The organism is Corynebacterium antarcticum (genome assembly GCF_016595285.2).
In the GTDB taxonomy this organism is placed as follows: Bacteria; Actinomycetota; Actinomycetes; order Mycobacteriales; family Mycobacteriaceae; genus Corynebacterium; species Corynebacterium antarcticum.
In genome coordinates this window covers 287,851-344,935 of sequence record NZ_JAENIP020000002.1, presented here as the reverse complement: position 1 = coordinate 344,935, position 57,085 = coordinate 287,851, and the positions used below count along the sequence as shown (strand labels likewise).

Annotated in this window: 55 protein-coding genes (2 of these 55 running past the window's edge); 10 read left to right on the top strand and 45 right to left on the bottom strand. The window is 67.6% G+C overall.

All coding sequences use genetic code 11. The annotated features are described in order from the left end of the window. The 12 genes from rfbC to hemE form a co-directional block, all read right to left on the bottom strand. Positions 1 to 18, bottom strand: partial view of a dTDP-4-dehydrorhamnose 3,5-epimerase gene (gene rfbC, locus JIM95_RS05720; protein ID WP_200257828.1) — the 5' portion only. It extends 615 nt beyond the left edge of the window; the window shows 18 of its 633 coding nt (coding positions 1-18); it begins with the start codon at positions 16 to 18; its stop codon lies off the left edge, out of view. 28 nt (positions 19 to 46) lie between these two features. Then, on the bottom strand, positions 47 to 1,051 hold the full coding sequence (gene rfbB, locus JIM95_RS05715) for a dTDP-glucose 4,6-dehydratase (RefSeq protein WP_200257830.1): 1,005 nt from the start codon (positions 1,049 to 1,051) through the stop codon (positions 47 to 49). 30 nt (positions 1,052 to 1,081) lie between these two features. Beyond that, positions 1,082 to 1,723, bottom strand: a complete 642-nt coding sequence (locus JIM95_RS05710) for a LysE family transporter (protein WP_200257832.1) — start codon at positions 1,721 to 1,723, stop codon at positions 1,082 to 1,084. Between the two features lie 261 nt (positions 1,724 to 1,984). Further along, entirely contained in the window at positions 1,985 to 2,179 is a 195-nt protein-coding gene (locus JIM95_RS05705; protein WP_200257834.1) for a hypothetical protein, read from the bottom strand. Positions 2,180 to 2,543: 364 nt separating this feature from the next. Beyond that, positions 2,544 to 3,533 (bottom strand): c-type cytochrome biogenesis protein CcsB, encoded by a 990-nt coding sequence (ccsB, locus tag JIM95_RS05700; RefSeq protein WP_200257837.1) that lies wholly within the window; start codon positions 3,531 to 3,533, stop codon positions 2,544 to 2,546. A gap of 105 nt (positions 3,534 to 3,638) precedes the next feature. Then, positions 3,639 to 5,237, bottom strand: a complete 1,599-nt coding sequence (locus JIM95_RS05695; protein WP_200257839.1) for a cytochrome c biogenesis protein ResB — start codon at positions 5,235 to 5,237, stop codon at positions 3,639 to 3,641. A 188-nt stretch (positions 5,238 to 5,425) separates the two neighbouring features. Then, a complete protein-coding gene (locus JIM95_RS05690) occupies positions 5,426 to 6,247 on the bottom strand; it encodes a cytochrome c biogenesis CcdA family protein (RefSeq protein WP_248113171.1) in 822 nt (273 codons plus the stop codon). Then, complete coding sequence (locus JIM95_RS05685; protein WP_200257841.1) at positions 6,244 to 6,849, bottom strand: TlpA disulfide reductase family protein; 606 nt, start codon at positions 6,847 to 6,849, stop codon at positions 6,244 to 6,246. Before JIM95_RS05685 ends, JIM95_RS05690 begins: the two co-directional genes overlap by 4 nt. Positions 6,850 to 6,851: 2 nt before the next feature. Continuing rightward, positions 6,852 to 7,454: a histidine phosphatase family protein gene (locus tag JIM95_RS05680; RefSeq protein ID WP_200257843.1), complete on the bottom strand. Its 603-nt coding sequence runs from the start codon at positions 7,452 to 7,454 to the stop codon at positions 6,852 to 6,854. 37 nt (positions 7,455 to 7,491) lie between these two features. Continuing rightward, the gene (gene hemL, locus JIM95_RS05675) at positions 7,492 to 8,808 is read right to left on the bottom strand and encodes a glutamate-1-semialdehyde 2,1-aminomutase (protein ID WP_200257845.1); all 1,317 of its coding nucleotides are present in this window, start codon (positions 8,806 to 8,808) and stop codon (positions 7,492 to 7,494) included. Between the two features lie 168 nt (positions 8,809 to 8,976). Next, a complete protein-coding gene (locus tag JIM95_RS05670; protein ID WP_200257847.1) occupies positions 8,977 to 10,401 on the bottom strand; it encodes a protoporphyrinogen oxidase in 1,425 nt (474 codons plus the stop codon). Positions 10,402 to 10,522: 121 nt separating this feature from the next. Next, positions 10,523 to 11,596, bottom strand: a complete 1,074-nt coding sequence (gene hemE, locus JIM95_RS05665; RefSeq protein ID WP_200257849.1) for a uroporphyrinogen decarboxylase — start codon at positions 11,594 to 11,596, stop codon at positions 10,523 to 10,525. 188 nt (positions 11,597 to 11,784) lie between these two features. Here hemE and JIM95_RS05660 point away from each other — a divergent pair, with 188 nt between their 5' ends. Continuing rightward, complete coding sequence (locus tag JIM95_RS05660) at positions 11,785 to 12,951, top strand: NAD(P)-dependent malic enzyme (protein ID WP_200257851.1); 1,167 nt, start codon at positions 11,785 to 11,787, stop codon at positions 12,949 to 12,951. 26 nt (positions 12,952 to 12,977) lie between these two features. Here JIM95_RS05660 and JIM95_RS05655 read toward each other — a convergent pair whose 3' ends face one another. The 8 genes from JIM95_RS05655 to JIM95_RS05620 all read right to left on the bottom strand — a co-directional run bounded on the left by JIM95_RS05655 (position 12,978) and on the right by JIM95_RS05620 (position 22,793). Further along, on the bottom strand, positions 12,978 to 15,509 hold the full coding sequence (locus JIM95_RS05655) for a heavy metal translocating P-type ATPase (RefSeq protein ID WP_200258590.1): 2,532 nt from the start codon (positions 15,507 to 15,509) through the stop codon (positions 12,978 to 12,980). Between the two features lie 251 nt (positions 15,510 to 15,760). After that, a complete protein-coding gene (locus JIM95_RS05650) occupies positions 15,761 to 16,309 on the bottom strand; it encodes a hypothetical protein (protein WP_200257853.1) in 549 nt (182 codons plus the stop codon). Between the two features lie 168 nt (positions 16,310 to 16,477). Continuing rightward, the gene (gene hemB / locus JIM95_RS05645; protein WP_267169333.1) at positions 16,478 to 17,491 is read right to left on the bottom strand and encodes a porphobilinogen synthase; all 1,014 of its coding nucleotides are present in this window, start codon (positions 17,489 to 17,491) and stop codon (positions 16,478 to 16,480) included. 104 nt (positions 17,492 to 17,595) lie between these two features. Continuing rightward, positions 17,596 to 19,284, bottom strand: a complete 1,689-nt coding sequence (locus JIM95_RS05640; protein WP_200257856.1) for a bifunctional uroporphyrinogen-III C-methyltransferase/uroporphyrinogen-III synthase — start codon at positions 19,282 to 19,284, stop codon at positions 17,596 to 17,598. A 261-nt stretch (positions 19,285 to 19,545) separates the two neighbouring features. After that, positions 19,546 to 19,959 carry a hypothetical protein gene (locus tag JIM95_RS05635; RefSeq protein WP_234034573.1) on the bottom strand — a complete coding sequence of 138 codons (414 nt, stop codon included), beginning with the start codon at positions 19,957 to 19,959 and terminating at the stop codon, positions 19,546 to 19,548. A gap of 2 nt (positions 19,960 to 19,961) precedes the next feature. Next, entirely contained in the window at positions 19,962 to 20,867 is a 906-nt protein-coding gene (gene hemC / locus JIM95_RS05630) for a hydroxymethylbilane synthase (RefSeq protein WP_200257861.1), read from the bottom strand. Positions 20,868 to 21,001: 134 nt separating this feature from the next. Beyond that, complete coding sequence (locus tag JIM95_RS05625) at positions 21,002 to 22,384, bottom strand: glutamyl-tRNA reductase (protein ID WP_200257863.1); 1,383 nt, start codon at positions 22,382 to 22,384, stop codon at positions 21,002 to 21,004. Positions 22,385 to 22,520: 136 nt separating this feature from the next. After that, positions 22,521 to 22,793, bottom strand: a complete 273-nt coding sequence (locus JIM95_RS05620) for a glutaredoxin family protein (protein ID WP_200257865.1) — start codon at positions 22,791 to 22,793, stop codon at positions 22,521 to 22,523. Positions 22,794 to 22,881: 88 nt separating this feature from the next. Between JIM95_RS05620 and JIM95_RS05615 the strand changes: the two genes are divergently transcribed. Continuing rightward, positions 22,882 to 23,928 carry an HAD-IB family hydrolase gene (locus tag JIM95_RS05615; protein ID WP_200257866.1) on the top strand — a complete coding sequence of 349 codons (1,047 nt, stop codon included), beginning with the start codon at positions 22,882 to 22,884 and terminating at the stop codon, positions 23,926 to 23,928. 7 nt (positions 23,929 to 23,935) lie between these two features. Here the strand turns inward: JIM95_RS05615 and JIM95_RS05610 are convergent, their stop codons facing one another. The 9 genes from JIM95_RS05610 to JIM95_RS05570 all read right to left on the bottom strand — a co-directional run bounded on the left by JIM95_RS05610 (position 23,936) and on the right by JIM95_RS05570 (position 31,927). Beyond that, positions 23,936 to 24,730, bottom strand: coding sequence for an ABC transporter ATP-binding protein (locus JIM95_RS05610; RefSeq protein ID WP_272493669.1), 795 nt, complete (start codon positions 24,728 to 24,730; stop codon positions 23,936 to 23,938). Beyond that, positions 24,727 to 25,791 carry a FecCD family ABC transporter permease gene (locus tag JIM95_RS05605; protein WP_200257867.1) on the bottom strand — a complete coding sequence of 355 codons (1,065 nt, stop codon included), beginning with the start codon at positions 25,789 to 25,791 and terminating at the stop codon, positions 24,727 to 24,729. The genes JIM95_RS05610 and JIM95_RS05605 overlap by 4 nt, the downstream gene beginning before the upstream one ends. After that, positions 25,788 to 26,870 (bottom strand): FecCD family ABC transporter permease, encoded by a 1,083-nt coding sequence (locus tag JIM95_RS05600; protein WP_200257868.1) that lies wholly within the window; start codon positions 26,868 to 26,870, stop codon positions 25,788 to 25,790. Before JIM95_RS05600 ends, JIM95_RS05605 begins: the two co-directional genes overlap by 4 nt. Positions 26,871 to 26,878: 8 nt before the next feature. Next, positions 26,879 to 27,952, bottom strand: coding sequence for a Fe2+-enterobactin ABC transporter substrate-binding protein (gene fepB / locus JIM95_RS05595; protein WP_200257873.1), 1,074 nt, complete (start codon positions 27,950 to 27,952; stop codon positions 26,879 to 26,881). A 185-nt stretch (positions 27,953 to 28,137) separates the two neighbouring features. Next, a complete protein-coding gene (locus JIM95_RS05590) occupies positions 28,138 to 28,239 on the bottom strand; it encodes a 30S ribosomal protein bS22 (protein ID WP_003855542.1) in 102 nt (33 codons plus the stop codon). A gap of 330 nt (positions 28,240 to 28,569) precedes the next feature. Continuing rightward, positions 28,570 to 28,761, bottom strand: a complete 192-nt coding sequence (locus tag JIM95_RS05585; RefSeq protein WP_200257875.1) for a helix-turn-helix domain-containing protein — start codon at positions 28,759 to 28,761, stop codon at positions 28,570 to 28,572. 245 nt (positions 28,762 to 29,006) lie between these two features. Further along, entirely contained in the window at positions 29,007 to 29,858 is an 852-nt protein-coding gene (gene proC, locus JIM95_RS05580; RefSeq protein ID WP_200257877.1) for a pyrroline-5-carboxylate reductase, read from the bottom strand. A 69-nt stretch (positions 29,859 to 29,927) separates the two neighbouring features. Next, the gene (locus tag JIM95_RS05575) at positions 29,928 to 30,983 is read right to left on the bottom strand and encodes a hypothetical protein (protein WP_200257879.1); all 1,056 of its coding nucleotides are present in this window, start codon (positions 30,981 to 30,983) and stop codon (positions 29,928 to 29,930) included. Then, positions 30,980 to 31,927 carry a Ppx/GppA family phosphatase gene (locus tag JIM95_RS05570; protein WP_200257881.1) on the bottom strand — a complete coding sequence of 316 codons (948 nt, stop codon included), beginning with the start codon at positions 31,925 to 31,927 and terminating at the stop codon, positions 30,980 to 30,982. The genes JIM95_RS05575 and JIM95_RS05570 overlap by 4 nt, the downstream gene beginning before the upstream one ends. Before the next feature lie 33 nt (positions 31,928 to 31,960). On the opposite strand from JIM95_RS05570, the gene JIM95_RS05565 reads away from it, so the two are divergent. Further along, on the top strand, positions 31,961 to 32,947 hold the full coding sequence (locus tag JIM95_RS05565; protein ID WP_200257882.1) for a DUF3109 family protein: 987 nt from the start codon (positions 31,961 to 31,963) through the stop codon (positions 32,945 to 32,947). On the opposite strand, the gene JIM95_RS05560 is transcribed toward JIM95_RS05565, so the two are convergent. The 4 genes from JIM95_RS05560 to mshA all read right to left on the bottom strand — a co-directional run bounded on the left by JIM95_RS05560 (position 32,929) and on the right by mshA (position 37,016). Next, positions 32,929 to 33,615, bottom strand: a complete 687-nt coding sequence (locus JIM95_RS05560; protein ID WP_200257883.1) for a response regulator transcription factor — start codon at positions 33,613 to 33,615, stop codon at positions 32,929 to 32,931. The two genes, JIM95_RS05565 and JIM95_RS05560, sit on opposite strands and share 19 nt — an antisense overlap. Beyond that, positions 33,612 to 34,853, bottom strand: a complete 1,242-nt coding sequence (locus JIM95_RS05555; RefSeq protein ID WP_200258599.1) for a sensor histidine kinase — start codon at positions 34,851 to 34,853, stop codon at positions 33,612 to 33,614. Before JIM95_RS05555 ends, JIM95_RS05560 begins: the two co-directional genes overlap by 4 nt. A gap of 54 nt (positions 34,854 to 34,907) precedes the next feature. Continuing rightward, positions 34,908 to 35,654, bottom strand: a complete 747-nt coding sequence (locus JIM95_RS05550) for a phosphoglyceromutase (protein WP_200257884.1) — start codon at positions 35,652 to 35,654, stop codon at positions 34,908 to 34,910. Positions 35,655 to 35,753: 99 nt separating this feature from the next. Further along, a complete protein-coding gene (mshA, locus tag JIM95_RS05545; RefSeq protein WP_200258605.1) occupies positions 35,754 to 37,016 on the bottom strand; it encodes a D-inositol-3-phosphate glycosyltransferase in 1,263 nt (420 codons plus the stop codon). Positions 37,017 to 37,274: 258 nt separating this feature from the next. Here mshA and JIM95_RS05540 point away from each other — a divergent pair, with 258 nt between their 5' ends. Continuing rightward, positions 37,275 to 39,026 carry a long-chain-fatty-acid--CoA ligase gene (locus JIM95_RS05540; protein WP_200257885.1) on the top strand — a complete coding sequence of 584 codons (1,752 nt, stop codon included), beginning with the start codon at positions 37,275 to 37,277 and terminating at the stop codon, positions 39,024 to 39,026. 62 nt (positions 39,027 to 39,088) lie between these two features. Here JIM95_RS05540 and JIM95_RS05535 read toward each other — a convergent pair whose 3' ends face one another. Beyond that, positions 39,089 to 40,249, bottom strand: coding sequence for a UDP-N-acetylmuramate dehydrogenase (locus tag JIM95_RS05535; protein ID WP_410170753.1), 1,161 nt, complete (start codon positions 40,247 to 40,249; stop codon positions 39,089 to 39,091). Positions 40,250 to 40,272: 23 nt separating this feature from the next. On the opposite strand from JIM95_RS05535, the gene JIM95_RS05530 reads away from it, so the two are divergent. After that, positions 40,273 to 40,776 (top strand): DUF2505 domain-containing protein, encoded by a 504-nt coding sequence (locus JIM95_RS05530; RefSeq protein WP_200257886.1) that lies wholly within the window; start codon positions 40,273 to 40,275, stop codon positions 40,774 to 40,776. A gap of 19 nt (positions 40,777 to 40,795) precedes the next feature. Further along, a complete protein-coding gene (locus tag JIM95_RS05525; RefSeq protein ID WP_200257887.1) occupies positions 40,796 to 41,611 on the top strand; it encodes a class I SAM-dependent methyltransferase in 816 nt (271 codons plus the stop codon). Between the two features lie 90 nt (positions 41,612 to 41,701). Here JIM95_RS05525 and JIM95_RS05520 read toward each other — a convergent pair whose 3' ends face one another. Then, complete coding sequence (locus JIM95_RS05520) at positions 41,702 to 42,100, bottom strand: DnaB-like helicase N-terminal domain-containing protein (RefSeq protein WP_200257888.1); 399 nt, start codon at positions 42,098 to 42,100, stop codon at positions 41,702 to 41,704. 325 nt (positions 42,101 to 42,425) lie between these two features. Here JIM95_RS05520 and JIM95_RS05515 point away from each other — a divergent pair, with 325 nt between their 5' ends. Beyond that, a complete protein-coding gene (locus tag JIM95_RS05515) occupies positions 42,426 to 43,238 on the top strand; it encodes an LmeA family phospholipid-binding protein (protein WP_200257889.1) in 813 nt (270 codons plus the stop codon). A gap of 9 nt (positions 43,239 to 43,247) precedes the next feature. Here the strand turns inward: JIM95_RS05515 and deoC are convergent, their stop codons facing one another. Next, positions 43,248 to 43,940 (bottom strand): deoxyribose-phosphate aldolase, encoded by a 693-nt coding sequence (gene deoC / locus JIM95_RS05510; protein WP_200257891.1) that lies wholly within the window; start codon positions 43,938 to 43,940, stop codon positions 43,248 to 43,250. Between the two features lie 74 nt (positions 43,941 to 44,014). Between deoC and purU the strand changes: the two genes are divergently transcribed. Next, complete coding sequence (gene purU / locus JIM95_RS05505) at positions 44,015 to 44,917, top strand: formyltetrahydrofolate deformylase (protein WP_200257892.1); 903 nt, start codon at positions 44,015 to 44,017, stop codon at positions 44,915 to 44,917. A gap of 98 nt (positions 44,918 to 45,015) precedes the next feature. Here purU and JIM95_RS05500 read toward each other — a convergent pair whose 3' ends face one another. The 8 genes from JIM95_RS05500 to JIM95_RS05470 all read right to left on the bottom strand — a co-directional run bounded on the left by JIM95_RS05500 (position 45,016) and on the right by JIM95_RS05470 (position 51,733). Beyond that, positions 45,016 to 45,312, bottom strand: coding sequence for a DUF2516 family protein (locus JIM95_RS05500; RefSeq protein WP_234034602.1), 297 nt, complete (start codon positions 45,310 to 45,312; stop codon positions 45,016 to 45,018). A 74-nt stretch (positions 45,313 to 45,386) separates the two neighbouring features. Then, the gene (locus tag JIM95_RS05495; protein WP_200257893.1) at positions 45,387 to 46,145 is read right to left on the bottom strand and encodes a CGLAU_01105 family protein; all 759 of its coding nucleotides are present in this window, start codon (positions 46,143 to 46,145) and stop codon (positions 45,387 to 45,389) included. Positions 46,146 to 46,197: 52 nt separating this feature from the next. Further along, on the bottom strand, positions 46,198 to 47,517 hold the full coding sequence (locus tag JIM95_RS05490) for a DUF445 domain-containing protein (protein WP_200257894.1): 1,320 nt from the start codon (positions 47,515 to 47,517) through the stop codon (positions 46,198 to 46,200). A gap of 52 nt (positions 47,518 to 47,569) precedes the next feature. Further along, on the bottom strand, positions 47,570 to 47,704 hold the full coding sequence (locus tag JIM95_RS11365; RefSeq protein ID WP_255567674.1) for a hypothetical protein: 135 nt from the start codon (positions 47,702 to 47,704) through the stop codon (positions 47,570 to 47,572). Positions 47,705 to 47,786: 82 nt separating this feature from the next. After that, the gene (locus tag JIM95_RS05485) at positions 47,787 to 48,140 is read right to left on the bottom strand and encodes a hypothetical protein (protein ID WP_200257895.1); all 354 of its coding nucleotides are present in this window, start codon (positions 48,138 to 48,140) and stop codon (positions 47,787 to 47,789) included. A 57-nt stretch (positions 48,141 to 48,197) separates the two neighbouring features. After that, a complete protein-coding gene (locus JIM95_RS05480; RefSeq protein ID WP_198735034.1) occupies positions 48,198 to 48,947 on the bottom strand; it encodes a succinate dehydrogenase/fumarate reductase iron-sulfur subunit in 750 nt (249 codons plus the stop codon). Continuing rightward, positions 48,947 to 50,956: a fumarate reductase/succinate dehydrogenase flavoprotein subunit gene (locus JIM95_RS05475; protein WP_200257896.1), complete on the bottom strand. Its 2,010-nt coding sequence runs from the start codon at positions 50,954 to 50,956 to the stop codon at positions 48,947 to 48,949. Before JIM95_RS05475 ends, JIM95_RS05480 begins: the two co-directional genes overlap by 1 nt. Positions 50,957 to 50,977: 21 nt before the next feature. Next, the gene (locus JIM95_RS05470; RefSeq protein WP_200257898.1) at positions 50,978 to 51,733 is read right to left on the bottom strand and encodes a succinate dehydrogenase cytochrome b subunit; all 756 of its coding nucleotides are present in this window, start codon (positions 51,731 to 51,733) and stop codon (positions 50,978 to 50,980) included. Positions 51,734 to 52,417: 684 nt separating this feature from the next. On the opposite strand from JIM95_RS05470, the gene ramB reads away from it, so the two are divergent. Beyond that, on the top strand, positions 52,418 to 53,848 hold the full coding sequence (gene ramB, locus JIM95_RS05465) for an acetate metabolism transcriptional regulator RamB (RefSeq protein WP_200257901.1): 1,431 nt from the start codon (positions 52,418 to 52,420) through the stop codon (positions 53,846 to 53,848). 94 nt (positions 53,849 to 53,942) lie between these two features. Here ramB and lpdA read toward each other — a convergent pair whose 3' ends face one another. Then, positions 53,943 to 55,358, bottom strand: a complete 1,416-nt coding sequence (gene lpdA / locus JIM95_RS05460) for a dihydrolipoyl dehydrogenase (RefSeq protein ID WP_200257903.1) — start codon at positions 55,356 to 55,358, stop codon at positions 53,943 to 53,945. A 1,331-nt stretch (positions 55,359 to 56,689) separates the two neighbouring features. Here lpdA and JIM95_RS05455 point away from each other — a divergent pair. Then, positions 56,690 to 57,085, top strand: the 5' portion of a protein-coding gene (locus JIM95_RS05455) for an alpha/beta hydrolase-fold protein (RefSeq protein ID WP_200257904.1). It continues 711 nt past the right edge of the window; 396 of the gene's 1,107 nt are visible here — the first part of the coding sequence; its start codon is at positions 56,690 to 56,692; its stop codon lies beyond the right edge, outside the window.

The window sequence follows — 57,085 nt, the reverse complement described above, 5'->3', positions numbered from 1 at the left end:
GGGGTGCGGTGCAGGCATGTCCCCAGTCTAGCCGCGCGATACGCGGCTAGCCGATGACCTCCTCGGTGGCGGCGTAGTTCGCCTCGGCCGAGGAACGCGCCTCCCGCCACCACCCCGGGTTGTCCCGGTACCAGTCGACGGTCTGCTCGAGTCCCGCCCGGAAATCCGTGTAGCGGGGACGCCATCCGAGGGCCGTCGTCGAGGAGGGGTCGATGGCGTAGCGCCGGTCGTGACCGGGACGGTCGGTGACATGCACGAAGTCGTCCCTTCCTCGCCCGAAGATCTCCAGCAGGTCGCCCACCACCTCGCGGTTCGATCGCTCCCCGTCGGCACCGATGAGGTAGGTCCGTCCGATCTCACCGCGCTCTATGATCGTCCAGACCGCGTCGTTGTGGTCGTCGACGTGGATCCAGTCCCGCACATTGTCACCCGTGCCGTAGAGACGCGGGGTTCCCCCCTCAAGGAGCGCGGTGATCTGCCGCGGGATGAACTTCTCCGGGTGCTGGCGTGGGCCGTAGTTGTTGGAGCAGTTGCTGATCGTCGCCCTCAGTCCCGCAGAACGGACGTAGGCCCGCACGAAGTGGTCGCTCGCGGCCTTCGACGCCGAATACGGGCTCGAGGGATTGTAGGGCGTCTCCGGGGTGAACCTGGCCGGATCGTCGAGTGCCAGGTCCCCGAACACCTCGTCGGTGGAGACGTGGTGGAACCGGACCCCGTGCCGTGCCGCGGCCTCCACGAGTGTCACGGTCCCCTCCACGTTGGTGCGGACGAAGGCGAAGGGGTCGCGCAGTGAGTTGTCGTTGTGGCTCTCGGCGGCGAAATGCACCACGAGATCCGCTTCCGCGACAAGCTCGTCGACGAGGTCCGCCGCGCGGATGTCCTCCTTCAACAGCGCGAACCGTGCGGGATCCAGTCCCGTGAGATTCGCGGGATTGGCGGCGTAGGTCATCGCGTCCAGGACGGTGACACTGGTGTCGGGGCGGCTGTCCAGGGTGCGGCGGACGAAGTTCGAGCCGATGAAACCGGCACCACCGGTGACGAGGATTCTCATGTCGCAGATTCTAGTGCCGGTAGCGACCGGTCAGTGCCCCGCGGCGACCAGTGCGGCCATGAGAAGGAGAAGGAGGCCGCCGGCCGCCTGGATCCACATCATTCCGCCTTCGGATCCGGTGAGCCAGCCCCGGACCCGGGCGGCGGCCTCCACCCAGCCGGCGTCGATGATCAGGCCGGTGATGAGGGGGACCAGACTGAGGATCACCAATCCCGGCAGGGGGTCGACGCCCGCGGGCAGATATCCGGGGATGATCGTGCCGAACATGACGATCACCTTGGGGTTCGATGCGCCGACGAGCAGACCGGAGATGAACGCCGATCTCACACCACTGTTCTCCGGCCGGATCTCGGGGATCTCGAGTCCTGTCGGCCGCCGGTGGAGATGCCATGCGGCCCGCAGGTAGACGACGACCCCCAGGGCGATCAGCACCACCACCCCCACCCAGCGGAGGACGGTGAGGAAGCTCGTGGTTCTCGCCGCAATCGTCCCGACCGCGGTGAGGATGAGAACTCCGGTGAACGCGATTCCGAGGGTGTTCCCCACCACCCCGGCCATCGCCGGGCGGCGCCCCACCGCGAGTGCCTGCCCGACGAGGAACACGATGCTCGGCCCGGGAACGGCGATGAGCACGGCGGACACCACGGTCAGCGCGAGGACGGCGGACAGCACAGAGCGTTTACCCCTGATCCAGAGAGTTGTCGGATTACCCGGGACACCCTACGGCACGGATGACGTCACCGTTCGTCCGGGCCATCGCGGAATCACTCTGCCCCCGCCGGGGCACGACCCCGGACTTCCCGCCGCTGAACCGGATGCTTCCCGGGAAACGGGCCCACCGGTGGCGTTCGGCGTCGACCACGCGGAACAGTGCGCCCGACTTTGCGTTGACCGTCAGCCCACCGCTCAGCGGAACCACGACCCGGAACAGAATCAGCGCATCTCCGAGTTCCGTTCCAGCTGAGTGGTCTCCTCCTGCGCTGATGAGTTGGGCGCGGATCCCACGGTGGGACCGGTGGTCGAAACGACCACCGGCGAGTCAGTGCTGACCTCGACGACCTCATTGTCCCGACCGTCGGCGACGGTGTCCGATTCGGCGGTACCGGCCGGCGGATCGGTGCGGTACACGACCGAAGTGCATGTGGGGCCCCGGAAGGCCGGTGAAAACACGGATGAGGAACAGAATCGCCCGGCGCGAAGGCGACACCGCCCGGAGCACGGATGACCAGAACCGGTTTTTTGGGGGACACGCACCGGCGCCGTCACGCCCGGATCTCGGTCGATCACGGCATCCGAACCGCAGGGACCGGATGGTGGGGTACAGAGGTTCCCGGAGAGGCCCCGGCGATATCCGGACCACCTGTTGCGGGATGTTCGACGATCCTGCCGTCGCTGTCCGTCCCACCGGGTCCGGAGAGATTCTCCGCCGGAGCCCATACCCACAGAAAAACCCTCCCGCCACGGGGAGGGTTCACCGGGTCCGATCAGAGGGTCAGTTGGCCAGTCCCGCGTAGGAGTGCAGGCCGGCGGTCACCAGGTTGATGAAGAAGAGGTTGAAGACCATCGCCGCGAGGCCCGCGATGTTGATCCAGGGGGCTGCCCTACGCCAGCTCGGTGTCGAACGGGCGTGGAGGTACGCGGCGTACAGGATCCAGGTGACGAAGGACATCGTCTCCTTGGGGTCCCAGCCCCAGAAGCGTCCCCAGGCCGATTCCGCCCAGAGGGCGCCGAGGATGACCCCGAGACCGAAGACCGGGACCGCCCATGTGGCAGCGCGGTAGGCGATCCGGTCGAGGGTGTCGGCGCCGGGAAGCGGACGGAGGATCTCACCGATCTTCCCGTGTTCCTCGCCCTTGGGCTGGCTCTGCCTGAACAGGTAGAGCATCGACGCGACACCGGAGAGCATGCAGATCCCGGCACCGAAGGACACGATCGACACGTGGATCGGCAGCCAGAACGAACGGAGCGCGGGAACCACCGGACCAGAGGCGACGTGCAGCTTCGTCCCGCCGTAGAACATGAGGATGAGCACGGGAACCAGCAGCCAGGGCCACATGGCCCGCAGGTCCTTACGCTGGATCACCAGTGCCGCGATCGCCATGGTGAGGAAGGTGACGAGGGAGATGTACTCGTAGAGGTTTCCCCAGGGGAACCGGCCCGCGGACAGGCCCCGTAGCACGATCGACGCCCCCTGGAGGATGAGTCCGAGCCACAGCATGGACTGGACCATTCCGCCGAGCTTGTCGACGCCACGCGCCGGTTCCGTACCCTCCCCGGGCGGCTGCGGGGTGTCTCCGGCGACCGTCCCGGTTCCCGAGACACCGACGAGTTCACGCTCACGGACGCCGACGGTCTCCGTGGCCACCTCACTCGAACGACGGATGTAGTAGACGAGCGCGATGACGAGACCGATGACGTAGATCACGAAAGCGGTCCGGTACGACAGATCGGAGAAATACGCCAGGTTGCTGTTGACGGGCATCAGATCCAACTCTCGGTGTCACATGTTTCCGGCCGCGGCACGAGAAGCCGCGGTTGTTCAAAAGTCCAGCTTACGCTACCGCGAGGAGGCGATTCCACCCCAGAGTCACCCGTCGTCGCCATCCTCGTCGTCCGGGAGACCGAGGAGTCTGCGGTGGAATCGTCCGTGTTCCTCGCCCCATCCGGCACTGTCGGTGCGGGACAGCCCGGCGGTCTCGACGACCGTTCCCCCGTCCCCGTCGGTGCGGACGCGCACCCAGACGCGACGCCGTTTCACGGCGAGGGAGAGCACCAGTCCCCCGAGCATCGCGATGGCGCTGACGAGGACCCACCGTTGGGTCGGGTCGTGACTGATCTGGAGGTTGACGAACTCATTCGCGCCGTCGAACGTCACCCGCGTCCCGTCATCCAGGGTCACGGATTCCCCGCGCAGCAGATTCACGCGCTCGATCTTCTGCATCGCACCGCTGTGGATCTGCCCGGAGTCCAGGCTGAAGATGCTCTGTCCTCGGCCGGCGTCGAGCCCCGTGTCCCCGCGGTAGATGTCGATCGCCAGTGCGGGATCACGCATGGCGGGGTACGCGGAGCTCAGGAGTTCCCCGTTCTCACCGGTGAACTGGGCGGTGGGCGCGAACAGTCCCTGGATTCCGAGCTGGTTCTGGCGCCGCTCGAACAGATCCGGGTACATTCCCGCCGGCGGGTCGAAGCGCATCGCGCCGGACGAGAGGAAGGAGGTCAGGTCGTCGGGCCGGAACTGCACCATCTGTGTGCGGGACTCCCCGTTCGGCCAGGTCACCGTGATCCGCGGAGCGAACCCGTGACCCTGGAGGTAGATTCTGTCGCCCTCGATCCGGAGCGGATGATTCACCCGCAGGGTGTAGGGCTCCCACTCCGAGGGATCGGTGAAGATGCCGTCGCCCTTCGCCCACCTGATGTTCGAGGTGAACATCTCAGCCTGGCCGTTGGGAAGGTAGTCCGCGGTGAAGTCCTCGACCTCGACGCAGAACGGGGAGAGGTCGGTGCCGTCCACCAGCGTGCCCCACCTGTAGGAGTCGTAGTTGGCGAAGGCGGTGTTGCAGAACTGGGAGTTGTCCGCTCCCGCCACGACGATGACCTGTCCCTCGTAGTACACCAACCTGCCGAATCCGATGGTGAAGAGGATTCCGACCAGCCCCAGGTGGAACACGAGATTGCCGAATTCGCGTGCGTACCCGCGCTCGGCGGACAGGGATCTCGCTCCCGCGCGGTCCTCCTCCGCGGAGTACTCCGCCACGCGCCATCCCCTGAGAAGGCCACGGGCCTCGGTGAATATCTCGTCGGGTGTCTGTTCCACCTTCCCTGACCCGTGGTGCGGGAGCCGGGACAGGTTGCGCGGCGTCCGCACCGGGCGGCTGCGCATGGAGCGGTAGTGTTCGATCGAACGAGGGAGGATGCACCCGATCAGGGAGATGAACAACAGAACGTAGATCGCGGTGTACCAGCTGGAACTGAACACGTCGAACAGTTCGAGCCGGTCGTAGATCTCCGCGACTCTGCCGTTGGCCTCTATGTAGTCCGTGACCGTCTGCTCGTTGAGCTGGCGCTGCGGAAGCAGGGCGCCGGGGATCGCACCGAACGCGAGGAGGAACAGCAGCGCCAGGGCGGTGCGCATGCTGGTGAGCCAGCGCCATGCCTTCAACGGATAACTGGAGAGGGTGGTCAGCATCGTCGGGGTCTTCGTCCTCCAGCGGGAAACGGGTGCCGGGGTGACTGGGCCCCGGATGGGTCATCGACGTGTCAATCTACCAGTCGCGGCACCCGCGGCCTGATTCGTGGATCTGAAGGTACGTGCCGTCCGGGGTGGATGCCGCTCACCGGAGAAGCCTCGGTCGCGGAGGGACGCCAGTGAACCGTCTAGATCAGTGTTCCGCCGTATTCGACGGTCCACTGCCGGACCCAGTTGATGAAGTGCGCCCACTGGCCGCTGATGAGGGCGAGCCCCACGAGGATCAGGGTCACCCCGCCGATGATCTGGATGGTTCGGGAGTGCCTCCGTAGCCAGCCGACCCCCCGCATGGCGGAGGCTGATCCCAGGGCCACGACGATGAATGGGAGTCCTAGTCCGAGGCAGTAGGCGACGATGAGTGCGACGCCACGCGCGGCGGTCATTCCCTCCGTTCCCACGGAGACGGAGATGATCGCGGCGAGGGTCGGCCCCAGGCACGGGGTCCATCCGAGCGCGAAGACACCACCGAGAAGGGGCGCGCCGATCCAGGTGGACCACTTGCGGGGATGCATCCTCCGCTCGGTCTGGAGGGGCCGGATGAATCCCAGGAACGCGACACCCATGATGACGGTGACGACTCCGCCGATGCGTTGGAGCAGCTCGGCGTTGAGGGTCAGGGCGCTGATGGCCCCGAAGACGGTGGCGGTGGCGAGGACGAAGATGACGGTGAAACCGAGGACGAACAGAAGTGCGGCTCCGGCGACGCGCCACCGCCCGCGCCCGGCGACGCGGGGACCACCGTCGGGCGGGTACTCCATCTCCCCGCCGACGACACCGGCGAGGTAGGACATGTATCCGGGAACGAGAGGGACGACGCAGGGGCTGGCGAAGGACACCAGTCCGGCGAGTGCCGCCGCGAGCAGGCCGAGCAGCAGCGGACCGGACACCGCCGCATCAGCCACGCGGGAACCGAACCCGGCGTCCGCGAGCAGGATGAGACCGTCGGTCACGGGGCCTCCTCCAGAAGCGGTCCGGTGACCGCGAGGATGTCATCTGCGGTGATCTCCCGGAGGAACACGGCCGCGGGCCGGTGCTTCCTGTCGAGGACGATCGTCGTGGGGATCACGGAGGCGGGGATGCCACCGAGCGCAGCCGCCGTCTTGAACGGCGGATCGTAGATGGAGGGGTACGTCAGTCCGTTGTCCGCCATGAAGTCACGGGAGATCTCCGGGGAGTAGTCCCGGACGTTGATGCCGAGAACCGTCCCCCCGTGTCCCTCGAGCTCATCCTGCACCACCTGGAGATCGTCCGATTCCGTGCGGCAGGGGCCGCACCACTGGCCCCACGCGTTCAGGACGACGACCTCGCCGTCGTAGTCGGACAGATCGATGATCTCGCCGGGGTTCTTCAGCGATTCCCCGGAGAACGGGGTGACCGGGCGGCGTTCCTCCTCGGGATAGGTGATCTCGAGGGCACCGCCGGGCGAGGCGAACTGGAACGTCTCCACCGTCGCGGCGGGGGTGTCCGCGTCGCCGTCGGTGGAGCAGCCGGCGATCAGGATCGCCGTGGCCGCCAGGACAGCGGTGAGTGTGCGGCTGGGGCGGGAGGGCATCGTCAGATCTCCTGCGCCGGTTCCGTGTAGTAGATGTCGCTGATCTCCCTGTCCTGGAACACGAGGGAGGTCACGGACGCGAGGTTGCACTGACGGGACAGGTGCGCCAGCGGCAGTTCCTGGACGGTGCGCTGCACGCAGACGACGGGCAGCTGATGGCTGACGAGGATGGCCTCGTGTCCCTCGGCGTCGTTCCGCGCCCGCTCCACCGCGGTCATCATCCGTTCGGCGATCTCGGTGTAGGGCTCGCCCCAGCTCGGTTCCCACGGTCGGATCAGCAGCGGCCAGCGGGAGGGGTTCCACAGCTGGGACCTCCAGCCCTTGGTCCGCAGTCCCTCGAACCGGTTCCCCGCCTCAAGCAGGTTCTCGTCGGTGTCGATGTCGCAGCCGGTGATCCGGGCGAAGGGCTCCGCGGTCTCCTGAGCCCGTTGCAGGGGCGAGGCGCGGAGAACCGTGACGTCATGGCCGGTGAAGCTGGCCGCGGTGCAGGCGACCTGACTGCGCCCTCTGGCGGAGAGCCGGTATCCGGGGATCCTCCCGTAGAGGATACGTTCGGGGTTGAAGACCTCTCCGTGCCGGACGAGGTGGACGATCGTGGTGCTCATGGGGCGCTTTCGGTCGTGGTGTGGGACGTGGACTGGGTCAGGCTGTGGCCGCTGCTGCGGCCTTCGCCGCGGGAACGAGGGCGGCCTCGATGCGTGCGAAGTCGTCGTCGGTGAGCGCGGAGGAGACGAACCAGGTCTCGAACACGGACGGGGAGACGAACACCCCGTTGTCCAGCAGTGCGTGGAAGAAAGGCGGGAAGCGGAAGGTGTCGGCTGCCTGCATGTCCGCGAAGTTCCGGCCCTCACCGTCGGCGAAGCGGACGGAGAGCATGTTGGACGCGCGCTGGATGTGGTGGGCCACACCCTCACGGGTCAGGGCCTCGGACACGAGGGCGTCGAGCCGGTCGGCGTTCGCATTCACGGTGTCGTAGACCTCCCGGGTGGCGAGGCGCAGTGACGCCATGCCCGCGGCCACGGCGACGGGGTTCCCGGAGAGGGTTCCCGCCTGGTAGACGGGCCCACCGGGGGCGAGACGTTCCATGATGTCGCGGCGGCCGCCGAAGGCCGCCGCCGGCAGCCCACCGGAGATGACCTTGCCGAAGGTCGTCAGATCCCCGGCGACCCCGTCGACGCCGTACCAGCCGGAGTAGGAGGTTCGGAAGCCGGTCATGACCTCGTCGATGATCAGGAGGGCGCCGTCTTCGTGGGCGATCTCCTTCAGCGCGGCGTTGAAACCGGGGGCCGGGGCGACGGTGCCCATGTTTCCGGCTGCCGCCTCGGTGATGATGCAGGCGATCTCACCGGCGTTCCCGGCGAAGGCGGCACGCACGGCGTCCAGGTCGTTGTAGGGCACGACGATCGTGTCCTGCGCTGTCGCCCCGGTGACCCCGGGCGAGTCCGGGAGGGAGTACGTGGCGACGCCGGAGCCGGCGGAGACCAGCAGCGAGTCGACGTGCCCGTGGTAGCATCCGGCGAACTTCAGCACCTTGGGTCGCCCGGTGTATCCGCGGGCCAGTCGGACGGCCGACATGGTGGCCTCGGTGCCGGAGTTGACCAGGCGTACCTCGTCGACGCTGGTGCGCTCGACGACGAGCTCGGCGAGTTCGACCTCGGTGGTGGTGGGGGCTCCGTAGCTCAGTCCGCGGGCGGCGGCGTCCTGCACGGCGGCGACGATCTCGGAGTGGGCGTTGCCCATGAGCATCGGACCCCAGGAGCAGAACAGGTCGACGTAGTCGTTGCCGTCCACGTCGGTGAGGTGGCTGCCCTCGGCGGAGGCGATGAAGCGGCTCTGCCCGCCGACGGAACCGAAGGCCCGGACGGGCGAGTTCACCCCGCCCGGGGTGAACGCTCGGGCGCGCTCGAACCAGCGCGCGGAGCCGGCGGTGTTCTGGGACGTCGGAAAGCGTGAAGTCATGGGGCCATTGTAGGCGGTGCCTGCGTGGTCTCCACGTCGCACGGTCGGGACCTCCGGAACCCGGACCGTTCGTCTCCGGTGAACTCGACTCCTGCCGTGCGGGGAGCACGGGGCCGCTCCCCCGGCTTCTTCACCCGTCACGGTGACGATGTGTGCGCGCTCAGGGGACTAGTTGCCTTCCACGAGCCTGCGCGCCGCCGCCCGTGCACCGGAGATGACCGCCGGCACACCCACGCCGTCGACCCAGGCACCGGCGACGTCGACGGCCGGGGTTCCACCGAGTGCCGCTCTCACGGCGGCGACGGTGTCGAGGTGGGTGTCGGAGTAGCGGGGCAGCCCGCCCCACCAGTATCGGGTGTAGATCTCGGAGAGCCCGGCGGCGCGCCCGTCGAATCCGGTGATGGCCTGCAGGTCGTCGAGGGCGTGGTCGACGAGTTCGTCCTCCTCGATCTTCAGCATGGAGTCGTCGCCGAAGGTACCGAAGGAGGCCCGGACGAAGGCCCCTCCCCGTTCGCCGATGTGCGGCCACTTCTTCGAGGAGAAGGTGAATGCCTTGGCGTGCATGTCGGGCTCATCGGCGGCGATGAGGATCCCGGAGTGGTCGGGCAGACCGTCGCCGCAGTCGAAGCGCATGCCGACGACGACGGAGGAGGACAGTTTCACCTCCCGTGCGGCGGTCGCGGCATCGGGGGCGACGTCGCGCAGGAGGACTGCTGCGGTGGGGGCGGGAACGGTGATCAGGACCCGGTCGTAGGCCGTGTCGCCGGCCCCGGTGATCCGGTGGCGCCCGCCCTCCGCCACGATCCCGGAGACGAAGGTGTCGAGGTGGATGTCCGCCCCGGACTGTTCGGCGAGCTCCTCGTAGAGCTCGGCGTATCCGCCGCGGAACGCGCCGAACACGGGGGTTTTCTCCGGGGTGAGCTTCTCTTTCGGGGTGAGGGTCTTACGTGCCTGCTTCTTCTCGTCGAGATTCTTCAGCGCACGGCTCAGGGTGACCCTCTCCCCCGCCTCGGCGAGGGCATCGAGCTCCGCGGCGAGCTGCGGCACGGTGGCACGCAGCCCGAGGTCATCTGCGGGGCAGGAGTACACGCCACCGAGGAGCGCGGAGACGACGTGGTCGACGACGTCGTCGCCGAAGCGCTCCCGCACCAGCCGGCCGACGCTCGTGTCCGCGCCGACGGTCCAGTCGATGCCGGGTGCGTCGCCCTCGGCGTCGATCCGGGCGCGGGTGTCCTCCCCGACGAGATCCCCCAGCGACGCCGAGGCGGAGGGGATGCCCATGACGGTGTCGTGCGGCAGAGGGTGGAGCCGCCCGCCGGAGTAGATCATCGAGGTGTGCGGCCCGGGGTGGACGATGCGGTCGGCGAGGCCGAGTTCGGTGAAGAATTCCGTCGCGTCGGCACGGAACGCGAGATATGCCTCGGCGCCCATGTCCGTCGGTCCCGCGTCGAACGCGACGGTGTGCAGTTTGCCGCCGATGCGGTCGGTGGCCTCGAAGACGTCGATGTGCGCGTCCGGATCCAGGGTGTGGATCTCCCGGGCTGCGGTGAGGCCGGCGAGGCCGGCTCCGATGATGGCGTACGAGGTGCTCACGGGTTGGACAGTGCTCCTGTGGGAAGGGTGCCGGTTGATGTTCGGGGCGTTTCCCACCAAGCCTAGTACCCCGGCGCGGACAGGTTCCCGCGGGCCGTGGTGCGTGGAACGAGCATCCGTTCTACCCCGCGTGGATCGCGGCGACGGCGGCGGTGATCGCGTCGGGGTCGGTGTCCGGGAGCACTCCGTGCCCGAGGTTGAAGATGTGCCCGGTGGCGTCCCCGGCGGCGATCGCGGCGTTCGCTTCGGTGCGGATTCGGGCGATCTCCCGCTCGACGACCTGATCCCCGGCGAACAGGAGCGCGGGGTCGAGATTGCCCTGCAGAACCTTCGGGCCAGCGGAGGCGCGGATGCGGCGGGCGGCCTCGTCGAGGGGCACACGCCAGTCGACGCCCATCACCTCACTTCCCGCCTCCGCCATGGACCCCAGCAGTTCTCCGGTGGTGACACCGAAGTGGATCCGCGGGATCTCACCGGCGATGCTCGCCAGGATCTCGGTCGAGTACGGCAGGACGTGGTCCCGGTAGTCGCGTTCGGTGAGGAATCCCGCCCAGGAGTCGAACAGCTGCATGGCGTCGATACCCGCGGTGACCTGGGTGCGGAGGAAGGCGGTGACCGTGGGCACGATGCGACGCATGAGCGCGTGCCAGGTGTCGGGGTCGGCGTGCATCATCGCCTTGGTGACCTGATGATTCTTGCTGGGCCCACCTTCGACGAGGTAACTCGCGAGGGTGAAGGGCGCCCCGACGAAGCCGATGAGCGCCTGGGTGTCCGTCAGTTCGTCCAGGATGAGGTCGATGCCGGCGGCGACGGGTTCGACCTCGTGGTCCAGGACCGGGAGCGCGTCGACGTCCGCGCGGCTGCGGATCGGGTGCGCCACCACCGGACCACGACCCGGGACGATCTCCACGTCGACGCCGGCGGCCTTGAGGGGGACGACTATGTCGGAGAACAGGATCGCCGCATCGACGTCGTGTCTGCGGACGGGCTGCATGGTGATCTCGGCGAGGAGATCAGGCATGAAGCAGGAGTCCAGCATCGCGATACCCTCGCGGACCTTCCGGTATTCCGGCAGCGAGCGTCCCGCCTGGCGCATGAACCACACCGGCGGGCGGGAGGGTGTCCGGCCGGCGGCGGCGTCGAGGAGAGGGGCGTTGTCGAGCGTGCGGCGGGCCGCCGGTGAGGGTGCTGTCATGCGTCCCATCCTGCCTGACCCGCTCACCCGAAGGCCAGACGGACCGGCCCGGTGGTCGGATGGTGGGCGTGATCGCGTATGAATGCGGTCACACTCCACCCGCGAAACACCCCCCGTCACGCCAAGGGAGGTTTAAATGGTGACGTCACGTTCATTTCCCCCGCCAGAGGATCGTAGAGGACCCACCCATGAGCGACCATCACCCAGCGACACTGACCGACGCCGAGATCTTCGCGGCGCACGAGGGCGGCAAGATCGGGACGATGTCCCGTCGGCCGCTGGACACCGTACACGACCTGTCCATCGCCTACACCCCCGGTGTGGCCCGGGTGTGCGAGGCGATCCGGGAGGATCCCGCGCTCTCCCACGACTACACGTGGGCCGGCCGCAACGTCGCGGTGATCTCCGACGGCAGTGCCGTCCTGGGTCTGGGCGACATCGGGGCCAGGGCGGCACTGCCCGTCATGGAGGGCAAGGCCCAGCTGTTCGGCCGGTTCGCGGGGCTCAACGCCGTGCCCGTCGTGCTGGACACCACGGACGTCGATGAGCTGTTCGCCACGATCGTGGCCCTCGCCCCGTCGTTCGGTGCGATCAATCTCGAGGACATCTCGGCGCCCCGCTGCTTCGAGCTGGAGCGTCGCCTGATCGAGGCCCTCGACATCCCGGTGATGCACGATGACCAGCACGGCACGGCCATCGTGATCACAGCGGCGCTGCGCAACGCGTGCACACTGCTGGACCGGAAACTCAGGGACCTGAAGGTGGTCATCTCCGGGGCCGGTGCCGCGGGCGTCGCGTGCGCGAAGATGCTCATCCACGCGGGTATCCGGGACATCGTGATGCTCGATTCGAGGGGCATCATCCACCCGGACCGCACCCCGCTGAATTCGGTGAAGCAGGAGCTGGCGCGCATCACCAACCCCCGCCGTGTCTCGGGCGGCGTGGCCGAGGCCCTCACCGGCGCGGACACCTTCATCGGGCTGTCCCGCGGACACGTCGGCGAGGACGCGCTCAAACTCATGGCCCCGGAACCCATCCTGTTCTCCCTGGCCAATCCCGATCCGGAGATCACCCCGGAGCTCGCGTACGCCTACGGGGCGGTCGTCGCCACCGGGCGCAGCGACCTGCCCAACCAGATCAACAACGTGCTCGCCTTCCCCGGCATCTTCCAGGGGGCGCTCGCCGCCCGGGCCACGGGGATCACCCCGGCGATGAAACTCGCGGCGTCGAGGGCCATCGCGGACATCGCGGCGGAACGTCTCGACGCGGAGTACATCGTGCCCTCACCGCTCGACGCGCGGGTCGCCCCCGCGGTGAGCACCGCGGTGCAGGCCGCGGCACTCGCGGAGGGCTGAGCCCGGCGCGGGCGGGCGGCGGCGCGTCAGAACTTCCTGACCCGCTGCGAGCGGTACTCGATGATGAGCGAGGAGGCGACCATGAGGACGGTCGCCGCCATCGGGTGCAGGACACCCGCAGCCGCGGCGACCATCGCGACCCCGTTGTAGGTCCAGGCGAGGATGATGTTGCGGTCCGCGAGAGCCGACACCCGGCGGGACAGGACGATCATCTCGGGCACGGTCTCGACGTCCTCCCGCAGCAGCACGACATCGGCCTCGTCGTGGTCGAGGTCGTCGGCGGAACCCATGAGGACGCCGATGTCGGCGACCCGGAGACAACCGAGGACCGAGGTGTCGCCGACCATGGCGACGGTCTCGCCGCGGGCGTGCACGCTGCGCACCGCGATGTCCTTCTTGCCCGGCGCGATACCGGCCAGCACCTTCGAGATTCCGAGGTTGTCGGCGAAACGACGTGCGACGGGATAGGTGTCCCGGGTCAGCATCATCGTCTCCAGGCCGAGGTTCTCCAGCTCCGCGACGGCGTCGATCGCATCGTCCTTGACCTTGTCGTAGAGCGTGATGACGCCCCGCGCCCTGCCTTTCCAGCTGACCACCAGTGGGGTGCCGCCGGCTACGGACGCGGTCGCGAGGCGACCGTCGAGTTCCGAGAGGTCCCGTGGGCGCCACAGCGTGGCTTCAACGGTACGGAGCTCGAGGTTTCCGTCGGAGTCGGGCATCGGGATCTCGACCTGGCCGGAGAAGTTCCCGCCGTCGGTGATCCGGACGTGGTTGACCTCGATCCAGTGCGGGACCTCCTCGCCGCCGGCCCCTGAGTCGCGGGCCTCACGGGCGGCCCGGACGAGTGCCTTCGACACCGGGTGGTCGCTCTCCATCGCGAGCGCACCCGCGACGCGGAGCACGAGTTCGGGATTCTCCCCCATCTCGGTGGTGATCGTCTCGAGCGCCATCTCACCCTTCGCGAGGGTACCCACCCGGTTGAAGATGACCGTGGTGACCTCGTCTAGCTGGCGCATGGTCTCGGCGTTGCGCATGAGTACGCCGCGTCGGGCGGAGGTCTCGATACCCAGCCGCATGGCGATCGGGGTGGACAGGGCCAGTGCGACGGGTCCGACGCAGGCGAGCATGGCGAGACCGGTGGCGAAAGCGGCGTTGAGGTTGCCGCTGATCAGCCACCAGAGGAAGAAGTCGAGGGTCGCGAGACTGAGCGCCCACGGGACGAGCAGCGACGCGGAGCGGGTGGCCAGCTGCGCGGAACGGTTCTGGTACTGCGAGGCCTCAGCGATCCACCGGTGCATGCTCGCCAGGCGGGTGCGTGAACCGGTGCGCTGCACACGGATCTTCAGCGGTCCTCCGAGGTTCATGCCGCCGGCGTAGACGTCGCTGTTGACCTTGACGTCGAGTGTCTCCCGGCCACCACCGATCAGTCCGGGCACGATGGTCGACGCGCCACCGATGACCCGACCGTCGGACGGAATGACCTGGCCGGTGGGGACGATGATGTCGTCGCCGACGCGGACCTCCTGCAGGGGGATGGTCTTCTTCACCGGTTTGCCGCTGCGCGCGTTCTTCCTGACCACGGTCACCGCGGAGACCGAGGACTCGATGTTCTGTCCCTCCTCGTCGAGCAGGGAATTCCTGCCGGACCGGGTGGCCAGCCGTCCCGCCAGGAGCAGAACGGTCGATCCGCAGGCGACGTCGAGGAAGAGTTCCCCGGAGGAGAAGATCGAGTGGTTGACGGCGAGCCATTCGGGGGATGACGTCCATCCCACGTCACCGGCCTTCGTGAAGGTCAGCATCATGATCGACCACAGGTAGGCGGAGATGATCGCCACCGAACTGGCGGCGTCCAGAGCCGACATGCCCCGGCGCAGTCCGGCGACCATCGCCCGGTGGAACGGCCACGCTCCCCAGAGGACCACGGGGGTCGCGAGGGCGAGACACACCCACTGCCAGTAGTCGAACTGCAGGTCCCGGAAATAGTTCATCACCAGGACGGGAATGGTCAGTGCGAGGCTGACGAGAAACCGGAGCGGCGTGAGCAGGGCCCGGGCGGTGAAGAGCACGTCGGTGGGCTCCGCCTCCCGCGGGAGGGTCCGGACGTCCGACCGCAGGCGGCCCTTGTCCCGGGATTCCTGATCCACCTCACGGGGGGTCCGCGGGCCGGGACGGCGACCGAGTCCCCGGATGGACAACCCCGACCGGGAGTGCCGGTGCTGGGCGAGACGTTTCCGGCGGTTCGCTATCTCCAGGCGTTCCGCACGCCGGCGAAGCGATGACCGGGTGAGATAGGCCTTGACCCCCACCTCAGAGAGCCTGCGGATCAGTTCCTCCGGATTGACGTCGTCCGGCACCGTCACCCACGCGGTCGACGTCGGGTAGATCACGCTCGCGCGGACGCCCTCAATGTCGTTGAGGGCACGCTGGATCTCGGTGACGTGGACCGCGGACTTCACGCCGTCGAGTTCGAGGGCGAAGGAGGTCCACCCGCCGCCGGACCGGCGGGCGAGGCGCAGTTGGAGTGACTCGTCCCCGTTGCGGGCCCCGAGACCCGCCATGCGGGCGGCCTCTTTCGCATCGGCGATCGCCTCGGCGACCTGACGCTCCGATTCCTTCAGCTCCTCCGGGGTACTGTCCTGGACGAAGATCTCGGGAATGGGATTGGCGGCGGTCGTGGGGTCATCCTTTTTCGGCGTCACGGTTTTTCCTGGTGTCGGTCGGAAGGTGGACACACCCGGTACGCCGGGTGGAACGGTCCTCGGTGTTCGAATCTACCCGGATCGGGGCGCGGATCACGGGGTTTTCCCGGCTACCGCCCCGGAGCCACCGGGGATCCCCCGTCGCCGCCGTCCCCCTCCTGCCAATCAACGGCGTCGGCGCGGCGGCTGAAGATCAGGCCGAGGACACCGGCGACGGCGGTGAGGATCTGCAGACTCCCGTCGATGAGATACAGCGCCGTCGGCGCGGCGGTTCCCGTGGGGCTCGTCGTGAACACGACGACCGCGCGGACCGCGAAGTAGACGCTGAAGAACACCAGCAGGGTCCGCAACCACTTCCAGCCACTGTTGCGTGCGTAACCGTACACGGCGAACGCGAGGAGGACCATGATCCCGATTCCCAGTACCCCGGCCATGATGATCGCGACGGTGATCACATCGTCGACGGGGACCCCACGGGTGTCGCCGAAGTTCGCGTTGGCTTTGACCGCGGATGGATCGATGAGGCTGATCACCACGTTGAATATCTGGTGGATGATCTCGAGGACCACCATCGCCCACCACAGCTGGACCGCGAGTCGGCCGGATTCCGGGATGGTGGGGGCCGGTTTCGCCTGGGGCCGCCCGGGCTGCTGCGTCATACGGGTGTCCTGTCGTCGGGGATGGTGTGCTGCGTCGATCAACGGATCCCGGGTGCCGTCGGCGACCGCCGACGATCGGCGGTGCCCCGGGGATCCTGCGGAAGGACCGCTCCCCACGGTAGTTGCCGGTGCGCAGGGGGCCGACGTCGGGGGACGGTATCAGCCCGGCTAGGCCCCCTGGCCCTGCAACCTGCGGGCGGCATCCACCGCGAAATAGGTCAGGATCTGGTCCGCGCCCGCGCGCTTGATGGACGTCAACGACTCCATCATGACGGCGTCTGCGTCCACCCAGCCGTTCGCTCCCGCGGCCTTGATCATCGCGTACTCGCCGGACACCTGGTACGCGGCGACCGGAACGGGTGAAGTGTCGGCCACCGCCCTCAGGACGTCGAGGTACGGCAGCGCCGGCTTGACCATGACGAAATCGGCACCCTCCTCGACGTCGAGCTCGACCTCGAGGAGGGACTCCCGGAAGTTGGCGGGGTCCTGCTGGTAGGCGCGCCGGTCACCGTCGAGGGATGAGCCGACCGCTTCCCGGAAGGGACCGAAGAAGGCGGAGGCGTACTTCGCGGAGTAGGCCATGATCGCGACATCGCCGTGGCCGGCGTCGTCGAGGGCCTCCCGGATCGCCGCGACCTGGCCGTCCATCATGCCCGAGGGACTGACGATGTGGGCACCGGCCTCCGCCTGGGAGACCGCCATCCTCCGGTACAGCTCCACGGTCGCGTCATTGTCGACGATCGTCTTCCCCGAGCGGTCCTCGGTGAGGACACCGCAGTGCCCGTGGTCGGTGAATTCGTCGAGGCAGGTGTCGGCCATGACGAGGATCTCGTCACCGAAGCGCTCGCGGACAGCGGCGACGCCACGGTTAAGGATGCCGTCGGCACGCCAGGCGACGGAACCGGTGGCGTCCTTGTCCCCGGGGCGGGGGACCCCGAACAGGTCGATGCACCGGATCCCCGCGTCGCGGGCCTCCTCCACGGCGGCGAGGAGCGAACCGGTGGTGTGCTGCACGACCCCGGGCATGGAGCCGATGGGGTTGGGTCCGTCGATGCCGTCGGCGATGAACATCGGGAGAATGAAGTCCGCGGGGCGGAGCGTGCTCTCGGCGACCAGCTCACGCATCGCCGAGCTCGTGCGCAGACGGCGCGGGCGACGGACCGGACGGGAAGAAACAGTCACGGGAAACAGACCTCTCGAAAGGGTTGCGGGTGTCGGACAGGGACTCACCTACTGTCCTACTCCCCCACCGGTGGGCCGTGCACGGCCCACCGGTGGGGGAGGGATCAGGAGTTCGTCCGCCGCGAGCGACGCTTCTTGCGCGGGGGCGGGAGCTGCCCCGCGGCCCGCAGGGCAGCCACGTGGGCGGCGAGTGCATCGACGAGCTCGGCGACCCCGGCGACCTCCGGCTGGACATCGACCCTGAGTCCCATCTCCGCGGCGGTGGCCGCGGCCATCGGGCCGATGCAGGCGATGATCGTCCGCTGGTGGGGTTTCCCCGCGATGCCGACGAGGTTGCGCACGGTGGACGAGGAGGTGAAGCACACGGCGTCGAAACCACCGGACTTGATCATCTCCCGGATCTCGGCGCTGGGTGGGGCCGCCCGGACGGTGCGGTAGGCGACGATGTCGTCGACCTCCCATCCGAGGTCGACGAGTCCTTCGACGAGGGTCTCGGTCGCGATGTCGGCGCGCGGCAGCAGGACCCTGCCGACGGGGTCCAGATCGGAGTCGTACTCGGGGAACACCTCGACCAGGCCGATCGCGTTCTGGTTGTTGGAGCGCGGGGTGAGTTCCGGGGTGATACCCAGGTCACGGATGGCGGCCGCGGTCTTGTGACCGACGGCGGCGATCCGGACTCCGGCGAAGGAACGGGCGTCGAGACCGAAATCGGCCATCTTCGACCACAGCGCCTTCACGGCGTTGACCGAGGTCAGTACGACCCACTGGTAGCGGCCCTCGACGATGCCCTTGACGGCGCGTTCCATCTGCGCCGGATTCCGCGGTGGCTCCACGGAGATCGTGGGCACCTCCTGCGGGATCGCGCCGTGGCTGGCGAGCCTGGTCGACATCGGTGCGGCCTGCTCCTTGGCGCGGGGCACGAGGACCCGCCACCCGTACAGCGGCCGGTTCTCCCACCAGGAGTACTTCGAGCGGTCATCCACCGAGGTACCGAGTGAGACGACGAGCTGGCCGGGGAGCTCTCCGTCGAGTTTGCCCAGGGTGGACAGGGTGGTGTCGTGGGTGCGCTGGAGCCGCGTCGTTCCGTGGACGGTGACCGAGACCGGGGTCTGCGGGGACATGCCACATCCGAGGAGTTTCTCCGCGATGGTCACCAGCTGCTCCCTGGTGGCCTGCAGCACGAGCGGCTGCGGCGCGGTGGCGAGCTGCCCCCAGTCGACGTCGTCGCCGCGGGTGATGTCGGTCTCCGTGTAGGTCGAACCCAGGGCGATGCCGGCGAAAGCGGGGACCGTCGAGGGGACGGACATGCCGGGAACCACCTGGAACTCGAGGCCCGCGGCGGCGACGGCGTTGATCTCGGCGAGAACGGAATCGCTGGTGAGGGGGTTCCCGGCGACGAGTCGGATGACATCTGAGCCGTCGGCCACACCCTCGGCGAGGAGCTTCGCCACTTCTTCCGGGGTGACGTCGGTGATCTCGGTGATCTCCGCGGCGGTCGGTGCCGGCGGACGCGGGGGCTTGCGGCGCGCACCCGCGGCCTTCGCCTCCGCGCACTGCCGCGCGTAGGCCTCGTCCGCGGCGTCGAGCTTCGCCTGCGGCACGGCGAGTTCACTGGCCACGATCTCGCGGACACCTCCGAGCACCCCTGGGTCGGTCAACGCGATCGCCGTGTGGCTGAGAACCTCACGGGCACGGACGGTCAGGAGATCGGGATTACCCGGACCCGCGCCGACGAAGATGACATTTCCCGTCGTGGGTTCCTGGGCCTCGGGGGCCGGATGGGCCATGCTCATGTGTGTCTTTTCTTCAAGGCTCGGGTTCTCGGGCGCGGCCCGGCTGGACGCCGCACGTGACGGACAGAAACTAGTGCTCCGGGGCGGTGCCGGATACCCCGGTACGACCGCAACGCCCGGACCGGACACCGCGGAGGGCGTGACGGACGGGTGGACCGGACGATCCCCCGGTCACGTTGTCCGTGGGCTGCCCGTGGGCGTTGAGCGCATACGAGGACAACGATAAAGCATCGACGGCAGGGTTGAAAACCAGCGAGGCTTTCAGGGGGAATGCGTACCGTAGAGGCCGCCCGCCGGCTCCCGTTCGACGCTCAGTCGGGCGAGGAGCTGCTCCGCCTCCGGGGTGGCGATCACGATCCGCTGCACCGTGGGGTGGTCGAGCAGGATCTCCATCCCCGGTTCGGAGCCGTGACACACGGCGAAGGTCGAGGCGGTTCCCCGTCCCGCCGGGACCACCGGCCCGGTGAGCGTCCCGGATCGGGTCACGCCGTTGATGGCGATTCCGGAGAGGCTCGATCCCGCGGGCCTCTCCACCGCCGCGGCGGCGTTACGCAGCGGGCGCGCCGCGAGGATCGCACGCCTGGGAACGGTCAGGTTGCTGCGTCTCGCCGCGGCCTTCTCCCACCAGTGCAGCCGCACCGTGAGTGCGGTGTCGGTCAGCTCCACCCGGACCATGGTCAGGCGCCCCCGGCGGCCGTCATGATGTCGACGGCCCCCCGATCCAGGAGCTGTCGGGCGAGATCATCACCGAGTTCGAGGTGGTGGTCGACGTCCGCGGTCCCGGAGACGACGAGTCGGGTGGAGCCGTCGAGCGCGAAGACGCCCGCGGTCAGGGTGATGCGGTCACCGTCGATCGTGGCGTGGCTGGCGACGGGGGCGGTGCACCCGGCCTCCAGTCGGGCGAGGATACGGCGTTCGGCTGCGGCGCACGCGGTGGCGGCCGGATCGAGCAGCGTCCCGATGGCGGTGACCGCCCCGGGGTCGGACTGCCTGCACTCCACCGCGAGGGCCCCCTGCGCCGGTGCGGGAACCAGGACGTCCGGGGCGAAGACCTCGGTCGCCCGGTCCCCCATGCCGGTGCGTTCGAGCCCCGCGTAGGCCAGCACGACGGCATCGAGGCGGCCGTCGGTGACGTGACCCATCCGGGTGTCGATGTTGCCGCGCAGGGGGCGGATGTCGAGGTCAGGGCGCAGGCTGCGGAGCTGGCTCACCCGGCGCGGTGCGGAGGTCCCCACCCGGGCCCCCTCGGGGAGGCCATCCAGCGTCAGGCCGTCGCGGGCGATGAGCGCCTCGCGGGCGTCCGCGCGCGGGGGGACGACGAGGCGGAACCGGGGGTCGGGAGCGGTGGGCAGGTCCTTGAAGGAGTGCACCGCCATATCGCAGTCTCCGGCGGCCATGGCGTCACGCAGTGCCTGGGTGAACACGCCGACGCCGATGCGCTCGACGGGGGCCTGCGAGCGGTCGCCGGGGGTGGTGATGATGGTGAGCTCGGCGTCGAAGCCGGCTGCGATGAGCGCGTCACGGATGGTCCCTGCCTGGGTGGTCGCCAGCTGGGATCCGCGGGTACCGATGCGGAAGGTCACTGCCGCTGCCTTTCTGCGACGCCGTATCGGCGTCACCGGATCGTCATGTCGTCGTGGGCCGCCTGCTGCGGGGAGCGGTGCCGCCGAATCTGACTCCAGCGTTCCACGACGGCGGCCTCAAAGCCAGATTCCGGTCAGGGACCGGCGACGGTGTCCGCGACGGTGGCCCGGACCGAGGTGATGGTTCCCGTGTCCCCGACGGGCAGGTCGACGGCCGCGACCGACACGGGGCGGGCGGGCTGGGGCGGGGTGAGTCCGAAGAGTTCCTGCAGCGCGGAGTCGTAGGAGACGGTACCCGAGTGGGCCGCGAGTTCCTTCACCCGCACCGTCGGCTGGTGCAGGAGCTTGTCGACGACGCGGCGGACGGTGCGGGAGACCTCCTCGCGGTCCGATTCCGACATGGCCGGAGTCCGCTGCACGAGGCGCTCCATCTCCGCCTCGACGAGGTCGGAGGCGTGGCGGCGCAGTGCGGCGACCGCCGGGACGACATCGCGGATCCGCTGCGCGGAGGAGTAGGACTCGAGTTCCTCGGAGACGATGCGCATGGCGTGCGACTGACTGTCGTCGTCGGTGTCGCGGCGGGCCTCGTGCAGCCGTTCGATGTTGACCAGCCGGACGCCGGGCAGATCGGCGACGGCGCCATCGATGTCCCGGGGGAGGGAAAGATCGATGAAGGTGATGTCCCGGCCGGTGGGGACGTCGGCGGCCGTGACGGTGAAGTTGTCCGCCCCCGTGGCGGAGATGACGATGTCGACGTCCGCGAGAGCGGCGACGCGGGCGTCGAAATCGACGACCCGGGCGGGAACCCCGGCCTCGCGGGAGTGCTCGGCGAGAATCTCGGCGCGACTTCGCGTGCGGTTCGTCAGAACGAGGCGGTCGACACCCATGCGACCGAGGTGGGTCGCGGCGAGGGATGCCATGACGCCGGCACCGAGGACCATGGCGGTGGTGCCGGAGAACGGGCGGTCACGGCCCACCCGCCCGAGCTGACGGACCGCCTCCGAACAGGCGAAGGAGACCATGGAGGCGCCGGCGTCATCGATGTCCGTCTCGGTGTGGACCCGCTTGCCGGTGTGCAGCGCACACTGCGCGAGGGCGTGGAGCGTGGGGCCCGCGGTACCGAGTTCCCGGGCCTGGGAGTACGACGCACGGACCTGCCCGATGATCTGCTGTTCCCCGACGACCATGGAGTCGAGGCCGGAGGTGACGACGAGCATGTGTTCGGCGGCGGCGTCGGCGTAGCGGACGTAGAGGGAGCGGCGCAGGACATCGGTGTCGACACCGGAGATGCGGTGGAGGACCTCGACGACGTCGTTGACGCCGGTGTGGAAGCTGTTGGTGACGCAGTAGATCTCGACGCGGTTGCAGGTGGAGACGATCATCGCCTCGGAGAGCGACGGCCGCCGGATCAGTGCCCGGGACGCCTGCTCGCGTGCGGCGTCGTCGTTCATGCTGACCTGTTCGAGGACAGCCACGGGGGCCGACCGGTGCGACATGCCGACCACGAGGACGCTCATGCTGTACACCTCACTGCTTTCGCTGCTCTGTTGCCACTGGTGGGACACCATCGTTTGATTAGGTATCAATCGAAAGGTTGACCCCGCGGTACACCCCGCGTCATCTTCGCTCAAAAGTAGCCCGCTTGTCCCGTTACTACAACAAAGCCTGCGCTAACTCGTCATCGTCGACCTCCCAGCAGGCGAACTCCTCACCATCGATGACCACGACGGGAACCCGGTCACCGTACTCCATCGCCAGCTCTGGGTCCGTGTCCACGTCCCGTAGTTCGAGTACCCCTCCGGCCTCCCCCACAACGGGCGCTATCTGTGTCGCGACACGCACACATGACCCGCAACCCTCACGCACCATCAACTCGACAGTGTGCCCACTCACGGCGCCTCCATCCCGAGATCGGTCGTCGAGCATTCCCACCGGGGAGCCGGATACCCCGTCGGGTGCCCTACGATTGGAGACGATACTGCACGATCCACCGACGAAAAGGCATCCGACGCGCGTGAGCACTTCCACCCCCGATGACGGCATCCCCGGCAGCCCCGAGGATTTCCTCGCCACCTGGTCCGCCTCCCGAGGCAATCTGCGACGTTTCCTGGAGGACACCGCACTACCCCCGGTCGACGAGTCGACCCAGCGGGCCGCCGGCGAGGCCGCGGCCGCGGCAGCCATCGCGCAGGCGTTCGATCTCGAACTCGAGGACTTCACCTCGGGGATAGCCTCGGTGTCCGGAGCCTTCGAGGCCGCGGGGTCCAACCACGTCAACGCCCCTGACCCCGACATCCAGCAGGATGCCGGTACCGCGGCGTTCTTCGACGTCGACAACACCCTGATCCAGGGTGCGTCGATCCTCGTGTTCGCCCTCGGACTGGCCCGCAAACGCTACTTCCGGGTAGGAGAGGTCCTGCCCGTGATCTGGAAGCAGGTCAAGTTCAGGGTGACCGGTTCGGAGAACGCCGAGGATGTCGCGGAGGGCCGGCAGCAGGCCCTGGAGTTCATCAAGGGGCGCGACGTGGCGGAGCTCGTGGAGCTGTGCGAGGAGATCGTCGACACCCACATGTCGGAGAAGATCTGGCCCGGGACCCGCGAACTCGCGGAGACGCACCTGGCCGCGGGACACCAGGTGTGGCTGGTGTCCGCCACCCCGGTGCAGCTCGCCCAGATCCTGGCCCGCAGGTACGGTTTCACCGGCGCACTCGGCACCGTCGCCGAGGTGAAGGACGGGAAGTTCACCGGCCGTCTCGTCGGCGACATCCTGCACGGCCCCGGCAAGAGGCACGCCGTCGCCGCGCTCGCTGCGGTGGAGGGCCTCGAACTGGAGCGTTGCGCCGCCTACTCGGACAGCATCAACGATGTCCCGATGCTGTCGATGGTGGGCACCGCCGTCGCCATCAACCCGGATTCCGATCTCCGGAGGGAAGCGGAGAAGCGTGGCTGGGAGATCCGCGACTACCGCAGCCTGCGCAAGGCCGTCCGGACCTTCGGCGTCCCGGCCCTGGTGGGTGCCGGGTTCAGCGTCCTCGGCTGGAAGTGGGTCAAGCGCAGCTGACCCGCCCCTAGGACAGCTCCGGGACGATCATCGGCCCACCGGTGACCGGGTCGGGGACCACGCGGGCATCGAGTCCGAACACGTCCCGCAGCAGACCGGCGCCCATCACCTCGTCCGGTGTTCCCGACGCCGCGATCCGCCCCTCCCCCATGACGAGCAGGTGATCGGCGTACCGGACCGCCATGTTCAGGTCGTGCAGGACCATGACGATCGTCTTTCCCTCCTCGTCGCAGAGCCTGCGCACCAGGGAGAGCACGTCGATGCTGTGCGCGAGATCGAGATAGGTCGTCGGCTCGTCGAGCAGGAGCGTGGGGGTGTCCTGCGCGAGGGTCATAGCGATCCACACCCGTTGCCGCTGGCCGCCGGACAGCTGGTCGAGGGTCCGCGCCACGAGATCGGGTACGCCGGTGGTCTCCAGCGCGCGACCGACCTCGGCCTCGTCGCGGGTGGACCACTGGCTCCACCACGTCTGGTGCGGGTGCCTGCCGCGCGCGACGAGCTGCGCGACGGTGAGCCCGTCCGGTGCGGTGGGCTGCTGCGGCAGCAGGGCGATAAGCCTCGCCCGTTCCCGCCTGGGTACCGAGCGCAGATCACGGTCATCGAGCAGCACACCGCCCCGGTAGGGCAGCAGCGTGGAGAAGCAGGACAGCAGCGTCGACTTCCCACAGCCGTTCGGCCCGATCAACGCGGTGATCCGGCCCGCGGGGATGTCGGTGTCGATGCCGTGCAGGATCTCCGTGTCCCCGTACCCCGCGGTCAACCCGCGGGCCCGGAGTCGGAATTCGCCGTTCGGGGACATCATTGTCCTTTCCGGTTGAGGGAGACGATCATCCAGAGCAGTACCGGCGCACCGGCAAGTGCGGTCACGATCCCGACGGGAACCTCCCACGGGAGGATCGCCCGCGCAGCGAGATCCGCGGCCGCGACCGTCACGGCCCCGGTCAGTGCCGAGAGCACGAGCGGCGGGGTCGCTGAACCTGCCGCGATCCGGGCGATCTGGGGGGTGACGAAGGCGACGAAGCCGATGGGGCCGGCGGCGCTGACCGCGACGGCGGCGAGGACCACCGCGGTGAGCAGCTGCGCGGCCTGCGCCACGGTGACGTGGTGTCCGAGGGTGTGCGCCGTGGCGGGCCCCAGTGCCAGCGCACCGAGGACGAAGGCGAGCCATCCGGCGGCGAGTGTGGCGGCCAGGAGGACCGCGGCCGGGGCCCAGGCGTGGGCGAAGTCCCGCCCGTTGAGCGAGCCGGTGAGCCAGAGTTGCGCGGCGGCCGCCCGTTCCAGGGTGGTGCGGGCGATGATCCACGTGTTCACGGCACCCAGGAACATGGAGACGGCGACGCCGATCAACACGAGGCTCAGCATGTTGTTGCGTTCCCGGCCGACCAGGAACCACACCGCCACAGCGGTACCGAGCGCCCCGATCACCGCGGTGAGCGTCAGCCCGACGGATCCGAGGAGCAGGCTGGTCCCCTGCCCCAGGACACCACCGGTGCCGGCGAAGGCGATGACGCTGACGGCGGCGAAACTCGCGCCGTGTGTGACCCCGAGGATGTCTGGGCTGGCCAACGGGTTCCGGGCCAGTGTCTGGGTCAGTGCCCCGGAGAACCCGAGGCACGCGCCCACGAGCAGAGCGACGACGGCTCTGCCGAGCCGCAGGTCCCAGACGATGGTGCGTTCGATCTCCGTTCCGCGGCCGAGGAGGATGCGCCACACGTCCGCCGGTGCGAGCGGGTAGCTTCCCAGTCCGAGCCCGACGGTGAACACCACGACACCGAGCCCGATGAGCAGGAGTCCGATGAGCAGGGGACGCGGCCGCCAGACGACGGAGATCCCCCCGGCGCGGAAGGCCCTGATCCCGCTCACAGTCCCACCACCGTCCGCCTGCGCACGAGCAGGATGAACACCGGAACCCCGACGAGCGCCAGAACTATACCCATGGCCATTTCGTCGGGCCTGGCCATCACGCGGCCGGCCATGTCCGCCCAGAGCGTCAGGATCGCTCCCGCCACCGCCGCCCCGGGGATGATCCTCCGGTAGTCGGGCCCGGCGAGGGTGCGCATCATGTGCGGCGCCGCGAGGCCGACGAAGGACAGGGGCCCGGCTGCGGCTGTCGCCGCACCACCGAGCATCGCCACGGTCGCCAGCCCAAGGACGCGGACCCGGGTCACGGGAAGACCGAGGCTGGCTGCCGTCGTCGTCCCGAGGGCGATGAGGTTGAGCCCCGGTGCCTGGGTGAGTGCGAGCACGAGACCGACGACGATGACCGGTGCCGTGGCGGTGACCACGTCCATCCGGCGGCCGGCCAGGGAACCCGTCGCCCAGAGTCGCATCTGGTCCAGGACCATGTCGCTGGACAGCACCATCAGGTGAACGTAGGCCATGAGGAGCGCACTGACCGCTACGCCGGCGAGAATGACCGTCACCGGGTTCGCCGCGGCCGGCCCTCCGGAAGACAACAGGAAGATGAGGATCGTGACCGCCGCACACCCGGCCATCGCCGGGTAGACGTAACCCGAGGCGCTCGTCGCGACACCGCCACCGATCACCGTGACCACGGCGGCCGCGGCGCCCGCGTTGATTCCGAGGATTCCGGGATCCGCGAGCGGATTCCTGGTGTGCCCCTGGATGATCGCACCCGCGGCACCCAGCGCGGCACCGCAGAGGACCGCGAGGATCGTGCGGGGTAGCCGGTAGGTACCGATCAGGACCGTGAGTTCATCGACGTCGCCGGCGGCGATCGTGGGGTCGAGGAGATACTCGAGCGCACCGGGGATCCGGTGGAGCGCCTCCCCGACCGCATTCACCCGGGAGCCGACCGTGAGGCTCACCAGAGCGCTGCCCGTGAGCACACCGATGAGCAGGAGTATCACCAGCACGAACCGCCCGCTGCCGGGCTGGACCTGGCGTGCGGGCGGAGCGTGGGTCGTGGAGGAGGAATTCATGCCGGGGATCAGGAGGCGAAGAGCTCCCGGATCTTCTCGACCATGTCTGTGGCGGAGAAGTAGTCCAGTCGGAAGGTGTCGGCGCCGAGAGCGTAGACGCGCTCGTTCTGGACGGCTGCGGTCCCGGCGAGCGCGGGATCCGCGAGAACGGTGGGCACGAGCTTGTCTGCGGCGGCGGCGAGCAGAACCGTTTCACCGTTCATGGCGACGGGGAGGTTCTCCCCGGAGACCTTCACGATGTCGCTGCGCTTGCCCTTGGACTCGTTGCCCTTGACCGAGTCGGGGATCGGTGCGATCTCGAAGCCGAGGGACGCCAGCAGGCGGTTCTGCGCGGCCTCGTCGGTGAATACGTTCGCTCCCTTGCCGTCAGGCAGGTAGACCATCGTGTTCACGGGCTGTTCCGGCAGGGTGATGGCATCGGCGACCTCTGCGACGAGGGAGTCGAAGTCGTTGAGTGCCTTGTCCGCCTGCTTCTCGTGGCCGGTGATCTCACCGAGCTGACGGGTGACGTCCTCCCAGGTCTTGTCACCGTAGTCGATCACGACCGTCGGGACGACAGGGGACAGCTGATCGACGAGATCGACCGCGGAATCGCGGCCAGTGGCGGCGACGAGGACGAGGTCCGGCTTCTCGGCGAGAATGGCCTCGAGATCTGGTTCCTTGGTGTACAGCGGATTGACGCCACGATCCTCAGCCACGGAAGCCCACTGCTTGAAGAAGCCCTGACTATCGGAGAACGGGGTGTCGGGCTGGCCTGCCCCGGAAGCCACGACAGGGGCGTCGATGGCCAGGAGGCTGCCGGTGAGGGTGACGGAGGTGGACACGATGCGTTCGGGTTGGGACGGAATCTCGACCTCACCGTTGACGGCGTCGATCATCCGCGGCCACGATGCCTCGGCGGTGGCCTCCCCCGTGGCGGAGGTCTCCGCAACGGTCGTCGCCCGGGTGCCGTCCGCGGCACTGTCGGTCTCCTCGACTGAGGAGTTGCATGCGGCGAGCCCCAGTGCGAGCACCACCGTGGTAGCGCCGACACGGAGCATCCCCCGGAGTGGCTGCCGGTTGCGTGTGGATGTCGATGTCATGCGGTTGAATCTCCCATTCATTCGGTTTCCCTCCGGTTAGGAGAGCCTGTCAAATTCGAGTGCAACCTTACTCTCAAATGGTCGTCGGGGGCGGAGACACCGGGAACCACCTCGGACGCACACGGAAAACCGGCCGCGCACCCGGGATGTTACGGGAGCGGGCCGGTCGCGAGCGGGCCAGTGGCCTACTTGCCGAGTTTCCTGCGCTGAACGCGGGTACGGCGGAGCATCTTGCGGTGCTTCTTCTTCGACATGCGCTTGCGGCGCTTCTTGATGACTGAACCCATTGGGTGTCCTCGCTTTTGCTCGTAGGTGTATGTACATACCCTGCCCACTGTCTCCGGCGTGCGGTCGCGGGGCCGAGTGCACTTTCAGTCCACCGGACACCGCCGTCACACCCGGGGTGACCCATCAACCGAATTCCGGAACAATCCCGGCTTCTCCGGATGACGGCCGACCACCGTCGGAACGACGGTCACCGAAAACGTTCGCAGGCACGAATGCAACCATCATACCGGGGTGACGGGCGAGCACAAAAAAATCCGGCCCCGTAGACCCTGGAAACCAGGGACACGGGGTCGGATTTCTCCTCCTCGGACGGGAACCGGCGAAAAGCGTCAGCCCACGTTGTAGTAGGAGGAATCAAGGTAGTCATTGACCGCCTTCTCATGGACGCGGAACGAACGCCCCACCCGGACCGCCGGCAAATCACCGGAGTGGACCAGGCGGTAAACCGTCATCTTGGAAACGCGCATGATCTCCGCGACCTCGGCGACGGTCAAAAAGGTTCCGTTTTCTTCATGTGCCATATTCATTCAACCCTTCAGCCCGTGGCGCGCTGCAGGCTTCCCCTCCTGCAGATCGGTCACGCACGTGCTCTGATAAGCCTACCGTGAACCCTGTGACTGTTGCGACCTGAGTTGCCGAATATTTCAGCGGGCACGGGGGCCGAACCGGGGTTCCCCACGTCGTCACTGGTCAAGGGAGGGGCGGAGGACGAGAGTCCACCCCGCCGGGCACACCCACCGACGACCCCTGCACTCGGAATCTGGCTCTAGCCCTCATCGTCGTCGGAACCCGACGGAGAACCGGCACTCATGCGGCCGATCTCCGCGGACCGCTGCGCACACGCCTGGGTAGCACGGTAGAACGCGGCACGGATCCCGTGCTCCTCCAGCACACGGATCGCCGCGATCGTCGTACCCCCGGGTGAACAGACGTTGGCACGCAGCTCCGAAGGCCCGAGATCCCCCTCGAGCATCATGTGGGCCGCACCGGTCAGCGTGGACACGGCGAGCTGCGCCGCGAGTTCCCTGGGCAGCCCGAGATTCACCCCACCGTCGATCATCGCCTCCGCGACGAGGAACAGGTAGGCCGGGGACGACCCCGACATGGCGGTCACCGCATCCATCTGGTTCTCCTCGACCACGACAACGTCGCCGACGGTGTCGAGGAGCTCGGACACCTGGTCCAGCTGGTCATCGCTGACGAAGCGACCAGCGGCCACCGCGCACATCCCGCGCCCGACGAGCATCGGGGTGTTCGGCATGACGCGGACGACCGGGGTCCCGGCGGACACGACATCCTCGAGACTCCTCAGAGGGACACCCGCGGCCATGGAGATCACGGTGGTGTCCTCGGCATTGTTGTCGATGGTGTCCGATAGTTCGGCGAGGACCGCCACGGTGTCCTTCGGTTTCACACAGAGAAACACCACATCGATCCCGTCGATGGCCTGGCGGTTGTCCGTGAAGTCGATGATCCCGTATTCATCGGTCAACTCCCGTCCACGCTCCGGGCGTCGATTCGAGACGTGGACGTCCTTGGGGGACACACCACCGTTCACGAGACCCGAGACCAGCGCCTCGCCGATCTTTCCTCCACCGATTACAGCAATCTTCGTCATGGCCTCCACCCTGCCATGAACGCCCCCGGTCCGCATCGGTCACCCCACAGGAGCGGGCGCGACGGAACGTCAGGCGGTGAGGAGCGGACCGAAGGTGACGGCGAGGCCCGCGAGGCCCGCGAGGAACATGGACAGGCCATCCCGCTCTGTCCTGAGCGCATGGACGATGCCGATGATGCCGCCGGTCACCGCGATCGCGAGCACCGCGGTGACCGCGGTGTTGAAGTGGCCCCACAACTTCTCGAAACCGAAGAAGAGCGCGACTCCGACGATGAGCCCCAGCAGGATCATCCCGAAGACCGCCGCGACGGAGACCTTTCCCTGCTCCGCCGCGCCGTCCTGTCCCTCCTGGGCGACACCGGCGTCTTCGGGGGCCACCGGGGACCGCGGTTCCGGCTCCTCAGTGGCGACGGCGGTCATCTCGGTCGTGGGGGGAACCTCGTTGACGGCGGGGGTACGCGCTTCGTTGACGGCATCCTCGTCAGGCACGGCCACCGGGGCGTCCCCGGTCGCCGGAGGGACCTCCGGCGCCGGATCCTTCGCCCGCTCCTGCTGAACCTGACGCGGGGTGATCTGGGGGAACTCACCGGTGGTCAGCCGGACCGGATCCTCATCGGTGACCACCGACAGGACGACCGTCTCATCAGAGCTGGGGCGGGTGGCCTCCGGAGCGGCGTCGGCGGCGTCCGCCGAATCCTTCCGGGGAACGTCGGTGGGTGCGGTGGACGCGGTCGCCGGAGCCTCACCGGCGTCGACCCCGCCGGGGACATCTGCGTCACCGGTGGACGGTGTGACGTCGTCTTCGCCGGCATCGGAGCGGGTGGGAACCGCTGTGGGGCCCTCCGTCTCCCCGACGACGGGCGAGCTGTGCCGGGCGACGGTCTGCGGCCCGGTCGGGGTCTCATCCGCGGCCCGGTCCGCATCATCCAACGGGACACTGGAGTGGCGGCTCTCAGCCGGCTTCGAATCCACGGCGGGAATGGACCCCGTCAGCTCGGCGACGGAGACTCCGCCCTCATCGAGGCTGCGACGACGGCGCCGACGGGGCCTGGGGGTGTCCTCCCGGCCCTCCTCTGCTGCGGCGCGCGCCATCAGCTCCGCGACGGTGAGTTTCTTCTCGCTCATGTGCGCGTCCTTTCATAGTCCATGCCCTGTTCCGTGCGGCGCAGGATCACTCCCTCGCGGAGCGCCCAGGGGCAGATCTCCAGTTGCTCCAAGCCAAGCGCACGCATGGCCGCTTCCGCAACCAAAGCACCCGCCACGATCTGGTGGGACCTGTCGGAACTGACCCCCTCCAGCTCAGCACGATCCGCGGCGGTCATCCGGGAGATGAAGGCGATGAGCTGACGGAGGCCCGGAGCAGTCAGAGTACGCTTCACCCGCGGCCCGGCCGAGGAGGGCGCCGCACCGGTGAGTCTCGCGAGGGTACGGAATGTCTTGGAGGTTCCCACCGCGAGTTCAGCGGGCCCGCATCGCTTCATCACCTTGGCGGGCTCGAGGAGCTCCGCGTCGATGAAGTCACGCAGCACGTTGACCGTCTTGCGCTGTGGCGGGTCCGTGTCGAACCACTGGTGGGTCAGGCGTCCGGCGCCGAGGTCCAGGGAGAACGCGGCGTCCGGTACCTCGTCGGTTCCGGTGGACAGCTCCAGGGAGCCGCCCCCGATGTCGAGATTGGTGATCCTCCCGGTGGACCAGCCGTACCAGCGACGCACAGCGAGGAACGTCAGTTTCGCCTCATCCTCACCGGAGAGGACCTCCAACCGGACACCCGTCTCGCGCTCGACGGTGTCGATCACGTCCTGGCCGTTGGTGGCGGAACGGATGGCGGACGTGGCGAAGGGGAGAATGTCCTCGCAGTTGAGCTGCTCGGTGAGCTCCGCGGCCTCTGAGACACCCTTGACCAGGCGTTTAACGCCCTTTTCGTTGATGGCACCGGCTTTGTCGAGGTACTCGACGAGCCGCATGGTGGTCTTCCAGTCGCTCATCGCGGTGGGGCGGCCGCCCGCACGGGCGTCCACCACCACAAGATGGACCGTGTTACTTCCGACGTCCAATACACCTAATCTCACATCCCCAGGGTAGACGGTCTAGCGTAGGCAGGTGTGAATTGCCCGCAGACCGAATCCGTGTCGCGGCCGGTGCAACTGGGTTTCCCGGCCAGCTCACCGGCCGCCGCGTCGATCCGCGCCGGAACGGAGCTGCCACCGGACTTCCCCCGCGAATGGTTCGAGTTCACGGATCCGAACGATCCGGAGCACGTCTTCTCCATCGATCTCACGTGGCTGGAATCGCACTACAGCTGCCAGTTCGGCACGGGAACATGCCAGGGAATCGACGCGGACTCACCCGATGTCGGGTGCTGCGTGCACGGCGCCTTCCTCTGCGATGAGGAGGATCGGGAGCAGCTCCTCGACGCCGTCTCCCGGATGCCCGCGGATTTCTGGCAGCTCCGCCCCGACGGCGTCGACGACTGGCTCAGGGAGTGTGCTGAGGGCGGAGAGCCGGGTACGATCGAGCCGTGGTTGGAGTGGGATGAACTCGACGGGGACGACGGGGAGCCCGAACCAGCCCTGAAGACGGTGGTGACCAACGGCGCCTGCATCTTCGCGAACCGGGCGGGCTGGGCGACCGGCGCGGGGTGTGCACTGCACCAGTGGGGAGCCGCGACCGGGGAGGACCTGACGGTGGTGAAACCGGAGGTCTGCTGGCAGCTTCCGCTGCGGAGGCTCGAGGACTGGGAGGACCGTGGCGACGGCACCGAGATCCTGCGCACCACGATCACCGAGTACACGCGCCGCGGCTGGGGTGAGGGAGGCGAGGACTTCGACTGGTACTGCACCACATCTCCGGCGTGTCACACCTCGTCGCAACCGGTCTGGTTGAGCCACCGGCAGGAACTGATCGCCCTGATGGGTGAGGACTCCTACGCGATTCTCGCCGGGCACTGCGGCGCGCGGCGGGCCGCCGTCGATGCACTCCGAGACTCGGGCTTCACCCCGGACACGCCGTTCGGGTCTCCCCACCCGGCGACCGTGGCGGCCCGGCGGGAGGCCGCCGAGGGTGAGTCGCGTCAGTCCTCGAACTTGTAACCCAGCCCCCGGACCGTGACCAGGTACCGCGGACGGGAGGGCTCCTCCTCGATCTTGGCGCGCAGCCGCTTCACGTGGACATCCAGGGTCTTGGTGTCGCCGACGTAGTCGGCTCCCCAGACCCGGTCGATGAGCTGGCTCCGGGTGAGCACCCGCCCGGTGTTCCGGAGCAGGTACTCGAGCAGGTCGAATTCCTTGAGCGGCATGGCGACCTCCACACCGTCGACGGCCACGGTGTGCCGTTCGACGTCCATGCGGACCCTTCCGGCGGAGAGCACCTGGGTGTCCCCACCATCGTCGTCGACGTCGCCACCCCTCCGCAGCACCGCGCGAATCCGGGCGATGAGTTCCCGGGACGAGTAGGGCTTGGTCACGTAGTCGTCGGCACCCAGCTCGAGGCCGACCACCTTGTCGATCTCCGAGTCCCGGGCGGTGACCATGATGACGGGAACGGACGACATCGAACGCAACCGCCTGCACACGTCGGTCCCGGACATTCCCGGCAGCATGAGGTCGAGCAGGACGATGTCGATCTCGTTCCGCTCGAACTCCACCAGAGCGGTGGGCCCGTCAGACGCGATGACGACGTCGAAACCCTCCTTCTTCAGGAGAAACGCCAACGGGTCTGCCAACGATTCCTCGTCCTCGACCAGCAGGATACGGGTCATGTTGCACGGTCCTTTCTGCGGGCGCGCAGGGGCGCCGGTTTCTTCTTCAGGTCAATGGCCCCGGTGAGCTCGACGTCATCGGGAGGCTCGTCACCACGATCCCGGTGAACCGGGAGAATGAGCGTGAATGTGGAGCCGGTCCCCGGTCGGGACCAGAGGGTGATCGAACCTCCGTGATTCGCGGCGACATGTTTGACGATCGCCAGGCCCAGCCCCGTCCCGCCGGTCGAACGGGACCGGGCCTTGTCGACCCGGAAGAACCGCTCGAACACACGCTTCTGGTCCTCCGGGGCGATGCCGATCCCCCGGTCGGTCACCCGGATATGGACCTCCGAGCCGTCGTCGGTGATCTTCTGGGAGACCGAGACAGTGGTCTCCGAGGGTGAGTAGTTGATGGCGTTGCCGATCAGATTCGACACGGCGGTCGTGAGCAAACTCACATCACCGTCGACCTGTACGCCGGTGTCCGCCCCCCGGATCAGGGTGATGCCGGCATTCTCCGCGGCGAGTTCATTGCGCGTGAGCGCCTCCCCGATGACCTCATCAACGGACACCGGTTCCATTCCCGGGAGCTTCTCGGCACCCTGGAGCTTGGACAGGGAGATCAGCTCATTGATCATGTCGGCGAGCCGGTGAGCCTCCTTGGTCAGGCGCCCACCGAAATAGCTGACCGATTCCGGATCATCCGCGGATTCGATCAACGCCTCGGCGAGCAGCGCCATGCCACCCACCGGGGTCTTGAGCTCATGCGAGACGTTGGCGACGAAGTCCCGGCGCGCGGATTCCATCCGGACGTTCTCCGATTCGTCCGTGCCGTAGACGATGACGAACCGGGAGTCGGCCCGGGTGAGGGGCTTGACGACGGCCTGAACGGCCATCACACGGCTGCCTGATCGTTTCGCCGGGCCGGCGAGATCGATGGAGCGGGGCTCGCGGTCCTCGAAGACATCGCCGACGCACGCCCAGACCTTCTCGTTCAGGGACCGTTCGTGCACGATCCCCATCTCGTGGGCCCGGGAATTGGAGAGGACCACGTCTCCCCCGCGCCCGACGACGGTCACCGCCGTCGGGGAACCCTGCACCGCGAGGTGCAGGACCTGGGAGACCGTGGTCACCTGGTGCTCCGCGAGGGTCGCCGCGGAGCGTTTCGTCCGGAGTCGCTGCCGGAGGAACTCAACGGCGGGGGCCGCCCACAGCGTGAGGATCACACCGCCGGCGAACCCCGCCCACACAGACAGAGACACCTACCGTCTACCTTCAGATCATCGACTTCTCGGACCAGATCCGTCCGGTCACTTACCGCCTTGGGCGGCGACAGCCGCGGCGCCCGCCGCGGCGGCCTCGGGATCGAGGTAGGTTCCGCCCGGGTTGAGGACGTTGCCCTTCTCATCGAGCTCGTAGACCAGCGGGATGCCGGTGGGGATGTTCAGGCCCGCGATGTCCTCGTCGGAGATGCCGTCGAGATGCTTGACCAGGGCACGCAGGGAGTTGCCGTGCGCGGCCAGCAGAACGGTCTCGCCGGCCAGTGCGCGGGGCAGGATCTCCTCGGTGAAGTACGGAACGAAGCGCGCGACGACGTCCTTGAGGCACTCGGTGTCCGGTACCTTGTCGAGATCGGCGTAGCGCGGGTCGTGCGCCTGGGAGAACTCGGCGTCCGCGTCGAGGGCCGGCGGCGGGGTGTCGTACGAACGACGCCACGCCATGAACTGTTCCTCGCCGTACTTGTCCTTCGTCTCGGCCTTGTTCAGGCCCTGGAGGGCGCCGTAGTGGCGCTCGTTGAGGCGCCAGTCGCGCACGACGGGGATCCAGTGCCGGTCTGCGGCATCAAGGGCGATGTTGGCCGTGTTGATGGCGCGACGCTGCAGTGATGTGTAGACCACGTCCGGGAGAATGTCGTTCTCGCGCAGCAGTTCACCACCGCGACGGGCTTCGGCGCGACCCTTGTCGGTCAGGTCGACGTCCACCCACCCGGTGAACTGGTTCGAGGCGTTCCACTGGCTCTGGCCGTGGCGGAGCAGAATTAGCTTTCCGGTATTCATACCGTCCATTGTTCCACGCCGGGCGTGATCGTGCCGACGGTGGCCGGAAACCCCGGCAGGATTCACCGGAAGTTCACACGGGGGTCACCGGTGACGGTGTCACCCGGCCGCCCGCCGTGAGTAGCACCGCCCCGGGGTGTGCTCGATGACCCCGCGGTAGAGTTCCGCGAGATTCGCCGCGGTCCGCGGCCAGCTGAATTCCGCCGCGTGGCCCACCGCAGCCTCGCCCATCGCGATCCGCACCGCATCGTCGTCGAGCAGACCGGCGAGGGCATCCGCCCACGCCGACGCGTCATGTGAATCGACCAGGACACCGCTCTTCCCGTCGGCGACGGCGATAGGGAGGCCTCCGACCCGCGCCGCGACGACCGGGGTGCCCGCCGCCTGCGCCTCGACCGCAACGAGACCGAAGGACTCGTTGTAGCTGGGGACCGCGACAACGTCCGCCGCCCGGTAGACGGTGACCAGTTCCTCCGGGGGCCGGGGATCGAGGAACCTGATCCGGCGTGCGACACCGAGGTCCTCCGCGAGTTCGCGGTACTGTTCGGGGGTCGCCGAGCGGCCGGACGGTCCGCCGCAGATGATGACCCGGAGGTTGCGGTGGGGATCCCTCCGGAGCAGCTCCGCCACAGCCCGGATCAGGACCTGCGGCCCCTTGAACTCCTGCAACCGGCCGACGAAGGCGACGACCTTCGCGTGCAACGGAATCCCGAGTTCACGGCGGCAGCGTTCGGTGGCCCGTTCCGTGCCCGGGGTGAACAGTTCGGTGTCGGCGCCCGGCGGGATGACGGTGATCGAGTCCGGTACCGCGTCGTAGTGGCACTCCAGGTTCAGCGCCTCCTCGCGGGTGTTGACGACCAGCTGGTCCGCGTTGTCCACTATCTGCTGCTCACAGATGCGGCGGGCCTCAGATTCCGGCGAGTCCTCGGCGCTGATGTGTTCGTTCTTCACCGCCGCGAGCGTGTGCGCGGTGTGCACCAGGGGAACCTGCCACACGTCCCGGAGCAGCCATCCGACCTGACCGGACAGCCAGTAGTGGGAGTGGATCACGTCGTAGCTGAGTGCCGCACAGCGGGCGAACAGCAGAATTCCCCCGGCGAACGCGGCCAGCTGTGTCGGCAGCGCCTCCTTGTCCAGCCCCTCGTAGGGGCCGGCGACGACGTTGATGATCCGGAGGTTGGGTTCCACCTCGACCACCTCCCCCTGGCTGGGCCGGGTGGCCCGGGTGAACACGTCCACCGAGATTCCCTCTCTGGCGAGCTGCCGGGCGGTCGAGGCGATGTAGACGTTCATCCCGCCGGCGTCCCCGCTGCCGGGCTGCTGAAGCGGGGACGTGTGCATGGAGATCATCGCGACGCGCATGACGGCCATCCTAATCTCCCCCGATCTCCCCGCCCCACCCGTACCCGGCACGACCGGGAACCCGAGTGAACACTCATCTTTCGGCGCTATACTCGAATGGCACTGACGCTCTCTCAACCGGTCGGGAGGGGACCCCGACGGAAGACTGGATCATGATGCCCCCAGCCTGCTCCCGGCCACCACCCGAAGCGTCGGCACCGCTTCGGGTGGTGCGCACGATCCCCCGCCGGTGAGCACATATTCCTACGAAGGGACACCATGTCGGCACTTGAATCAAAAGCCTGGCTCGATCACTACGCGGACTGGACACCGCACAATCTCGAGTACGGTGACGCGACGCTGATCGACCACTACAACAACAATCTGGCGGTCAACGGCGACAAGAACGCCACCCGTTTCTTCGGTCGGACCCAGTCCTACAACGACCTCGACCGTCAGGTGCGCCGGGCGGCCGCGGGACTCCGGGCCTTCGGTGTCCGTCCCGGGGACCGGGTCGCCCTCCTGATGCCGAACTGCCCGCAGCACATCATCGCCTTCTACGCGGTGCTGAAACTCGGTGCCACCGTGGTGGAGCACAACCCCCTCTACACGGCCCACGAGCTGGAGCACCCGTTCAACGACCACGGCGCCCGGGTCGCGATCTGCTGGGACAAGACCTCCGGCACCCTGGAGAAGCTCCGGGGTCGCACCCAGCTCGAGACGATCATCAGCGTCAACATGATCGAGGCGATGCCCCGCAGCCAGCAGCTCCTGCTGAAGCTTCCGCTCCCGGTGATCCACAAGATGCGCGACCGCCTGACCGGGGACGCACCCAACACGGTGCCCTGGGAGGCACTCATCGGACAGGCCATCGGGGGTGACGGTCGCAATCTCGAGGATCCGGAGACCACGAAGGACGACATCGCCCTCATCCTCTACACCTCAGGCACGACCGGCGCGCCGAAGGGGGCACAGCTCAGCCACGGCAACCTCGTGGCCAACATCATCCAGGGCAAGCACTGGGTACCCGGGCTCGGGGACAAGGACGAGGTGCTCCTCGCGGCGTTGCCGATGTTCCACGCGTACGGCCTGACCATGAACGTCACGCTCGGTGTCTTCATCGGCGGCGAGATCATCCTGCTGCCCGCCCCCGATCTGAAACTCATCATGAAGGTGATGAAGAAGAACACGCCGACCTGGCTCCCCGGTGTCCCGGCGCTCTACGAGCGCATCGTCGAGGCCGCGGAGACCGCCGGGATCGACATCTCGGGCGTCCGGAACAGCTTCTGCGGAGCGTCCACCCTGCCCACCCGCACCGTCGAACGGTGGGAACGCTACACCGGCGGCCTGCTCGTCGAGGGGTACGGCCTGACGGAGACGTCACCGATCATCGTGGGCAACCCGATGACCCCGACCCGTCGACCCGGATATGTCGGGATTCCGTTCCCCGACACCGAGGTCCGTATCGCGGACCCCGACAACCTCGACGTGACGATGCCGGACGGCCAAGAGGGCGAAGTACTCGTCCGCGGGCCCCAGGTGTTCCAGGGCTACCTCAACCAGCCGGAGGCGACCGAGAAGTCCTTCCACGACGGCTGGTACTGCACCGGCGATGTCGGAGTCATGGAACCGGACGGTTTCATCCGCCTGGTGGCACGCATCAAGGAGGTCATCATCACGGGTGGTTTCAACGTCTACCCGGGAGAGGTGGAGGAGGCGCTGATGGCGCACCCGGATGTCGCCGACGCCACCGTGGTGGGCATGCCCCGCTCCGACGGCTCGGAGTCCGTGGTCGCCGCGATCACCCTCACGGAGGGGGCGGCCCTCGACCCGGAGGGCCTGAAGGAACACTGCCGCGAGATGCTGACCAGGTACAAGGTTCCCCGCCGGTTCTACCACTTCGACGAGATGCCGCGGGACCAGATCGGCAAGATCCGCCGCAGGGAGGTCCGTGATCAGCTCGTCGAACGCTACGGCAGCGAGGCGGAGAAGAAGGCGCTGAAGGAGGCCGAGGAGAAGCGGTCCAGGTAGCCGCCGACAGGCGGACCGGTGGGCCGTTCGGGTTCGCGGGCACCCGGGCCCGGGTGGGCGGCTCACCCGTCGATGTCGACCCCGACCCAGACGGGTTCCGGGTGCAGGGTGACCCCGAACGCATCCCGGACCCCCGCGCGGACCTCCCGGGCCAGACCGACGAGATCAGCCGTCGTCGCCCCACCCCGGTTGGTCAGTGCGAGGGTGTGCAGGGTGGACAGGCGGACAGATGCTTCCGGCCCCGGGTACCCCCTGACGAACCCGGCGCGCTCGATGAGCCACGCCGCGGAGAGCTTGGAGTGCCCCTCGCCCGCCGGGTAACAGGGCATCGCGTCGGCGACGGCTGCGCCGTGCAACCGGGCCACGGCGTCACGGACCGCCGCGGCGTCCGCGGTGGCGATGACGGGATTGGTGAAGAAGGAACCCGCGGACCAGGTGTCATGGTCTGCGGGGTCGTGGACCATGCCCTTTCCGCGGCGGAGCTCGAGGACCGCGTCCCGGACCGCCGACGCCGGTCGGCGCACGGTGCCCGGGGCTCCGGCGTCGGCGGCGGTGACACCGAGGCGCCTGGCGAGCTCCCCGAACCGTAGCGGTGCGCTCAATCCGTCGGTGCGCAGCTGCAGTTCGATCGCGAGCACGACCCCCCTGCCGGTGTGCTTCAGGTTCGAGGTCCGGTAGCCGAGATCGAGGGCGCCCGCGGACACCCATTCCACGGTGCCGGTCGCCCGATCGAGGAGGAGAACGCGGGTGAGCACATCGGCGATCTCCGCGCCGTACGCGCCGACATTCTGGACCGGCGTCGCACCGGCGCTGCCGGGGATTCCGGAGAGACACTCGATGCCGCCGAGTCCCGCATCGATCGATGCCGAGACGACGTCGTCCCACACGGCTCCCGCGTCCGCCCGCAGGAATCCGGTGTCGGTGTCGATGTCGATCTCCGAGCAGTCCACGGCAACGGCGATGAGGGGCAGGTCTCCGTCGGCGACGACCAGGTTCGAGCCACCACCGACGACGAGCAGCGGGAGGTCCAGGGAATCGGCGCGTGAGACCGCGGTGGCGAGAGCGTCCGGGGTCGCACAGTGCACGGCGCCCACCGGACGGCCGCCCAGGTGCAGGGTCGTGGCGTCGGAGAACCGGAAGTCGTCGGCGAAGCGGATCCCGTCAACCCCCCGGAGAGCGTCGTGGAGTTCGTTGAATCTGTGGGTCAGCGATGAAAGGGACACCCTCTTAACGGTAGTCTTAACCCATGACCACGCGTAAAGAGAACACTGCAACCGTCAATTTCCCGCCCGCGGCCGTGCACGCTGCACTGACCAACCCGGACTACTGGGCGTACAACGTAGTCAACCTCTCCTCCGAGGCCGGTGAGGTGCACTCCTTCGAGGCCGTCGACGGTGGCGCCGAGATCGTGCTCTACGAGGTTATGCCCACCGATCTGCTGCCCGAGGCCGTCCGCGCGATGATCAGCCAGGCGCTGAAGATCAAGCGAACCGTGAAGATCGGACCGCTGAACGGATCCGACGCCGAGGGCCGCTACACCGCGGACGTCAAGGGCGCACCCGTCGATTTCTCCGGCGACCTGAAGCTGACCGGTGACGATTCCACCGCCACGATGCACTACAGCCACGAGATCAATGTCACGGTCCCGTTCATGGGCCCCGCCATCGAACCGAAGGTCGCCGACGCCGTCGCCGAACTCACGGTGACCGAGGCTGAGTTGACAGAGAAGTGGATCTCCGAGAACAACTGATCCGTCCCGCACATCCCTGATGGCCGATCACGCGCACAACCTGGCCGCCGATTTCTCCGCCGGTCGTGGTCGGCCCATCGGTGTGTCCACCCGCGGCACCACCAACCGGAACCGGCTCCGCCGATGCGACAGGTGGATGCTGCACGAGCCCCGCATCCGGGAGGTTCTGCGGCGGGCGGACGGTCCGCTGGCGCTGGATGTCGGGTACGGCGCCTCAGACGCCACGACCGTCGAGTGGGCACAGCGCCTGCGGACGCTCCGCCCGGACATCGCGGTCACGGGTCTGGAGATCACACCCGAGCGGGTGTTCCCCCCGAGATGCGGCGTCACCTTCGAGCTCGGCGGGTTCGAGCTCGCCGGGCGCACCCCCCACCTGGTGCGCGCCTTCAATGTGCTGCGCCAGTACGACGTCGAACAGGTCGTCCCCGCGTGGCGGACCGTGACTTCCCGGCTCGCCCCGGGCGGGGTCTTCGTTGAGGGCACCTGCGATGAACTGGGGCGTCGGTGCAGCTGGCTGCTCATCGACTCCGACGGGCCCGTGTCCCTCACCCTCGCCTGGGATCCGTTCGACGTGGTACGCCCCTCCGATCTCGCCGCCCGACTCCCGAAGATCCTCATCCACCGGAACATTCCGGGGGAACCGGTCCACGAGCTCCTGACCGCGGCGGACAGGGCCTGGGAGTACGCGGCCGGCTGGGCACCTCACGGTCCCCGGGTCAGGTGGCGCGAAGCCCGCCGTATCCTCACCGAATCGGGGATACCGCTCACGCCCATCCGGCGCCCGGTCCGGGACTGTCTGCTCTCGGTTCCGTGGTCGGTGGTGGCACCGGTCTAGCCCGTTCCCGCTTCCCGGGCAGATGGCGGACCGTCGTGTCCCCGGGAGTTCCGCTCCCGTTCGGCGGGAAACCCGGGCACCCCACCGACTTCAGCGCGGGCGCGCACCGAGGAATCCCGCACGACGTTCCGCCGCCCGGCGTTGCCGTCTGCCGTGTTCGACCAACCGCGGGAAGAGCTCCGTTTCATCGGCCCGGAGACCGATGGCCCGGATGGTCTCCGCCATCCGGACGTACTGGCGGCGGTACCACGTACCCAGGAGCTGATCCGCGTAATACACCGTACGAACCGGGAGCGCATTCAGCCCGGAGAGCGCGAGGAGCACCCGCCTGAGGGCATCGGCCGGGACGCTCCCTCTCCCGCGGGCGACGATCCTGGAGTTGATCGACGTCGGGTCACACGGCCTGCCCGCGGTGACCTGCTCGGCGATCAGGTCGAAGATGTGCCCGTACACGGGATCGTTGAAGTCGGCGGAGGAAGCTCCCCGCACACGTACCGGACCGCCGGGTCGTCGGCCCCGTCGCCCCACAACAACGCGCAGAGAAGCTGCGCCTCCGGATCGAGGTCGTCGTCTATGGCGTACAGGAGGTCGTCGACGCGGTCGTCATCCGGGGCGTGATCATCCGCTTTCCCAGGTTCCCGCAACGTGTCACCTCCTTTTCCCCCGTCGTTCCCGCAGATCCTACCCCGCCGATCCGGCCCCGGCCGCGGCCCGTGGCCCGGCCGCACCGTCGGGGTGCGTGGACGGGGACAGTCCCCCGCTCCATGCCCCGCAGGTGTGGCGCAGGAGACGAAGATCAGGAACACTGGGAAAAATGAGTAGCCCTGTGATCAAGAAACGCGGTTCCGGCTGGTGGAAGATCCTCATCGGTGTCGTCCTCGCCCTGTTCGTCATCCTCCTGGTCGCCGAGGTGGCCCTGAGAATGTTCGTGACCAGGGAACTGGAGAGTGATTTCGTGGAGCAGAGCGCGGCCACCGGTGCCGCCACCGATGAGACACCCGAGATCGGATTCGGACCGGCGCCGCTCCTGCTGTCGATCGCCACGGGAACGATCCCCACGGTGAATATGTCGACCCCGTCCACGCTCCGGATCACCCACCCGGACGGTGCCGGATCCGAGGTGGACATCAGTGGCATGCCGGCCTCCGACATCCGCATCACCGATCTCGCTCTCCGCAACCCGGACGGTCCGATCGCCGGGCACGTTGTCGTGGAGACGGACATCTCCGATGACATGATGCTCGCGCAGGTCCAGGCGGCGATGCAGGAGCAGACCGGTGCGGGGGATGACGGGCTCGCGGCTGCACTGCTGCAGAACCTGGTGAAGGTCACCGACATCACCGCCGTCCCCGAGTCCGGCACGCTGGACATCGAATTCACCGATGGCGCGGCACACGTCGTGATCAGACCGAGTGCGGTCGACGGTCAGCTGCAGATCGAGGCCACCGAGACCCGGCTGTTCGGTTTCGCCCTGCCGGGGGAGGTCACCGGGGTGATCAGCAACGCCCTCAGGTCGGGGGCCGCCGACATCGGCGACGGCATGAACGTCGACGCAGTCTCGGTCCGCCCGAACGGCATGCACCTCGAGCTGAGCGGTGACGACATCAACCTGAACGAGATGGGCTGACCCGACCGGTCACTGTCCGGCGCGGTCGTCTCCGACGGCGCCGAGAATCTCCGCTGCCGCACCCCCCACGGACAGACGGGTCGCGCCGGCCGCGATGAGCCGCCGGGCCCGGTCGAAGGTCTCGATCCCACCGGCGGCCTCGACCCCGAGTTCCCGGCCGACCTCCTCCGCGATGGCCCGGACCGCTTCCGGGCTCGCCCCGGGACAGCCGAACCACCCTGTCGAGGTGCGCAGGTAGTTCGCACCGGCGGTGCGCGCCGCGCGTGCGGCGGTACGGATGGCGGCGTCATCCAGGAGACCGGTCTCGATGATCACCTTGAGGGTGACCGGTGCGGGCACCGCTTCCCGCACCGCGACGATCTCCCCGATCATGCGGTTGGTGTCCCCGGCGCGGACCGCTGCGGGATCGATCACCAGGTCCACCTCGTCGGCACCGGATTCCACGGCGAGTCGGGCTTCCGCCGCCTTGATCAGCTGGTGGTGTTTCCCCGAGGGAAAACCGCAGACGGAGACGACCCGCAACCCGTGGCCCTCCGCGGCCCCGGTGGCGTGCAACATCGAGGGCGTCACGCACACCTGGCCGACACCCAGTTCCAGTGCCTTCGACACGTGTTCCCGGACGTCCGCGGCGGTCGCCCACGGGGTGTCGAGCGTGTAGTCGATCATGGCGGCCAGACGGTCGCGGCTGACGGTCTCTTCCATAGCTAAAGAGCCTAGCCTCTTCCGGGCGGTACCGGCGGTGGGTGGTACTTGACCTCCGGAGTAGAATCCCTGGAATGAGCAACACCCAGAACTCCCACACCTCGCCTGTAGCGGAACGTCAGCTGGTCCTCACCCTCGGGTGCCCCGACACCACCGGAATCGTCGCCCGTCTCTCCTCCTTCATCGCCCAGCACGGAGGATGGATCACCGAGGCGGACTACTTCACGGACCCGGACTCCGGGTGGTTCTTCACCCGGCAGGCCGTCCGGGCGGAATCGCTCGACACCCCGGTGGAGGAATTCCGGGCGGAGTTCGACGAGATCGCGACAGGCTTCGGCCCCGGCGCCCGCTGGCGGATCTGGGACACGGCACGGCGCAAGCGGGCGGTGATCCTGGTCAGCAAGGAGGGGCACTGCCTCCACGATCTCCTGGGCAGGGTGGACCAGAACGACTACCCGATGGATGTCGCCGCGGTGATCGGCAACCACGAGGATCTGCGGGTCATCGCGGAGAACCACAACGTGCCCTTCCACCACGTCCCCTTCCCCAAGGATGCCGTCGGCAAGCGCGCCTCGTTCGACCGGGTCGCGGAGCTGGTCAACGAGCACGAGCCCGATGCCGTCGTCCTCGCCCGCTTCATGCAGATCCTGCCACCGGATCTCTGCGAGATGTGGGAGGGCCGCGCGATCAACATCCACCACAGCTTCCTGCCGTCGTTCATGGGTGCCCGCCCCTACCACCAGGCGTACAAGCGTGGCGTGAAGCTCATCGGCGCCACCTGCCACTACGCGACCTCGGCGCTGGACGACGGCCCGATCATCGAGCAGGACGTCATCCGGATCACGCACAAGGACACCCCCGCCGACATGCAGCGCCTCGGCCGTGACGCCGAGAAGATCGTTCTGGCCCGGGGTCTGCGGTTCCATCTCGAGGACCGGGTCCAGGTCTACGGGAACCGGACGGTCGTCTTCGACTGATCCGGGTGCCGGCCGGGGACCACCCGGCGGATATGAGTGTGCCCCGGGTGGTCTCACGCAGAGCCTGCCCGGGGCACCTTCACATATTCACACCTGTTTCACCAGGTGGTCTCACCATTCACGATGTCCTTCAGCTGAGGTCTGACGTCGAACCAGTAGAGGCCGATGACGACCATTCCCACCCACTGGAGCAGCTGCACGTTGATGAACATCGCGACGGCCGAGGCGACGAGTATTCCCGTCCACACCCACTTCTGCTGCCGGTCGGCGGCGGTGAAGGCGTCGTCGCGGGTGGAGGCGCACAGCGCCGCTCCGACGAGCCCCGCGACGCCGATGATCGTCGTCATCAGGAGCACCACGTATCCGAGGATGCGCGCGGATTCGTACAAGAACATATCCATTGTCGGACCGGAGACCTTTCAGGTCGGGCGGAAAAGGTGGGGCGCCGTGTCGGCCACCCCGGAGGTGACTACTTCCCGGTTTCGGTGTCGTCGTCCTCGTTGATCACTTCTCCGTCAATGATATCCGCCGCGTCCGACTTCTCCGAACCGGACGCCTGGACCCGGGTGCGGAGATCGTCGATCCGTTCTCCACCGGTGTTCTTCAGGTCCCGGACGACCTCTCCGGCACGCGCGACGAGGTTGTCGACCGCGTTCCGCACCTCGTCGACGGTGGAGGCGTTCTTCGCGGCGTTGTCGTGGTCGTCGTCACCGCTGCGGTCGCGCAGTGCCTCGACGGCCTCATCGAAGGCGCGGCGGGTGGCGTCGACGGCCTCCTGGAACGCGGTGCGCGCCTGCTGGGCGGCCTCGGTGTCCCGGGTCTGTCCGGCGGCGTTTCGCACGGAGCCGGACAGATCGCGGATGGTGCTCTCGGCGGTGGCGGCGAATCCGGACACGGCTTTCTTCGCGTCCTCCACGGAATCGGCGTCACCGAGATCCTCAGCCGCCTTCCTGGCCTCCTCCGCGGTGTCCTCGACGCGGTCGCCGGCCGACTTCTTCTCGTCCCGGTCGCCGACGTTGCGGAGGTCCTCACGGAGTCGGTCACCGAGCTCCCCGACGAGGGGCCCCAGTGCCGCACCGGCGCTGACCCAGGCGTTGAAGGGCTCGCGGAGCTTCTCGAGCGCATCGGCGAGGACGCCGCTGCCGCTGCCCCGCTGTCCCGCGTCCGCGACGCCTTCTGCTGCGGTGGTGTCCTCGGGGCCGTGGTCGTTCGGTGTGGGGTTGGTCATGGTGAACTCCTTCATTCGTGGGGAATCAGATCGGTTCCCGCGGATCTCCGTTTCAGGCGCCGAAGATGATGTGGGAGACAGTGTAGATGCCGAGACCCGCGAGTGCACCGACGATGGTGCCGTTAAGTCGAATGTACTGGAGATCCTTGCCCACCATCAGTTCGATCTTCTCGCCCGCCTCGTCCGCGTCCCACCGTTGGACCGTCTCGCTGATGATCGAGGTGATCTCCTCGGCGTAGTTGTCCGCGAGGAACGCGGCCGCACCGGTGACCCTGCGGTCCAGGGATTGCCGGAGTTCCGCGTCGTCCAGCAGGTTGTTACCCCAGTTCACGGCGAGTTCGGCGAGCTTCGTCCGGAGCAGCGAATCCGGATCGGAGGTGGCGTCGAGAAGGGACTCGGACGCGCTCCTCCAGATCGTCGCGGCGGCGCCGCGCACCGGGGTCGAACCCATGACGTCCCGTTTGATCGTCTCCACCCGTTCGATCATCTCCGGATCATTCTGCAGGTCGTCGGAGAGTTGTCGGATGAAGCGACGTACGGCCTGGCGTGCCTCGTGTTCCGGATCGGCGGCGACGGCTGCCGTCCACTGGACCAGCTCGCGGTGCACCTTCTCGCCGATGACGTCGTTGAGGATCTGCGGGGCCCAGGCGGGACGTCGCTCATCGAGCATCCGGATGATGAACGGCCCAGCTGCCTCGGCCTTGGCGTGGAGCCAGTGGACGAGCTCGTCGACGACCGGTTCCGTCTTCCCCTCCTCGATCAACTGCGCCATGAGACGCCCGGTCGGAGGTCCCCATTCGGGCTCCGCGATCCTGTCGATCAGGGTGGAGTTGATCACGGCCTCCGCGTCAGCGGGGTCGAGGGCACCGACGATCCTACCGGTCAGCCGCCCGACCTCCCTGGAGACTGTCCGTGCGTTGTCCGGTTCCGACAACCATCCACCGAGCCGGTTCGGAATGCCCGCGGCCCGGACCTTGGCGGTGATCAGTTCCGCGTTGAGGAAGTTCTCGCCGACGAAGCCGCCGAGGGATTCGCCGATCTGGTCCTTCTTGTTGCGGACGATCGCCGTATGCGGGATGGGAAGACCCATCGGCCGGCGGAACAGCGCGGTCACCGCGAACCAGTCCGCCAACCCACCGATCATGCCCGCCTCGCTGGCGGCACGGACGAAACCGACCCACGTGTCGGGCGCCCCGGGTCGGGTCTCGAGCCACCGGCAGAACAGGTAGATCGCCGCGGCGACGATCAGCAGACCGGTGGCGAACGCCTTGTACCGTCGCAGCTGCCGACGGCGCTCCGCCTCCACCTCGGGGGACGGCACGGGGACGGCGAGGAGCCCGTCCCCGTGTTCGGTGAGTTCGTGTGTGCCCATCGCACCATTATGACGGGTGGTGGCCGGGTATCGAGTAATCGCGGCCTCCGGCTCAGGACCGCGTGGCGACCGCGGCGGCACGCCACGGTGGATCCGTGTCCCAGAGCTCGACGGCCGCGGGAATGAGATTGATCACGACGAGGACGGTTATCAGGGCGATCAGGATCCACATGATCTTGTTGCGCATTCCCTGGAGTGTAGCCGCGGAAATGCCGAGACCCCACCACGCCCCTTCGCGGGGCGGTGTGGGGTCTCGGCCGGGCCGGGTGCTAGTGGCGTCCGGTGCGGGCCGCGTACTCGCGGTAGTAGCGACGCCCGTGGTGGATCATCCAGAAGCCACCGACGAGGAAGACGACCGCCATGATCGCTCCGGCGACAGCCATCGGCGCCCAGTTGGGCTGGCTGCCGACCGACCAGGAGCCGAGACCGAAGAGCAGACCGCCGAAACCGGCGAGAGAGCTCAGGATCAGTCCCATGCCGATCCAGGTGGACGAGCGGATGAGCGAGGAGTGCTGCGCGTCGAGGCTGGAGGGATGGTAGCCCTCGACGTAGTGCGGTTCACCCTCGAACAGGGGAAATGACTGCTCGGCGTTGGCCGGAACTGGGGAGTGGCTGGCTGACATAGCGGATGCTGCCTTTCGTGGTCGTACCGTCGGCCCGGGGTCGTCGTCGCGACGAGCCTAGGCGTCCTTTGCGGTGAAGGCCGCTCGGGCCCTCTCTTTGTTGATGGCCGCAACCGCGGTCAGCGGGATACCGGCCGGACATACGTCCGCGCATTCGCCGAAGAGCGAGCACGGGCCGAAGTTGGTCTCTACCTCGTCGACCATGTTACGCGCCCGGCGTCCTCGTTCGTTCTTTCCGAGGGGCATGAGCGAGAGATGCACCAGCTTCGCACCCGTGAACAGGTGGGCCGCACCGTTCGGGCAGGCTGCGACGCAGGCCCCGCACCCGATGCAGGCCGCGTGGTCCAGCGCGAGCTCCGCGGTCTGGTGGTTCATGTGCAGGGTGTCGGCGTCCGGTGCGGTACCGGCGTTGACCGACACGTAGCCACCCTGCTGCATGACCCGGTCGAGCGCGGAGCGGTCGACGATCATGTCCTTGATCACCGGGTACGCCGCGGACCGCAGGGGCTCCAGCTTGATGGTGTCCCCGTCGGAGAAGTTGAACAGCCGCTGCTGGCAGGACGGCTTGTTCTGCTCGGGTCCGTGCGGACGACCGTTGACGGTCAGGCCACAGGTACCGCAGATACCCTCACGGCAGTCGGAGGCGAAGGCGAACGGTTCCTTGCCGGACTCGATCAGAGTTTCGTTGACGTGGTCCAGAAGCTCCAGGATGGACATCTGCTCCACGGCGTCGGGGACGTCGATGGACTCGTAGTGACCCTCGGTCGTGGGTCCGGCCTGGCGCCAGATCTCGAGATGCAGTTTCATTACTTGTAGTTCCTTGTCTGCAGAGGGATCGCATCGAAGTACAGCGGCTCCGCGTGGCGGATGAACTTGTTCTCGCCGTTGGGCTCCCAGGCGGAGACGAAGCACCAGTTGAGGTCGTCGCGTTCCGCCTCGCCCTCGTCTGAGAGGTGATCCTCGCGGAAGTGGGCACCGCAGGACTCGTCGCGGTCCAGGGCGTCGACGCACATGAGCTCTCCGAGGTCGATGTAGTCGGCGACCCGGTTGGCGTACTCGAGAACCTGATTCATCTCCTCGGCGTTGCCGGTGATGTTCAGGCCGCTCCAGAACTCCCTGCGCAGTTCACGGATCTGCTCGATGCCCTTGGCGAGGTCGTCGATGTTCCGTGACACGCCGCAGCAGTAGTAGAGGATGTCGCCGAGCTTGCGGTGGAAGAACTCCGGACCGTGCTCACCCCTGATGTTCATGAGCTTGTCCAGTCGGGACTGGGCACGCTCGACGGCCGCGACCGCCTCGGGATCGTCCTCGGCCATCCGCTCGGAACCGAGCCGGGGCCCGAGGTAGTTCGGCACGGAGAACGGGAGAGTGAACCAGCCGTCGACCGAGGCCGAGAGCAGCGAGTTGGCACCCAGGCGGTTGGCACCGTGGTAGGTCCAGCCCGCCTCGCCACCGGCGAAGAGCCCCTCGATGGACGTCATCATGTTGAAGTCGGTCCACAGGCCGCCCATGGTGAAGTGGCACGTCGGCGCGATCCGCATCGGGGTGACGTACGGGTCCTCACCGATGGTCTCCTCGTACATCTGGAAGAGGTTCGAGTAGCGCTCCCGGATTGTGTCCTTGCCGAGACGCTCGATCGAATCGCGGAAGTCGAGGTACGCGGAGTTGTGCATGGGACCACAACCGAGTCCGGCGATGATCTGCTGTGAGATCGCGCGGGAGGCGACGTCGCGGGGAACGAGGTTGCCGAACGCGGGGTACCGGCGCTCGAGGAAGTAGTCACGCTCGTCCTCGGGGATCGAGTTCGGATCGCGGTCGTCCTTCGGCTCCTTCGGCGACCAGATGCGGCCGTCGTTGCGGAGGGACTCGGACATGAGGATGGTCTTGGACTGCCACTCCGAGTTGACCGGGAGCCCGGTCGGGTGGAACTGGATGAACGACGGGCTGGCCATGTAGGCGCCGTGCTCGTACGCACGCATGATCGCCGATGCGTTGGAGTTCTTCGCCAGCGTCGACATGTAGTAGACGTTGCCGTAGCCGCCGGTGCACAGGATCACCGCGTGGCCCGTGTGGGCCGTCAGCTCACCGGTGATGAGATTGCGCATGACCGCGCCGTGGCACCGTTTCGTGCCGTCATCCTCCTCCTTGACGATCAGGTCGACCATCTCGTTGTGGGTGAAGATCTCGACGGATCCGAGGTGGATCTGACGCTGCAGTGCGGCTGCGGCCGAGAGCTGCAGCTGCTGACCGGTCTGACCGCGCGTGTAGTAGGTGCGGGAGACCTGGACACCACCGAACGAGCGGGTGGCGAGGGTACCGCCGTATTCACGGGCGAAGGGGGCGCCGATGGCGTTCATGTGGTCGATGACCCGGACCGACTCGTAGGCGAGACGCCAGCAGTCGGTCTCGCGGCAGCGGTAGTCGCCGCCCTTGACCGTGTCCTTGACGTGGCGGTAGGCGCCGTCGTTGTCGACCTTCTTGCCGCGGGCGGAGTTGACTCCACCCTGGGCGGCGATCGAGTGGGCACGACGGGGCGCGTCATGGTAGGTGAACGCCTTGACGTCGTAGCCCAGCTCACCGAGTGCCGCCGCCGCGCCGCCACCGGACAGTCCGGTGCCGATGACGAGGATGCGGAACTTCCGGCGGTTCAACGGGGAGACGAGGTTGTAGTGGTCCTTCTGCCATTCCCAGGCGTCCTTCATCGGGACACCCTTGGGTGCGTGGTCCTCGAGGATCCTGCCCGGGGTGACACCGTCGACGCAGGAGGCCGGCTGGGTGAAGTCGGGCTTGGTGTCGGTTTCAGAGTGAGTGCTCATAGTGTGGTTACCTTCCGGGACCTAGTGGATCCAGCCGAGGGCGATGGCCAGCGGGATGGAGATGTTGCCCACCATGACGGCAGCAGGCACCAGGTAGGAGATGAACAGCAGGACGGCACGGGTACGGTGACCGGTGATCCCCAGGTCGCTGACGGCGGTGAACAGTCCGTGGGACAGGTGCACGAAGAGCACCATCATCGCGGCGATGTAGAAGATGGTCACGGGCCAGCGACTGAAGCTGGCGACCATGTTCGCGTAGACCGCACCGTGCTCGAAGACCGCGGAGGCGGCGGGCTGGACGCCGAGGGTCAGGTCGAGGATGTGGAAGACGATGAACAGCAGGAGCACAAGGCCCGAGACGAGCATCGTGCGCGTGGCGAACGAACTCAGGCCACCCATCAGGTTGGTCCGACGGAACTTGCCCCGGGACTTGTGCGCACGTCCGGTCAGGGCGAACGCGCCGTAGACGTGCAGGATCAGTGCGGTCAGCAGCACGATCCTGAAGATCCAGAGCACACCTTCGCGGGGCAGAAGTGGTTCACCGACGGTACGGAGGAATTCTCCGTAGACGTTGATGGCGGGTTCGCCGTCGTGGTCGGGAAGGAAGATCTTCAGGTTTCCGATCATGTGGATCAGAACGAAGCCGCCGAAGATGAGGCCGGTGACGGCCATCGTCAGCTTCAGCGCCCAGCTCGGGACCTTCGGCCGCTCACGCAGCGGCTTCTCGGTAATTTTGCCGTGACGGATTGCGTCACGGTCCATATCTTTGACAGTCATGGCACCTCCAGTGTTGACCTAACCTTACGGTGCGTTAAGGTCGCCAAACCAGCCGTTGACAGGCGCGGTGACATAGCTCACGTCCATCAACCCTGCCACCACGCCGGACTTTAGGGTAGCGTTACCTGTTTCCACCCTTCCCCCACCGCCGGAGCGTACCGTTCACCTGCTGAAACGGTGACGGGTTTAGAGGGTTGTCTACGGATGTGATCTGAGACACCATTGGGGTCCATGTCACCTCACGCCTACCCCATTCGGGATCAAACTTTAGTTGAATCCTCCCCCACCTTCCCGGGAAAACCGTGTTCGAGGGCGGAACCCACCCCCAGCGAGGGGCCGGAAGTCAACCACTCGGGACGCCCACCCGCACACACCGGCCCCATCTCGGCGAGCGGTTCCACTCCGCCCCACCGCCGACGCCCGGGACAGAAACACTGTTCACCTCGGTTTTCGCCGCCCACTCCGGGCCTGATCCGATGATCCGTCATCGACGGGTGCGCCTCCGCCCCACCCAGGCACACGACACCGGACGTCCCGGATCCGGACCGACGCCGGGACGGAACGCCGCACCATCCGAGCAACGATTCACCCGCCGTTCCACCCCGGTTCTAGGGGGGTTGCAACTTTGCACCATTCACAGGCAAATTCCAGCAAAGAATCACCGGAGTCGCTTAGACTCCTCCCATGGGCAAGACATATGTGGGGTCCCGACTGCGGCAGCTCCGGCGGGAGCGCGACCTGAGTCAGGCCGCGCTGGCCTCGACACTCGGGCTCTCCGCGTCCTATGTCAACCAGATCGAGCATGATGTGCGTCCGCTCACGGTGCCGGTCCTGCTCCGCATCACCGAAACGTTCGGCGTCGACGCGACCTTCTTCTCCCGGGACGACGATTCCCGCCTCCTGGCCGAGGTTCAGGACGTCGTCCTCGACCGGGAGATCTGCCCGGACGCGGTCGAGCTCCGGGAGTTGTCGGAGATGGTCTACAACCATCCGGCGCTCGCCAGGGCGATGGTCGAGATGCACCGGCGGTACCGGAACGTCCGGGACAAGCTCTCCCTGGCCACCGATGTCCGCCACTTCCCGCCCTCCGCCGACTCCGGCGTCCGGGCGGTGGACAACCCGCTGGGTATGCCCCACGAGGAGGTCCGGGACTTCTTCTACGCCCGGCAGAACTACCTCGATGGGCTGGACGTCTCGGCGGAGGAGCTCGCGGAGGAACTCGATCTCGACCCCACCGATCCGTCCCGGACGGAGGACGCGATCATGCGACGCCTCGCGCTGCACGGGGTCACGGTGCACAGGGGGACCGGGTCCGGGGACACGCTCCACCATCTCGACCCGGAGAGCGGCACCCTGTCCCTCTCCCCCAGGCTGAACAGCGGGCAGCGGGCCTTCCGGATGGCCGCCGAACTGGCGCACCTCGAGGCCACCGACATCCTCGGCGAGGCCGTCGATTCCGGCCATTTCACCTCGGAAGAATCCCGGATCCTCGCCGCCCGGGGCGTCGGAAGCTACTATGCGGCAGCTCTCCTCATGCCCTACCGGCGATTCCACGCGGAGGCGGAGCGGTCGGGCTACGACATCGACCACCTCACCCAGCTCTTCGGGGCCGGATACGAGACCATCTGCCACCGGTTGTCCACTCTCCAGCGACCGCAGCTACGCGGTATCCCCTTCACGTTCGTCCGAGTGGACCGTGCCGGGAACATGAGCAAGCGGCAGTCCGCGACAGGCTTCCACTTCACCCATTCGGGCGGCACCTGCCCGCTGTGGAACGTGTACGAGACCTTCACCAACCCGGGTACGATCATGCGCCAACTCGCCCAGATGCCCGATGGCCGGAACTACCTGTGGATCGCCCGCACCGTCCGCCACCATCGCAGCCGTTTCGCGGAACCCGGGAAGCTGTTCGCCATCGGCCTGGGTTGCGAGGCCCGCCACGCCGAGCGAACCGTCTACGCGGAGGGCCTGGACCTGACGAATCTCGATGCCGCGACACCCATCGGCGCCGGATGCCGGGTCTGCTCCAGGTCGGACTGTGCGCAACGCGCGTTCCCGCCCGTCCACCGCCCGCTGAAGATCGATGCGCACACGTCGACGATCGCCCCCTACTGAACACGGGAAACCGGCCGGGGAAGAACCCGCCGTCCCATGACCGAGGGGCCGCACCACCGTTCCCGGTGCGGCCCCTCGGTCGTGTGTACGTGGATCAGAGGTTGATCATGTGGCCGGAGATTCCCTCGACCGCTTCCTTCATCGCCTCGGAGAGCGTCGGGTGGGTGTGCACGTTGCGCCCCACCTCCTCGGCGGTGAGATCGAAACGCTGCGCCAGGGTGAGCTCGGGCAGCAGCTCGGAGACGTTGGAACCGACCATGTGGGCGCCGATCAATTCACCGAACTCCGCGTCGGCGATGACCTTGACGAAACCGGCCGGCTCGCCGAGGCCCTGGGCCTTGCCGTTGGCGGAGAACGGGAAGGTGGCGGTCTTGATCTCCCATCCGCGTTCCTCGGCCAGCTCGCGGGCCCGTTCCTCGGTGTAACCGAAGGAGGCGACCTGCGGGTTACAGAACGTGGCGCGGGGCATCATCATGTAATCGCCGAGCTCCATGGTCTCGGCGTCGGCGATCGTCTCGGCCGCGACGACGCCCTGTGCCTCGGCGACATGGGCCAGCTGGAGCTTCGCGGTGACGTCGCCGATGGCGTAGATGTGGTCGACGTTGGTGCGCATGCGCTCGTCGATGGCGATCGCACCACGTTCGGTGAGCTCGACACCGGCCTTGTCCAGACCGAAGCCCTCGACGCGGGGGGCGAAGCCGATGGAGACCATGACCCGGTCGACGGTCAGCGTGTCGGTCTTCTTGCCGTCCTTCGACTCGACGTCGACCTCGACACTGTCCCCGTTGTCGCGGACGGCGGTGGTCTTGTGCCCGGTCAGGATCTTCACGCCCAGCTTCTTGTACTCCTTGGCGATGGCCTTGGAGACGTCCGCGTCCTCATTGGGCAGGACCCGGTCCATGAATTCGACGATGGTGACGTCCACGCCGTAGTTGGACAGGACGTAGGCGAACTCCATGCCGATGGCGCCGGCGCCGACGATGACCATGGACTCGGGCAGTTCACTGTCGAGAATCTGCTCCTCGTAGGAGACGATGTTGCCGCCGATCTCGATGCCGGGCAGCGAACGTACGACGGAGCCGGTGGCGATGATGCAGTTGTCGAAGGTGACCTTCTGCCCCGCGTCGTCACCGTCGGTGATCTCGATCGTGTGCTCGTCGACGAAGGAGCCGAGACCGTTGATCTCGGTGATCTTGTTCTTCTTCATCAGGTAGTGAACGCCCTTGACGATGCCTGCGGACACCTTCCGCGAGCGGTCGTGCGCCACACCGAAGTCGAAGGAGACGTCCCCGGAGATACCGAAGAGTTTCGCCTCGTGGTTGAAGGTGTGGGCCACCTCCGCGTTCTTCAGGAGCGCCTTGGAGGGGATGCAGCCCACGTTCAGGCAGACCCCGCCCCAGTACTGCTTCTCGATTACGGCAACCTTCTTGCCGAGCTGGGAAGCGCGGATGGCGGCCACGTAGCCACCGGGGCCCGCGCCGAGTACAACAACGTCATAATGTTCAGTCACACGCTCAAGGATACGTGCCCGTGTCCCGAATGTCGTGCGAATGCCCCCTCAATTCGGCCACTCCGGACGGGACGGTGCGCGGGGAACCCCGCGCGGCGTCCCCGCCGCCCGGTTTCCCACATGCCCCGGCCGACCCCGGACACTGGGGAAGGGGCCATCCCCGACCGGCAGCCGGCGTCGGCGATGACGGACGGGACGAAGAAGACCCCGTCGCACACCGTGTGTGCGACGGGGTCTTCCGCATCGTCCCCTCGATCGGGTGACGATCACGCTGACACCGTGAGATGCCCGGGGATCCGGTCAGAAACGCCCCATCGAGTGGGACATCGCGCTGACGGCAGAGGATCCGACGTGAGCGAAGACGCCGAAGATGTTGTTGAACAGGAGGATGATGGGTTCGAATGCCTGCATGTGTTTTTCTGCCTTTTCAATAGTTCGGAATGTCTGTTTCCGGGGCCGGCCCCGACGGTGACGAGGGTGGGGCACCCGCTGCGATGAACCCCGACGGCTCAGCCGGTAGAAACATCACTGCCCTGTTTATACAGACGATGTGCCCAATACGTTACGCCGCGGGCCCGGGTCTCGACGGGATGGGGTGAAAACGCCCTGCGGAGGCGGGAAACGGGGGTGAAAGTAGCGCGTAAAAAACACCTCCCACGCACCACAGGAGCCATCAGCAACTTCAGCACCGCCCCCGGGCGTCCTCCCACGACACAACCGGCAGGTCGGACCCAGACCGGGCGAACCCGGAGACGCCCCGGCCACGGAGCGGCCCCGGCGGGCCGGGACGGGAAACCGCCCGGACACGGAGTGCTAACGTTTGGATGGCGATCCACGACATACCTTTCAGATCCGGCCAGTCCGCACGGCACCGAGGCACCCTGCGGCTCGCACGAGGACGATGATCATGCACATCGCGGAGCACCTGTTCCACGTGCCGGGATCACCCGCCTCAGACAAAGCACCACTACGCCAAGGACCTTTATGAGGAACCTCCCACGCTTCGCGGCCACGGCCGCGACCTGCACCGCAACCGCGCCACCCGCGGGGGCGGTCTCCGGGCCCGCCACCGCACGGACCGGCACCTCCGGTGCCGCCGTCACGGAGCTCCCCGCGACCGGGGACGCGGCCGCGTGGGGCGGAACCGACACACTGATCCGGCGGGATCAGAGCCCCGAAAACGACCGCAACCGCACTGCCGGGCAGTTTGGCCGGAAAACACCCCCGTACGCCCATCGAATTCTTGCCTGTTTCAGCTGCTGACCGTAGCATTTCTGGTGTTCTGAACCACACATCATATTTCCCTGTCCCAACGACCGATTGGTCCCACCGTGAATTTTTACCGACGTATCACCGCCCCCGTCGCCGCCACCGCACTAGCGGTCTCCCTCATCTCAGCGCCCCTCGCCGGTGCCGCTGAGCACAAACCATCCGACATCAGCGGCCAGCTGCCCCAGGCCGAAATCACGCAGGCCCCCCGCCACATCGAGAATCCCGGCGTGGCCTACGACGGCAACGAGGCTCTCGCCTGGCGCAAGGTCATCGGAGAGTACAGCCAGAAGTACGGCGATCGGGTCGCGGAATGGTGGGCCCACTCCCCCTCGATGGACCGCCATGTTCCGCTCGTCGTCATCAAGGCCGATCAGGCCGCGGGACCGCGCCCGACCATCTACCTGCTCAACGGCGGTGACGGCGGTGAAGGTCGTGCGAACTGGATCATGCAGTCC

Coding starts and splice junctions, on each gene's coding strand:
- rfbB (WP_200257830.1), bottom strand. CDS start 1,051: ATGAGAATCCTCGTCACCGGTGGTGCCGGTTTCATCGGCTCGAACTTC.
- ccsB (WP_200257837.1), bottom strand. CDS start 3,533: ATGCCCGTCAACAGCAACCTGGCGTATTTCTCCGATCTGTCGTACCGG.
- JIM95_RS05695 (WP_200257839.1), bottom strand. CDS start 5,237: ATGCTGACCACCCTCTCCAGTTATCCGTTGAAGGCATGGCGCTGGCTC.
- JIM95_RS05685 (WP_200257841.1), bottom strand. CDS start 6,849: ATGCCCTCCCGCCCCAGCCGCACACTCACCGCTGTCCTGGCGGCCACG.
- JIM95_RS05680 (WP_200257843.1), bottom strand. CDS start 7,454: ATGAGCACCACGATCGTCCACCTCGTCCGGCACGGAGAGGTCTTCAAC.
- hemL (WP_200257845.1), bottom strand. CDS start 8,808: ATGACTTCACGCTTTCCGACGTCCCAGAACACCGCCGGCTCCGCGCGC.
- hemE (WP_200257849.1), bottom strand. CDS start 11,596: ATGACAGCACCCTCACCGGCGGCCCGCCGCACGCTCGACAACGCCCCT.
- JIM95_RS05660 (WP_200257851.1), top strand. CDS start 11,785: ATGAGCGACCATCACCCAGCGACACTGACCGACGCCGAGATCTTCGCG.
- JIM95_RS05655 (WP_200258590.1), bottom strand. CDS start 15,509: ATGGCGGGTCTCGGGGCCCGCAACGGGGACGAGTCACTCCAACTGCGC.
- JIM95_RS05650 (WP_200257853.1), bottom strand. CDS start 16,309: ATGACGCAGCAGCCCGGGCGGCCCCAGGCGAAACCGGCCCCCACCATC.
- JIM95_RS05640 (WP_200257856.1), bottom strand. CDS start 19,284: ATGAGCATGGCCCATCCGGCCCCCGAGGCCCAGGAACCCACGACGGGA.
- JIM95_RS05635 (WP_234034573.1), bottom strand. CDS start 19,959: ATGGTCCGGGTGGAGCTGACCGACACCGCACTCACGGTGCGGCTGCAC.
- JIM95_RS05625 (WP_200257863.1), bottom strand. CDS start 22,384: ATGAGCGTCCTCGTGGTCGGCATGTCGCACCGGTCGGCCCCCGTGGCT.
- JIM95_RS05620 (WP_200257865.1), bottom strand. CDS start 22,793: ATGCTCGACGACCGATCTCGGGATGGAGGCGCCGTGAGTGGGCACACT.
- JIM95_RS05610 (WP_272493669.1), bottom strand. CDS start 24,730: ATGATGTCCCCGAACGGCGAATTCCGACTCCGGGCCCGCGGGTTGACC.
- JIM95_RS05600 (WP_200257868.1), bottom strand. CDS start 26,870: ATGAATTCCTCCTCCACGACCCACGCTCCGCCCGCACGCCAGGTCCAG.
- fepB (WP_200257873.1), bottom strand. CDS start 27,952: ATGACATCGACATCCACACGCAACCGGCAGCCACTCCGGGGGATGCTC.
- JIM95_RS05590 (WP_003855542.1), bottom strand. CDS start 28,239: ATGGGTTCAGTCATCAAGAAGCGCCGCAAGCGCATGTCGAAGAAGAAG.
- JIM95_RS05585 (WP_200257875.1), bottom strand. CDS start 28,761: ATGGCACATGAAGAAAACGGAACCTTTTTGACCGTCGCCGAGGTCGCG.
- proC (WP_200257877.1), bottom strand. CDS start 29,858: ATGACGAAGATTGCTGTAATCGGTGGAGGAAAGATCGGCGAGGCGCTG.
- JIM95_RS05575 (WP_200257879.1), bottom strand. CDS start 30,983: ATGAGCGAGAAGAAACTCACCGTCGCGGAGCTGATGGCGCGCGCCGCA.
- JIM95_RS05560 (WP_200257883.1), bottom strand. CDS start 33,615: ATGACCCGTATCCTGCTGGTCGAGGACGAGGAATCGTTGGCAGACCCG.
- JIM95_RS05550 (WP_200257884.1), bottom strand. CDS start 35,654: ATGAATACCGGAAAGCTAATTCTGCTCCGCCACGGCCAGAGCCAGTGG.
- mshA (WP_200258605.1), bottom strand. CDS start 37,016: ATGCGCGTCGCGATGATCTCCATGCACACGTCCCCGCTTCAGCAGCCC.
- JIM95_RS05540 (WP_200257885.1), top strand. CDS start 37,275: ATGTCGGCACTTGAATCAAAAGCCTGGCTCGATCACTACGCGGACTGG.
- JIM95_RS05530 (WP_200257886.1), top strand. CDS start 40,273: ATGACCACGCGTAAAGAGAACACTGCAACCGTCAATTTCCCGCCCGCG.
- JIM95_RS05525 (WP_200257887.1), top strand. CDS start 40,796: ATGGCCGATCACGCGCACAACCTGGCCGCCGATTTCTCCGCCGGTCGT.
- JIM95_RS05515 (WP_200257889.1), top strand. CDS start 42,426: ATGAGTAGCCCTGTGATCAAGAAACGCGGTTCCGGCTGGTGGAAGATC.
- deoC (WP_200257891.1), bottom strand. CDS start 43,940: ATGGAAGAGACCGTCAGCCGCGACCGTCTGGCCGCCATGATCGACTAC.
- purU (WP_200257892.1), top strand. CDS start 44,015: ATGAGCAACACCCAGAACTCCCACACCTCGCCTGTAGCGGAACGTCAG.
- JIM95_RS05500 (WP_234034602.1), bottom strand. CDS start 45,312: ATGTTCTTGTACGAATCCGCGCGCATCCTCGGATACGTGGTGCTCCTG.
- JIM95_RS05495 (WP_200257893.1), bottom strand. CDS start 46,145: ATGACCAACCCCACACCGAACGACCACGGCCCCGAGGACACCACCGCA.
- JIM95_RS05490 (WP_200257894.1), bottom strand. CDS start 47,517: ATGGGCACACACGAACTCACCGAACACGGGGACGGGCTCCTCGCCGTC.
- JIM95_RS11365 (WP_255567674.1), bottom strand. CDS start 47,704: ATGCGCAACAAGATCATGTGGATCCTGATCGCCCTGATAACCGTCCTC.
- JIM95_RS05485 (WP_200257895.1), bottom strand. CDS start 48,140: ATGTCAGCCAGCCACTCCCCAGTTCCGGCCAACGCCGAGCAGTCATTT.
- JIM95_RS05480 (WP_198735034.1), bottom strand. CDS start 48,947: ATGAAACTGCATCTCGAGATCTGGCGCCAGGCCGGACCCACGACCGAG.
- JIM95_RS05475 (WP_200257896.1), bottom strand. CDS start 50,956: ATGAGCACTCACTCTGAAACCGACACCAAGCCCGACTTCACCCAGCCG.
- JIM95_RS05470 (WP_200257898.1), bottom strand. CDS start 51,733: ATGACTGTCAAAGATATGGACCGTGACGCAATCCGTCACGGCAAAATT.
- ramB (WP_200257901.1), top strand. CDS start 52,418: ATGGGCAAGACATATGTGGGGTCCCGACTGCGGCAGCTCCGGCGGGAG.